The sequence below is a fragment of the Nocardia glycosmidis genome, from assembly GCF_052545115.1.
Genome location: NZ_JBQWRH010000007.1, coordinates 57,672 through 114,600, shown reverse-complemented (window position 1 = coordinate 114,600; position 56,929 = coordinate 57,672). Strand labels below are relative to the sequence as shown.

Sequence of the window (56,929 nt, the reverse complement as noted above, 5' to 3'; positions counted from 1 at the left end):
TAGCAAGCTCGCACCGCGTAACAGATGGCTGTGCACCACCGAGAGCCCATAGCAGTAGAACATCGGCAGCGTGGTCGCGGCACAGTCGTCCGGGCCGATCGCCAAGTACTGCGCGATGGCCTCGGCGTTGGCCCGCAGGTTCGTCGCCGAGAGCCGGACCAACTTCGGCGACCCGGTGGAGCCCGACGTGCTCAGCAGCAAGGCGAGATCCGGGTGCAGGCGATGCGCCGAGGTCTCGCGGACCACGTGAGCATGGCCTGACTCGATGACGACGTCCGGATCGTAGGTGGCCCGCAACTGCGCGGTGATCGCTTCGGTCAACAGCACCACGCATCCGGCGCTGAGGGCGCCGAGGTACGCCACGAGCGAGGCGAGGTCGTTGCGCGGCGCCAGTGCGACCAAGCGGCGGCCCGGCCCGAGCTCGGTCGCGTAGTCCTCGACGAGCGCGGCGAGCTGGGCATAGGTGACCGGCGCCGTGGGTGCGGGCGGCGCTTCGGTCGCGTGGTCGGGCCGCGCACCCTGGTCGGCGCAGTGGACGGCGATCCGGTCGTCGAAGCTGCGCAGATGCGCGACGATCGGGAGCATGGTCACCGGCGAGAGTGTAGGAGGCGGCCGTTTCCCGGCCTGAAGGTGCCCCCCTGGCGAACTTCCGGTGAATCGTTACGCGGCCGCGTGCTCCGTAGCCGCGCGCCGAGTTCAGAGTCCGAAGCTGCCCGGACCCCGCCTACGCAGGTACTTTTCGAACTCCGCCGCGATGGCGTCGCCATCGATCTTGGCCATCGCATCGGCCGCGGCGTCGCCGCGCTCTTCCAGCGACCGCACGTACTCGCTGATCTCGTCGTCGCCGACGGTCATCTCGTTCACCGCGATTTCCCAGTCCTCGGCCTGTTTGGGCAGCTCGCCCAGCGGGACCTCGATGTCGAGCACGTCCTCGACTCGGTGCAGCAGCGCGATGGTCGCCTTCGGGTTCGGCGGCTGGGAGACATAGTGCGGAACGGCGGCCCAGAACGACACCGCGGGCACGCCCGCCTTCACACACTGGTCCTGCAGCACACCGGTGATCCCGGTCGGACCTTCGTAGCGGCTCTGTTCCAGGTTGAACCGCTCGGCAGCCTCCTTGCTGTAGGCCGATCCGGTCACCGGCACCGGCCTGGTGTGCGGGGTATCGGCGAGCAGCGCACCCAGGATGACGACGGTCTGCACGCCGAGCTGTTCGATGAACTCCAGCAGATCGCCGCAGAAGCTACGCCAGCGCATATTCGGTTCGATGCCGCGCAGCAGCACCACGTCGCGGTCGCTGCCCGGCGGCGAGCAGACCGACAACGTCGTCGACGGCCATTGGATTTCCCTGGTCACGCCGTCCACCTGGCGTACCGTCGGCCGATTGACCTGATAGTCGTAGTAGTCCTCGGAGTCGAGTTCGGCCAACGGTTCGGCGTCCCAGATCAGTTCCAGATGCTCGACGGCGCCGCTGGCCGCATCCCCGGCGTCGTTCCAGCCCTCGAAGGCGGCGACCAGTACTGGATCCCGCAACGTCGGCAGTTCCGGATCGGGAGTTTCACTGGCGTCCACTCGGTCAGCCTACGGCGTGCGTCGACCTGGTGTGCCGTATGCCCGTCGGATCGGCTGTCGGGTTTCCCGCAGCTGCCGTCGACCGGGCGGCATAACGCGGCACGGGCAGGCGATGACGTGCCGCGCGGTGCATCGGGTTCGGTGCGGCGTGACCGGGGAAAAGTCCGCCCGTGGCCGGGACGGTGCAGCGCGGGATACAGAGCTTCGACGCGGTGGCTCGGATAATCGGCTCGCCCATTACCCTGGAGCGCATGCCTGCGCCCATGCCCGCTGAGTTCGATACCACGCTACTCGAGACGCTGCGTCGCCGAGTCGTCATCGGCGACGGCGCGATGGGCACGATGCTGCAGGCCGCCGATCTGCCCCTGGACGATTTCCGAGGGTTGGAAGGCTGCAACGAGATCCTCAACGAAACCAGGCCGGACGTGCTGCGCACGATCCATCGCGCGTATCTCGAAGCGGGCGCCGATGCGATCGAGACCAACACCTTCGGCTGCAATCTACCCAACCTCGCCGACTACGGCATCGCCGACCGGATCCGTGACCTGTCCGAGCGCGGTACCCGGCTGGCCCGCGAGGTCGCCGACGAGACGGGCCCCTCCTCCGACGGCACGCCGCGGTATGTGCTCGGTGCGATGGGTCCCGGCACCAAGTTGCCGACCCTGGGTCATGCCGCGTTCGCCGTGCTGCGCGACGCCTACACCGAGGCCGCGCTCGGCATGCTCGACGGCGGCGCCGACGCCATCCTCATCGAGACCTGCCAGGACCTGCTGCAGGCGAAGGCGGCGGTGACCGGCAGCAAGCGGGCGATGGCGAAGCTCGGCCGCCGGATCCCGATCATCACGCATGTCACGGTGGAGACCACCGGCACCATGCTGGTCGGCAGCGAGATCGGTGCCGCGCTCGCGGCGCTCGAGCCGCTCGGCATCGACCTGATCGGCCTGAACTGCGCCACCGGTCCGGCTGAGATGAGTGAGCACCTGCGGCATCTGTCCCGGTATGCGCAGGTGCCGGTCTCGGTGATGCCGAACGCCGGACTGCCGGTGCTCGGCGCCGACGGCGCGGTGTACCCGCTCACCCCCGAAGAGTTGGCGGTCGCGCTGCGGGGGTTCGTCACAGAGTTCGGGCTCGCCCTGGTCGGTGGCTGCTGCGGCACCACCCCGGAGCACATCCGCCAGGTCACCGAGGCGGTGCGCGAGGTCGAGCCGACGCTGCCGCCGATCGCCGAGCGCCGCGCTCCGGTGCTGGAGCCGAGCTTGTCCAGCATGTACACCGCGGTGCCATTCGAGCAGGACGCCTCGATCCTGATGATCGGCGAGCGGACGAATGCCAACGGCTCCAAGGCGTTCCGGGACGCCATGCTGGCCAGGGACTGGCAGAAGTGCCTGGACATCGCCAAGGACCAGACCCGCGACGGTGCGCACATGCTCGACCTCTGCGTCGACTATGTGGGCCGCGACGGCGCCCAGGACATGGCGGAGCTGGCCAGCCGGCTGGCCACCGCCTCGACACTGCCGATCATGCTCGACTCCACCGAAAGTCCGGTCCTGCGAACCGGGCTGGAACACCTCGGCGGGCGCTGCGCGGTGAATTCGGTGAACTACGAGGATGGTGACGGCCCCGATTCGCGCTTCCAGCAGACCATGCGGCTGGTCGCCGAGCACGGCGCCGCGGTGGTCGCGCTGACCATCGACGAGGAAGGCCAAGCGCGCACCGCGGCCAAGAAGGTGCAGGTCGCCGAGCGCCTGATCGCCGACATCACCGGCAATTGGGGTTTGTCGGAGAGCGACATCATCATCGACACGCTCACCTTCACCCTCGGCACCGGACAGGAGGAGTCGCGCCGCGACGGCCTGGAGACCATCGAGTCCATCCGCGAACTCAAGCGCCGCCACCCACGGGTACAGACCACACTGGGTCTGTCCAATATCTCCTTCGGGCTCAACCCGGCGGCCCGGCAGGTGCTCAACTCGGTGTTCATGCACGAGTGCGTCGAGGCCGGTTTGGATTCCGCGATCGTGCACGCCTCCAAGATCCTGCCGATGAGCCGGATCCCGGACGAACAACGTCAGACGGCGCTGGACCTGGTGTACGACCGCCGCGCCGAGGGCTACGACCCGCTGCAGAAGCTGATGGCGCTGTTCGAAGGCGTGTCCACCTCGTCATCGAAAGCGTCGCGGGCCGAGGAGTTGGCCGCGCTGCCCTTGTTCGAGCGGCTGGAGCGGCGCATCGTCGACGGCGAGCGGGCCGCGTTGGAGGCCGATCTGGACGCGGCCATGACCGAGGTGCCGCCCCTGCAGATCATCAACGAGACCCTGCTGGCGGGTATGAAGACGGTCGGCGAGCTGTTCGGGTCCGGTCAGATGCAGCTGCCGTTCGTGCTGCAGTCCGCCGAAGTGATGAAGGCCGCCGTCGCGTATCTGGAACCGCACATGGAGTCCACCGACGACAGCGGCAAGGGACGCATCGTGCTGGCCACCGTCAAGGGCGACGTGCACGATATCGGCAAGAACCTGGTCGACATCATCCTGTCCAACAACGGCTACGAGGTGGTCAACCTCGGCATCAAGCAGCCGATCGCCACCATTCTCGACGCGGCGGTGGACAAGAAGGCGGACGTCATCGGCATGTCCGGCCTGCTGGTGAAGTCGACCGTGGTGATGAAGGAAAACCTCCAGGAGCTCAACGCGAAGGGCATGGCCGGCCAATTTCCCGTGCTGCTCGGCGGTGCCGCGCTCACCCGCTCGTACGTGGAGAACGACCTCACCGAGGTGTATGAGGGCGACGTGCATTACGCCCGCGACGCGTTCGAGGGGCTGCGGTTGATGGACGACATCATGACACGCAAGCGCGGCGGCGGGCCCGGCCCGGACAGCCCGCAGGCCATCGCCGAGCGGGAGAACGCCGCCGAGCGCAAGGCGCGTCATGAGCGGTCCAAGCGGATCGCCGCGGAACGCAGGGCGGCCGAGGTGCCCGTTGTGGTGCCCGAACGCTCCGACGTCGCGGCGGGCCTGCCGGTGCCGGTGCCGCCGTTCTGGGGCACGCGCGTGGTGAAAGGCCTCGCGCTGCACGAGTACTCGGGCCTGATCGACGAGCGGGCGCTGTTCCTCGGACAGTGGGGTCTGCGCGGCCAGCGCGGCGGCGACGGACCGAGCTACGAGGAACTGGTGGAGAGTGAGGGCAGGCCGCGGCTGCGCGCCTGGCTGGACCGGCTGAGCACCGAGGGCGTGTTGCAACACGCCGCGGTGGTGTACGGCTATTTCCCCGCGGTGTCCGAGGGCGACGAGGTTGTCGTCCTCACCGAACCGGATCCTGATGCGCCGCAGCGTTATCGGTTCGCCTTCCCGCGTCAGCAGCGCGACCGATTCCTGTGCATCGCCGACTTCATCCGATCGCGGGCCGAGGCCGAGCAAACCGGCCAGGTGGACGTGCTGCCGTTCCAGCTGGTCACCATGGGACAACCGATCGCCGACTTCGCCAACGAGCTGTTCGCGAAAGACAGCTACCGCGATTATCTCGAGGTGCACGGCATCGGCGTCCAACTCACCGAGGCACTGGCCGAGTACTGGCACCGCCGCATCCGCGAGGAACTCGTCCTCGAAGGTCGTGCGATCGCCGAGTCCGATCCGGCCGACGTGCTGGAGTACTTCAAACTCGGCTACCGCGGCGCCCGCTACTCCTTCGGCTACGGCGCCTGCCCCGACCTGGAAGACCGCGCCAAACTGGTCGATTTGCTCGAGGCCGACCGCATAGGTGTCGTGCTGTCGGAAGAGTTGCAATTGCATCCGGAGCAATCCACCGATGCCTTTGTCCTGCTGCACCCGGAGGCGAAGTACTTCAACGCCTGAGCGGTTCGTCGAACCTCGCCTGCTGCATGCTTTCGAAAGATGAGCGGGATCGGCTACGCGGCGGGCGCTTGCGGGCGCCGACTGGTACGCGCGGAATGCCCGTGTGGAATCCGATCGCGCCAAGGGCCTTTGCTACCTGGTCTGCTGCCTGGTCGGATGTCGTTTCGCGCACGGATCGCGTACCGGACGGCGCGTCGCCGGGGGCGGGCGCGCGGTGTTGACCTGGGCGATCACCCATACCGGCGCCGCATAGCTGGATGTCTGTCGGGTGGATGTGCCATTGTCAAAGACGTTGTAACTGCATCCGGAGCAGTCGGCGGATGCGTTCGCGTCTCTGCTCGGCGGTGCAAAATACCTCGGCGCGTACATGTTTCGGAGAATTTCCGGGCTTGCGTGCGGAACGGCTCGGCGCGTAAGTAGGAGAGGCACACCACGATGACGGCGGATCGATTGATCGCGGGACGATACCGGCTCACGGATCCGATCGGCACAGGAGCCATGGGTGTGGTCTGGCGAGCCGCCGACGTGCGGTTGCAACGCACCGTCGCGGTCAAGCAGGTGCTGCTCGGTCCCGGGCTGTCCGGGTCGGCAGCGCTGGAGGCGAAGCTGCGCGCCATGCGGGAGGGCCGGATCGCGGCGCGTCTGCATCACCCGAACGCCATCACCGTCTTCGACGTCGCGGAGGAAGACGGGCAGCCCTGGCTGGTCATGGAGTACCTGAACGCTCCGAGCCTGGCGGCCAGACTGTCGGGTAATCGCACCCTGGCCCCGGTGGAAGTCGCCAAGATCGGCGCACAGGCCGCCAGCGCTCTGGCCGCCGCGCACGACGCGGGCATCATGCACCGCGACGTCAAACCGGCCAACCTCTTGGTCGCCGACGACGGCACGGTGAAGATCACCGACTTCGGTATCTCCCGGGCGGTCGGCGACGTGACGGTCACGGCCACCGGCTTTCTCGCCGGGACACCCGCCTACCTCGCGCCGGAGGTCGCCCGCGGCGAGAATCCGGAGCCGGCCTCCGACGTCTTCGCCCTCGGCTCGACGTTGTACGCGGCGGTGCAGGGCAGTCCGCCGTTCGGCGAGGGTGACAATCCGCTCGCGCTGCTGCACGCGGTGGCCCGGGCCGAGATCTCGCCGCCGGAGTCCGCGGGCCCGCTCGCTCCGGTGCTGATGCGATTGCTCGCTGCGAGCATCGACGCCCGGCCGACCATGCACGAGGCGAAAGAGGCGCTGGAAGCCGTTGCCGCGGGCCGGAATCCGGAGCTACCCGCCCCGGTGACGAAGATGATGCCCGCGCCGGGCACGGCCGCGACAACGGTGCTGCCGCGAGGGGCCGCGACCGCGTCGACCGAGCGATCGGCCGATTCCGGCGCGACTTCGGTCGTGCCCGCCGCGGTCATGGATCCGAACGTGCCGCAGGCGGCCGCTGTCCGACGTACGCCGATGACGTCGAGACGCCGTGTGGGCGCCCCCTTGCCGCGTGTCCTGGCGGGGTCGCGCCGCGCACGGATGCTCGCGATAGCCGCCGCGGCGATTGCCGGAGTGCTGATCCTGGCTGGAATCGTGGCGACGGTGACCGCCGGGAACCGCGACGGGGCCGGCGCCGCAGCGACATCGGCGGTCGTGGCTGCGGGCGATGCCGCCGAGCATTCGCCGTCGGCCGATACGGCCGGGCCGGCCTCGGCGCAGGCTCCGGTGCACGGGCCTTCCGCCGCGTCCGGTCCCGCGCCGGTGAGTACTTCCGCGGCCGCGGCACCCGCACCCGCGACCACACTTCCGGCGAACCCCACCCCAGGACCGAATTCCGTCGCACCCACGCCGACTCCGTCGGCCCGGACGACGACGCCGCCTGGCACGTCGACCACGACGGTCCCGACCGGAACGACCACTCGGTCCGGCCCGCCGACGCCCGACCGGATCGCCTCCTTCCTCCAGGGCTACTACGGCATGTTGCCCGGCAACGTGTCCGGCGCCTGGTCCCAGCTGTCGCCTGGCTATCAGGCGCAGACCGGCTACGACTCCTATGTGAACTTCTGGGGCACCATTCGTGCGGTGCGCGTGGGTTCGGTCACCCAGAGCGGTGCGAATCGGGCTGTGGTCGCGCTGACCTATACCCTGAAGAACGGCACGACGACTTCGGAGAACCGATGGATCGAGGTCGCCGGGGACAGTGCCAAACTGCAGATCGCCGCATCGGGTACCTGACAGAGGAGATAGACCGAACGTGACAGCGCGACTGGCCGGAGTGCTCTGGGACATGGACGGCACGCTGCTCGACTCGGAAAAGCTCTGGGACATCGCGGTACGCGAACTGGCGCGCGAACACGGCCACGAAATGACCGACGTCATCCGGCACGCGCTGATCGGCGCGTCCGGCCCGAATGCCCTGCGGATCATGTTCACCGGACTGGGCATCGAGCCGAGCCCGGCGTCGCTGCAGGCCGCGGGGGAGTTCCTGGACCGGCGGGTGACCGAGCTGATGACCGGGCCCATTCCGTGGCGGCCCGGTGCGAAGGACGCGCTGGCCATGGTCCGTGCGGCGGGTCTGCCCAGCGCTCTGGTCACCAATACCAAGCGGTCGCTGACCGAATTCGGACTCGAGACCCTCGGTCGCGATTTCTTCGATGTCTCGGTCTGCGGCGATGAGGTGGCGCACGGCAAGCCGGAGCCGGATGTCTATCTGCGCGCCGCCGAGTTGCTCGATCTGGATCCGAGACAGTGTGTAGCGGTGGAGGATTCGCCGACCGGTGCGCGTGCGGCCCAGGCAGCCGGCTGCGCGGTGCTGGTGGTGCCCTGCGAGATTTCGGTGCCGTCGGCGCGCGGGAGGGTATTCCGGGACTCGCTGGTCGGACTGACCCTCGGTGACCTCGAGAAGGCTCTGCGCGTGCTGCTTTGACCCGTTCCAGCGAGGGTCCCGTCCGGCGGTGCCCGGCCTTGATTTTCCGAGATTTACTGTGCCGCAACGGGTGTGCGCGCACCTCTGTGGTGTGAGCTTGATCACCGGCAATCTCGCCGAATCTCGGGCGTGTTGGCCGGCGCTGCACGAAAATTACGTCATGGCGGCGTTGAGCGTACTCGACGAAATCGTTGATACCGCACGGTACCCTCTCGCGGATCCCGACGGTCCGAATCTCGAGGCCGTAGTGCGCCGTGCCCGTGCGGAGCTGGCGGACGATGGCTGCACTGTACTGCGCGGCTTCATCCGGCCGGAGTTGACCGACACGCTCCGGGCGCAGGGCGAGCAGATGGCACCGCACGCGTACTACGAGGTCGAGCAGGTCAACGCATACAATATTCCGCTGGATGCCGAACTGCCGCACGATCATCCGGGCCGGATCGTGCTCGAACGCGGCAACGCCTTCGTGCCGCGCGACCACATCCCCGCTGACGCGCTGATCCACCGGCTCTACATCAACGAGCTGTTCCAGCGGTTCGTTGCCGAATGCTTCGGCCTCGCAGAACTGTACGAGTTCGCCGATCCCCTGGCCGGGCTGTGTCTGAATGTCGTGGCGCCGGGCATGTCGCATCCCTGGCATTTCGACACCAACGAATTCACCGTCTCGATGCTGACCCAGCCGGCGGACAGTGGCGGCGTCTTCGAATACTGCCCGAATATCCGTACCCCCGAGGCGGAGCACCTCGATGACGTGCGGGCAGTACTGACCGGCGCCGGTGCGCGTTCGGTGCAGCGGCTCGAACTGCGTCCGGGTGACTTGCAGCTGTTCCGCGGTCGCTTCTCGTTGCACCGCGTCTCGCCGGTCAGTGGTGCACGCCAGCGCCACTCGGCCATCTTCGCCTACACCGATCGCCCCGGAATGGTCGGCACGGTGGAACGCACTCGGCAGCTCTTCGGCCGAGTGCTGCCCGACCACCTAGCCGCCGCGGCCGACGCTGTCCGGGGCGATCGACTGCTCGACTGAGCCGAACGGCTCGACTGACCGAGCTCGACCGGAGAGGACCGACAGTGTTAGTGCCGTTACACACCACCGGGAAAGCGTCTTTCGACGACATCTACGACCGCCCCGATCCGCGCGCGTACTACGCGCGCATGTCCGAGCTGGACTATCGCATTCCGGAACTGGCGAAGCCGATCTTCCAACAGCAGATCCGAGAGTATCGGGCCTCCGCCCGGGTCTCCGCCCCAACGGTCTTGGACATCGGCTGCTCCTATGGTGTGAACGCTGCGCTGCTGCGTTTCGACACGACGTTCCGCGACCTGGCCGAACACTACGCCGATGCTGCCTGCGACCGCGCCGGCCTGATCCGGCGCGACCGAGCCCGGACGGCGGGGGCGGGACCGGCCGCGGTCCGCTTTCTCGGCATGGACGTCGCCCGCCCCGCCCTCGGATACGCGCGTGAGGCCGGACTCATGCACGACGTGGTCCACGCGGACCTGGAATCCGGCGAGCCGACCGACGAGCAACGTGCGCTGCTGTCCACCGCCGATCTGGTCGTTTCCACCGGTTGTATCGGGTACGTCACCGAGAAGACCCTGACGCGCGTAGCCACGGCGCACCCGCGCAGGCGGCCGTGGATGGCACACTTCGTATTGCGCATGTTCGACTTCGCTCCGATCGCGGCGGAACTCGCCGCGATCGGCTACCGGACCGAGCAGGTGCCAGGGTTGTACGAGCAGCGCAGGTTCGCCTCCGAGGCCGAGCAGGCGCGCGTGCTGAACACCCTGTCCGACAATGGGATCGACACCACCGGCCGGGAAGAACAAGGGTGGCTGTACGCCACGCTGTACGTGTCCAGGCCGCTGCCGAAACGTCACGCCGACACCGAGGATCCGCATTGACCGAACTCACGTTCGCTGCCGACGACCACCTGCCCAGGGTTCCTTTACCGACGCTGGAGGACAGCTGCCGCCGGTTCCTGCAGTGGTGTGCGCCGCTGCTGACCGCCGACGAACTCGCGGCCACTCGGACCGCGGTCGAGGACCTGCTGCGCGCCGATGGGCCGGGCCGCGTCCTGCACGCGGCGCTCGCGGAGTACGACGCGACACCCGGGGTGGGCAGCTGGCTGGATCTGTTCTGGCCGTCGCGGTATCTGGGCCGGCGGGACCGGATCGCGCTGAACGCGAACTTCTTCTTCCTGTTCCGGGACGACACGCCGCTGGCCACGTCCACGGCCGCGACTCAGGTGGATCGGGCCGCCGGCATCATCTGCGCTGCGGTCGACTACAAGCTGGCCCTGGATCAGGAGGCCATCGCGCCGGTGACCCAGCGCGGACAGCAGCTGTCGATGTGGCAGAACAAGTACCTGTTCTCCGAGACCCGGATTCCCGGCGTCGAGCAGGACACGGTGCGGGTCCCCTACAGCGACGAGTGGCCCGGTCACTCGGACGCCCGGCATATCGTGGTGTTCTTCCGCGGCAGCACCTTCCGGATGGACGTGATCGGTCCGGACGGGACGCCCTACTCGCCGGAGGATCTCGCGGACGGGCTGCGCGCGGTGCTGAAGGCGGGCTCGCGCCCGGCCCGCACCGACAGCGCGGTGGGGCACCTGACCACCAAGGCCCGCGCGGAATGGGCCGCGAGCAGGCAGGCGCTGCTGGCCGAGCCCGCGAATGTCGCGGCGCTGGACACCATCGAAACCGCGCTGTTCGCCATCTGTCTCGAGGATTTCGCGCCGCGCGACGAATTGCATGCCTGCGATCAGTTGTTGCACGGCGACAGCGCGAACCGGTGGTTCGACAAGTCGGTGTCGTTCATCGTCTTCGGCGACGGCCAGGCGGGTATCAACGTCGAGCACTGCGGGCTGGACGGCACCACCGTCCTGTCGTTCGTGGATGCCCTGCTGGAGACCGCGGTGCCGGAGCACGCCACCCGCTGCGGGGCGCGAGCGCAAGGGCTGCCCAGCGTCGAGCCGATCGAGTTCGTCCTCGATGCGGCGCAGCGCCGCGATATCGCCGCGTCCGGCGCCGCCTTCGCCCGCTATGCCGCCGAGAACGCCACGCAGACCGTGTCATTCCCGGATTTCGGCACCACTCGCGCCAAGCAACTGGGCATCTCGCCCGACGCGTTCGCGCAGCTGAGCTACCAGCTCGCCCACCGGCGCAGCAAGGGACTCACCGGCGCCACCTACGAGTCCATCGCGACCAGGCAGTACCGTAACGGCCGCACCGAGGCCATGCGGGTGGTCACCCCCGAGATGGTCGCGTTCGTGGACACGATGCAGGACCCGTCCGCCGATGCCGCCGCGAAGCTCGCCGCGGCGCGCGCGGCGGCGGCCGCGCACGTGGAGCGGGCCAAGCGGTGCCAGGCCGGGGACGCGCCCGAACAGCACCTGTGGGAGCTGGAATGGGTCCAGCGCCGCCGCGGCGCGGAACTGGGTGTCACCGATCCGATACCGCTCTACGCCAGCCCCGGCTGGACGATCATGCGCGACGACTATCTGAGCACCAGCTCGGCCCCGTCGGTGAATATCCGTTATTTCGGTTTCGGCTCCACCAGCTCCCGGTGCATCGGCGTTGCCTACGTCTTGCTCCCGGACCGCTGGAATATCTATCTCGCCACACCCGAACCGGTCGCCGACCAGATGCACAGCTTTGCCGACCACCTGCGCACGGCTGTCGCGGATCTGACCGCGCTGCTGGCCGGAGGCTAGGCGCGGCCCGCCCGGTCCCCGCGCACTCTCCGAGTGGGCGGGGCCGGGCGGTCGTCGGTGGCCACCGTGGACCAGTGCGATCGGCCAGAGCGATGGGCCAGAGCAACAGGCCCGCATCCGGGTCTGAAACAATGGCTCATCGTGAAGAACTTCGAATCCCTGTTCGCCGAACTGCAGGATCGTGCGGTCAACCGCCCGGCGGGGTCCGGAACCGTTGCGGCGCTGGCCGCGGGCGTGCACACCCAGGGTAAGAAGGTGCTCGAGGAGGCCGGTGAGGTGTGGCTGGCCGCCGAACACGAGAGCGACGAGTCGCTCGCCGAGGAGATCTCCCAGCTGCTGTACTGGGTGCAGGTGCTGATGGTGGGCCGCGGGCTGAAGCTCGAAGACGTGTATCGACATCTGTGACGGCTGTCCGATTGCCGGTTTCTCCTCCCGAAAGGACTCCCCATGCTGCGCGTCGCAGTCCCCAATAAAGGTGCCCTGTCCGAATCCGCCGTCTCGATCCTCGCCGAGGCGGGCTACCGCAAGCGCACCGACTCGCGCGACCTGACCGTGCTCGATCCCGCCAACCAGGTCGAGTTCTTCTTCCTGCGGCCCAAGGACATCGCGATCTACGTCGGCTCCGGTGAACTCGATCTGGGCATCACCGGGCGTGATCTCGCGCTGGATTCCGGCGCACCCGTGCAGGAGCGGCTCGCTCTCGGCTTCGGGCGCTCCACCTTCCGCTACGCGGCCCCGGCCGGACGGGAGTGGAAGGTCGAAGATCTCTACGACAAGCGCATCGCGACCTCCTACCCGAACCTGGTGCGCAGCGATCTGCGCCGTCGCGGTATCGAGGCCGAGGTGATCCGCCTGGACGGTGCGGTGGAGATCTCCATCCAGCTCGGCGTCGCCGACGCCATCGCCGACGTCGTCGGCTCCGGGCGTACGCTGCGCCAGCACAATTTGGTCGCCTTCGGCGAATCACTCTGCGACTCCGAAGGCGTGCTCGTCGAACGCGAGGACGCCGACCGGGACGACCGGGCGCGCAATCAGCTCGTCGCCCGCATCCAGGGCGTGGTCTTCGCCCAGCAGTACGTGATGCTGGACTACGACTGCCCCAAGGACCTGCTGGACGCGGCATTCGTCATCACCCCGGGGCTGGAATCGCCCACCGTGGCTCCGTTGGCCGACACCGGCTGGGTCGCGGTGCGTGCGCTCGTTCCCCGCAAGCAGAGCAACGAGCTGATGGACAAACTGGCCGACCTGGGCGCGAAAGCCATCCTGGCTACCGACATTCGCTCCTGCCGCGCATTTTGACCGCCGCAATCGCCCGGCTCGCGTGATTCGGTCACGCTGAGCGCAATCGGTGTGCGCTGTGCTGCGATGTTGCTACCGTTCGGCCTCTCGATGCGGAACGCCAGGAGTGCCCATGTCACAGCCATTACCCGAGGAACGCTCGGGCAGCACATTCCCGTGGTACGAGGACTGGTCGGCCGCGACGGTCGGCCTGGTCCTGATCGCGCTGGTCCTGCTCGGCGTGATCCCGGACCGGCTGGTGCCGTGATGGCGGACGCTTCCACCCGGTCAGGCGGCCCCTGCCTCGGCCGGCGTCTCTGCCTCGGTCGGCGTCCCGTCCGCTGATTGCATCGCCGCACCGGTCGGCCAGCCGGGATAGGGCGGTGGGGTGCCGCCGAACTCCGGGCACAGCGGCTTGTAGTCGCAGTAGGAACACAGCAAGCTGGTGTTCGGCTGGAAGTCCCCGGTGCGGCCAGCCGCCAGGATGGCCGCCCACAACGCCGACAGCGTGCGCTCGAAGCGCAACAACTCCTGCTCGTCGGGGGTGTAGGTGAGGATCTGTGCGTCGGCCAAGTAGATCAGCCGCAGCTGAGCAGGCACCACGCCACGGGTGCGCAGCACCACCAGCGCGTAGAACTTCAACTGGAGCAGCGCCTTCGTCTCCTGCATCGGCCCCGGCGCGCGACCGGTCTTGTAGTCGACGACGCGCAGTGCTCCGCTCGGGGCGACGTCGATCCGGTCGACGAAACCGCGCAGCAGCGCACCGTCGTCCAATTCGACCTCGACATGTGCCTCGCGCGATTCCGGATCGAACCGGGTCGGATCCTCCAGCAGGTAGTACCGCCGCACCAGCGCGCGCGCCTCGTTGAGAAACGCGTCGCGTTCCTCGTCGACGATCAACTCGGCGACTTCGGGGCGCTCGGCGCGCACACGAGCCCAAGCCGCGGTCACCAGTCCGTCGGCCCGTTCGGGTCGGCGCTCGGCCGCGGGCAGCCCGTAGAGGTCCTCCAGCGCCGCGTGCACCACCGTGCCGCGCACCATGTGCCGCGACGGCTGCTCGGGGATCCGATCGATCGCACGCAACCGGTACTTCAGCGGGCACTGTTTGAAATCCATTGCCCGGGAAGGCGACAACGCGGGCCTGGCGCGGCTCGCTGTCGCCTCGGGCCCGGACGCCTTCGCGTCGTCGGCAGGGGGCGTGGATACGGGCGAGCGCATACCTGGCAGGCTATCCGGCGGCACCGACACACCGGTGCCGCGACAGCACGGATTCGAATCAGCGGAACGGAGATTCATGACGGCCAGACGGACCGGGCCATTCATCGTCGGTGACCGGGTGCAGCTGACCGATGCCAAAGGGCGCCTGTACACGGTGGTCTTGGAGCCGGGCAAGGAGTTCCACACCCATCGCGGCGGCATCAAGCACGACAGCCTGATCGGCGCCGACGAGGGCAGTGTGGTGCACTCCACCAACGGCACGCCGTATCTGGCGCTGCGTCCGCTGCTGATCGACTACGTGCTGTCCATGCCGCGCGGAGCGGCGGTGATCTACCCGAAGGACGCCGCGCAGATCGTACACGAGGGCGACATGTTCCCCGGCGCGCGCGTGCTCGAGGCCGGTGCGGGTTCCGGCGCGCTCACCTGCTCGCTGTTGCGAGCGGTTGGGCCGCAGGGACAGGTGATCTCCTACGAGATTCGCGCCGACCACGCCGAACACGCCGTTCGTAACGTGGAGACGTTCTTCGGCGAACGTCCGGCAAACTGGTCGCTGACGGTCGGCGACGTCGCAGGCTATACCGGGGGGCCGGTCGACCGGGCGATACTGGACATGCTCGCGCCGTGGGACGCGTTGCCCGCGATATCCGCGGCGCTGGTGCCGGGCGGTGTGCTGATCGTCTACGTGGCCACGGTCACCCAGCTGTCGAAGGTGGTCGAGGCGCTACGCGAGCAGGAGTGCTGGACCGAGCCCCGCTCTTGGGAGTCACTGGTGCGGCCCTGGCATGTGGTCGGCCTCGCTGTGCGCCCGGAACATCGCATGCAAGGTCACACCGCCTTCCTGGTCAGCGCGCGCAGGCTGGCAGAGGGCACCGTGACCCCCAAGCCGCAGCGCAGGCCCTCGAAAGGGTGAGCGTGGCCGGGCGGGCGGCCGGTGCGCCCGCCCGGCGGAGCGTTCGGTTCAGGCCGGGACGCAGGGCGCCTGCGCGAAGCCGAGCAGCAGGCAGCCGCTCGTGTCCGAGAGCTTCCAGGTTCCATTGACGTTTTCCCAGTTCAGCGGAACAGCGGGGGCGGATCCGTGCGGGGAGTTGATGGTCACCTGCGCGTTCGCGGTGTTGCCCTGGGTGGTGACGTCGGCGACCGTGAAGGTGAGCGTGTAACCCTGCAGTCCGGCGTTCATCCGGTCGATGTTCGAGGCCCGCTGCTCACCGTTGACGATCAGCTTCGTCTTCTCCGTCGTGGGCACGGTGGGGTCGGCGAGTTGGGCCAGTACCGCCCGCAGCGTCTCGGCGGTCGGCGCGCCCGGTGCATGGTCGCCGTGGCCCTGGGTAATCGACGTCGCGGTGGCCGAGGTCACCGGCGAGGTCGTGGCGGCGGAATCATGGTCGGAGCCACACGCCGCCAGTCCGCAGGAGATGGCCAGCGCCGCCGCGGTGGCAACGGAAACGCGCAGAGTTCTGGCGGTGAGGAGCATAGTCAGCAACCTTTCGGTGTGATCGACGAGCGGGCTCGCCAAGGGCTGGTTAGGGCAGGCTAACATGGTGGTCCGTCGTTGATCGCGGCCCAGATGTGATCACGAAGAAACCATGTCGGAAGGCGCGAACGGGTCGCGCCCGGTAGCGTTGATAGACCGGGACTGGGAGGAGCAGCACATGAGCCCCATCGAGAATTCGGATTCGGCGGCCTGGAGAGAGCTCGAGGCAGTGCGCGCCGAGGCGGCTGCACTCCGAAGGCAACTCGCCGATTCGCCGGATCACGCACGGGAATTGGAAGCCCGCATCGATTCGCTGACCATTCGCAACACGAAGCTGATGGACACCCTCAAGGAAGCGCGCCAGCAGTTGGTCGCGCTGCGCGAGGAGGTCGATCGGCTGGGCCAGCCACCGAGCGGATACGGCATTCTGATCGGCGTGTTCGACGATCAGACGGTCGACGTGTTCACCTCGGGTCGCAAGATGCGGTTGACGTGTTCGCCGAACATCGAGACCTCGACGCTCGAGTACGGCCAGACCGTCCGCCTCAACGAGGCGCTCACCGTCGTCGAGGCCGGTCACTACGACGCGGTCGGCGAGATCGGAACCCTTCGGGAGATCCTCGACGACGGACGTCGCGCCCTCGTCGTCGGGCATGCCGACGAGGAGCGCGTGGTCTGGCTGGCCGGTCCGCTGGCCAACATCGCCGAGCTCGACGATCTGGAAGACCCCGATTCCCCGATCCGCAAGCTGCGGCCCGGTGACTCGCTCCTGGTCGACACCAAGGCCGGGTTCGCGTTCGAGCGCATCCCCAAGGCCGAGGTCGAGGACCTCGTGCTGGAGGAGGTCCCGGACGTCGACTACGGCGATATCGGTGGTCTGGGCCGGCAGATCGAGCAGATCCGGGACGCGGTGGAACTGCCGTTCCTGCACAAGGACCTGTTCCGTGAGTACGCGCTGCGCCCGCCGAAGGGCGTGCTGCTCTACGGTCCGCCCGGCTGCGGTAAGACGCTCATCGCCAAGGCGGTGGCGAACTCGCTGGCCAAGAAGATCGCCGAGGCGCGCGGTGAGGATGCCAAGGAAGCCAAGTCCTTCTTCCTGAACATCAAGGGCCCCGAGCTGCTGAACAAGTTCGTCGGCGAGACCGAGCGGCATATCCGGATCATCTTCCAGCGGGCCCGGGAGAAGGCGTCCGAGGGCACCCCGGTGATCGTGTTCTTCGATGAGATGGACTCGATCTTCCGTACCCGCGGATCCGGCGTTTCCTCGGACGTGGAGACCACGGTCGTGCCTCAGTTGCTGTCGGAGATCGACGGCGTCGAGGGCTTGGAGAACGTCATCGTGATCGGTGCCTCCAACCGCGAGGACATGATCGATCCGGCTATTCTGCGGCCGGGCCGGCTGGACGTGAAGATCAAGATCGAGCGTCCGGACGCGGAGTCGGCGCAGGACATCTTCTCGAAGTACCTCACCGAGCACCTGCCGCTGCACGAGGACGATCTGGCGGAGTTCGGCGGCGACAAGGTGCTGTGCATCGCCGCGATGATCGAGCGGGTCGTCGACCGGATGTACGCCGAGAGTGAGGACAACCGCTTCCTGGAGGTCACCTACGCCAACGGAGACAAGGAGGTCCTCTACTTCAAGGACTTCAACTCCGGCGCCATGATCCAGAACATCGTGGACCGCTCCAAGAAGTACGCCATCAAGGCCGTACTCGATACCGGCAATCCGGGTCTGCGCATCCAGCATCTCTACGATTCGATCGTGGACGAGTTCTCCGAGAACGAGGACCTGCCCAACACCACGAATCCCGATGACTGGGCACGCATCTCGGGCAAGAAGGGCGAGCGGATCGTCTACATCCGCACGCTGGTCACGGGTAAGAACGCCAGCGCAAGCCGCGCGATCGATACCGAGTCGAACACCGGTCAGTACCTGTAAGGTTCGCCGACCAGAGGGCCGCGTCTCCACCGGAGGCGCGGCCTTCTGGCGTAGTGGCGCTGCCGGAGCCGGACCGGGCAACGGCCGTGGTGGTCGCCGCCGGGGCTTCGGCTACTTCGGCACGCCACCGGACGACGCGGGCACGGTGGTGTGGGTGGGCCGCCTCACCACCAGCCGAGGATCGGCGATAATTGCCGGTCGAGTTCCGGCGCGAGCGATCGTGAGTAGCTGGCTGTGAGGTGATGCTCGTCGTGATAGATCAAGATGTTGCCTTCGACGACCGCGCACACTTCACGTTCGCAGACCGCGTCGGACAGGTCCAGCGGGAAGATATTGGGGAACGCGGCGGCGAACTCCAGGGCCGGATTGACCTCGTCGAGCGCGGCCCTGCGCGGCATGCCGCAGCTGATCGGATCGCCCTGCTGGGCCAGGCAATCGATCGCCCGGTACCGCACGCCGTCCCGGCGCAGCCATGGTGTGTCGCGAATGGCGAGCACGTTGAGCCCGCGCTCGGCCAATTGCGACCACACGTCCAGATAGTCGGTGGGAGTCTCGTCGCCGGCGCCGTCCCGCGGGCGGGTCGCGGTGGTGAAGACCCACTCCGGCCGCTGCACGCCCAAACGGTCGATGACCGCGGCCGACCAATCGCGGCAGTCCGGGTTGGCCTCGCCCTTGTACAACGGTTGCGCCGCCACGGTCAGCGGGCAGCCCATCTTCAGATAGACCTCGATGCGGAAGCCGTGTTTGCGAGCCAGCAGGTCCAGAGCGGGAACCCAATGTTCGGCGTGCGAGCTTCCTACCACCGCCATGGTGTGTTGCGCGTGCGCGTCTCCGTAGCTGCAGGTGATGACGTCGCGGGTGTCCCAGTCCGCGATGCAGCCGTCGCGCGCCGGATAGGCGAGGTCCGCCGACGCTTCGTACATGGTCGGGCGCATCGCTACTCGGAGCACGCTCGCCCCGTTGACCAGCGCTTCCGCTCCGGGGTAGCGCACCGGGTCCAGACCGGCCACCGCCTCCGGCGGGTTCACCCACGTCGCCACCCGTTCGGTCACCGACGCCGTGACCACCACGAGGCCGAGCGCTACGACCAGGCGGCCGACCCGGCGGGCGGGCGCGGGCGTCCGGGCGGGCGATCGCCCCTGTAGCGGCTTTTCGACGAACCTGTTCGTCAGGTAGGCGAGCACCAGCGAAACCCCGATGACGCCGAGTCCGCCGCCGAATCCCGCGGTCGCGCTTGTGGCCCGCGCGAGAACGAAGATGAGGATCGGCCAGTGCCACAGGTACAGCGCGTAGGCCAGCTCGCCGAGCCGCACCATCACGGACGCGCCGAGCAGCCGGTTGGGCAGCGGCTGCGCAGCACCGGACAGATTGCTGCCCGCCAGGATCAGCGCCAGCGCGGCGCCCACCGGAACCAGCGCCGCCGGGCCGGGAAACCGGTCGGCGCCGTCGATCAGCCAGCCACAGGTCAGCACCGCGATCGTGCCGAGGGCGGCGGCGACCACGCGGACCGGACGCGGTGGGGACAGCCAGGGCGCGGCGATCGCGAGGAGCGCTCCGGCCAGCAACTCCCAGGCCCGCGCGAAGCTGTCGTAGTAATTCCAGGCCTGCTGCACCGCGGTGCCGTGCGCGGCGTAAACGAAGGAGGCGGTCCCGCACAGGGCAAGGACGATCGTCAAGGTGGGTCGCAGCGCCCGGAGGCCCCCGAAATGCCTGCACAGCCGCGCCACGAGCGCCACAAGGAGCAAGGCGGTCAGGGAGAACTGCGTCTGCACCGCGATCGACCACAGATGTTGCAGCGGGCTCACGGACGGATCTGCCGCCAGGTAGTCCGACCACGACAGCGCCAGATACCAGTTCTGGCAGTACAGCAGCGACGCCAGGGTTTGCGCGGCCATCTCGCCCCACTGGGTGAACGGACGCAGGAGAACGGTGGCCGCGACCACCGCGGCCAGTACCGTCACCAACGTTGGCAGTAGCCTGCGTGCCAGCCTGCGCGCGGTCTGCCGGACCGGTACCGCGCCGGTGGATTCCGCGCCGCGCAGCAGCGATCCGGTGCCGAAGAAGCCCGATAGGACCAGGAATACGTCCACCCCGCCGGAGACCCGGCCGAACCAGACGTGGAACGCCACGACCAGCGCGATCGCGACCCCACGCAGTCCGTCCAGATCGTGCCGGTAACCGCCGTCCCGCTCGCCCGGCGGTGCTGCCGGCGCGACGACGAGCGCACCCGGTCGTCGCCACCGGCTGACCGCTCGGGCAACCGTCACCGGACGCGCGTACCGCGGCCGAATCGCCGACCGGAAGTGACGGCTCGGCAACGAACGAATGTACGGGGCATGTCCTCTCTTACCACGCGCGTGGTCGACCACCGTCCAACTCTGGGGCGGCGTGTCGGTCGGAAATGGCTGATACGGACAATTCGGTCACCTTGCGGTAATGGGGTGGTCCGCGGTCGATAGGGTGGTGTCGTGAACGTTGAGGTGACACCCCTGCCGGGTATCGGTGTGCGCAAGGAGTTTCCGCTGGCCAACACGCGGCGCCGGATAGGGGTGATCGATCATCGTGACGGCACAATGGACCTGATCGTGAGCAAGGTCGACAACCCCGATGAGACCGAACAGATACCGCTGTCCGCCAACGAGGCCGCGGTGCTGGCCAACCTGCTCGGCGCGCCGCAGCTGGTCGAGCAGTTGCGCGAAGAGCACCGCCAGTTCACCGGCCTGACCACGCGCCAGATGTCCATTGCGGACCGGTCCCGCTACGACGGACGCAGGCTGGGCGAGACCCAGATGCGCACACGGACAAAAGCATCCATCGTCGCGGTGGTGCGTGGCGGGCAGCCGATTCCGTCACCGGGGCCGGACTTCGCCTTCACCGCCGGTGACGTGCTCGTCGTCGTCGGCACCGTGGAGGGTCTCGACACCGCCGCCAAGATCCTGTCCGACGGCTGAGCGGCGATGGTGGCACATGAGACTGCACTCGCGCTGATCCAGCTGGGCGCGGTGTTCTTCGGCCTCGGGCTGCTCGGCCGGATCGCCGCACGCATCGGTATGTCGCCGATCCCGCTCTACCTGATCGGCGGGCTGGTATTCGGCACCGGCGGCTTGGTCGAACTGCGGCAGGTCGACGAGTTCATCCACCTGGCCAGCGAAATCGGCGTCGTCCTGCTGCTTCTGCTGCTCGGACTGGAATACAGTGCGGCGGAGCTGGTCACCGGTATGCGCCGGTCGTGGGCCGCGGGCGTCCTGGATATCGTGCTCAACGCGACTCCGGGCGTGCTGGTCGCGCTCGCGCTCGATTGGGGTTTCACCGGTGCGATCGCGATGGCGGGCGTCACGTACATCTCGTCCTCGGGCATTGTCGCGAAGGTGCTCAACGATCTGGGCAGGCTCGGCAACCGCGAGACACCGGTGGTGCTGTCCATCCTGGTGTTCGAAGACCTGGTGATGGCCGGGTATCTGCCGGTGCTCACCGCGGTGCTGGCCGGGGCCGGTTTCCTCGCCGGGCTGAAGACGTTGAGCATTGCCCTGGTCGCGGTCACCGTGGTGCTGATCGTCGCGCTGCGCTACGGCCGCTACGTCTCCGCCATCGTCGACAGCGAGGTTCGCGAGATCTTCCTGTTGAAGCTACTCGGTTCCGCGCTGCTGGTGGCCGGAGCGGCTTCCGCGGTGCAGGTGTCCGCGGCGGTCGGCGCGTTCCTGCTCGGTATCGCGATCTCGGACTCGACCGCGCACAACGCCACCAAGGTTCTGGAGCCGCTGCGAGATCTGTTCGCGGCCCTGTTCTTCGTGCTGTTCGGACTGAGCACCGACCCGGCGACCATCCCGCCGGTACTGGGTTGGGCGTGCCTGCTGGCGTTGGTCACCACGGTGAGCAAGGTCGCTACCGGATGGTGGGCCGCCAAGCGGGCCGGTGCGGGTTACTACGGCCGGGCCCGCGCGGGCACCGCACTGGTCGCCCATGGTGAATTCTCGATCGTCATCGCGGGTCTCGCCGTCGCTTCGGGCGCCGTTTCCGGCGAGTTCGCCGCTCTGGCGACCACTTACGTGCTGCTGATGGCGGTTCTCGGCCCGATCGCCAGCCGAATCGTCGAACCGGTCCTCGCGCTGGTCCTGCGTCGCCGCGCCCGGATGCACTGACGGTTGCCGCCGGTCCCATTCCTGTGATGCACACCGTCCCGAAAAGCGGGGTGGCGGTGCCGGATCGGCACCGCCACCCGTGGCGATACTCAGTTGCGTACCGCGGTAACCGAATCGAGAACGACATCGAGGGCGGGCGCACCGTCGCCCAAGCCGCCCTTGCTGCCGGCGGCGGCGATGGAGGTGAGCACGTCCATTCCCGCGGTGACCCGCCCGAACGGCGTGTAGTCCGGCGGCAGCTGGCTATCGCGGTAGACCAGGAAGAACTGGCTGCCGTTGGTGCCGGGGCCCGAATTCGCCATCGCGACAGTGCCCGCCGGGTACGAGGCGCCCGCGAGGTTCTCGTCGGGGAAGCGATAGCCGGGGCCGCCGGTACCCATCGCGGTCGGGTCGCCGCATTGCAGGACGTAGAGGCCTTCGGTGGTGATCCGGTGACACTTCGTGTGGTCGAAGTACTGCTCACCGGCTAGGAAGACGAACGAGTTCACCGTGCGCGGGGCGCGCGCCGCGTCCAGCGCGATGCTCACGGTGCCGCACGTGGTGGCCAGCGTCGCTGTGTACCGGGCGCTGGGATCAATGGACAGGCCGGGCTCGGCGGCCCACTGCTTGCCGTTCGGCTGACCCGCGACCGGAGCGCCGCAGGTGGTGGGCGCTTGCTGCCGTGCCGGTCCCGGGTTCGCCGAGACGCCGCCGGCGGTGAACATCGCCACCGTCACGCCGAGGGCCAGGACTGCGATAACCCGCAGCGAGCGCCGCGGAAGGCGACGGCGCCCCGCGCGCGGACCGTGGACGAGTTGTCGCGCCTGCACTTTGCTCACCGCTGGAAATCTCCTTCACTCGGGTTGCACACCGGACGATGCAGCGCGAATCATTTCATTTCGCCCTGACCGGCGTGGCTGTACGGGCTCGATTACCCACCAGCGGGTGGCGGCACACCGGTGGTGGGCGAGACCATCGGCTCGTGGGCGACTGCCCGTACGCATTCGGCGTCGACCCGCACGCGAAATGTGACCGGCTCAGAGAACCAGGCTATCGAAACTATTTCCGAGATCTCGGAATACAGGTGAACTGATTATCGGTGAAGTATAAAAAAGTATGGGAATCTTTCGAGCAGCGCTGCTCCAGATGAACTGGACAGGCGACAAGGAGTCCATGCTCGAGGCGCACGAGGACTACGCCCGGCAGGCCGCCGCGCAGGGCGCCGAGGTGATCTGCTTCCAGGAGCTGTTCTACGCACCGTACTTCTGCCAACGGCAGGACTCGACGTTCTACGACTACGCCGAATCGGTGCCCGGTCCCACCACGGAGCGATTCGCCGCGCTGGCAAGGGAATTGGGGCTGGTGATGATCCTGCCGGTCTACGAGCAGGAACAACCGGGCCTGCGCTACAACACGGCGGCGGTGCTCGACGCCGACGGCAGTTATCTCGGCAAGTACCGCAAACATCACATTCCGCACGTGCACGGTTTCTGGGAGAAATTCTACTTTCGGCCGGGGAACCTGGGCTGGCCGGTGTTCGACACCGCGGTCGGCAAAGTCGGCGTCTATATCTGCTACGACCGCCACTTCCCCGAGGGCTGGCGGGCGCTGGGACTGGCGGGCGCCGAGATCGTGTTCAACCCTTCGGCCACCTCGCGCGGCCTGTCCGGCTACCTGTGGAAGCTGGAGCAGCCTGCCGCCGCGGTGGCCAACGAGTACTTCATCGGGGCTATCAACCGGGTCGGGATCGAGGAGTACGGCGACGACGATTTCTATGGCACCAGCTACTTCGTCGACCCGGAGGGCAAGTTCGTCGGCGATGTCGCCTCCGATACCGGGCCTGAGCTGGTGATCCGCGATGTGGACCTGGACCTGATCAAGGTGGTGCGCGACCGCTGGGCTTTCTACCGCGATCGCCGCCCCGACGCGTATGGGCCGCTGGTGGCCCCCTGAGGCCGGGAGTTCGAAATGAAGCGCACATTCATCCACGGCGGCACGGTGGTCTCGGCCACCGGGTCGCAACCCCTCGATGTGTTCATCGACGGTGAGACCATTGTCGCGGTCCTGTTTCCGGGCTCCTGCGCGCTCGGCGCGGACCTCGCCGAATCCGCCGACGTGGTACTCGACGCGACCGGCAAGTACGTGATCCCGGGCGGCGTGGACGGGCACACCCACATGCAGATGCCCTTCGGCGGCACCGAGGCCTCCGACACGTTCGAGACCGGCACCCGCGCCGCCGCCTGGGGCGGCACCACCACCATCGTCGACTTCGCAGTCCAGAAACCGGGGGAGCGTCTGCAAGAAACGCTCGGCGCCTGGCATCAGAAGGCGGCCGGACAGTGCGCGGTCGATTACGGCTTCCATCAGATCATCGGCGAGGTCGATGACGAATCCCTGAAAGGAATGAGCGAATTGGTGGCGGAGGGCGTCACCAGCTTCAAGCTCTTCATGGCCTACCCCGGCGTCTTCTACTCCACCGACGGTCAGATCCTGCGGGCCATGCAGTCCGCGGGAGAACTGGGCGCGCTGCTGATGATGCACGCGGAGAACGGCATCGCCATCGACGTGCTGGTCGAACAGGCGATCGCGCGCGGCGATACCGCGCCCTACTTCCATGGCACGAGCAGGCCGTGGCAAATGGAGGAGGAGGCCACTCATCGCGCGATCATGCTGGCCCACCTGACCGGTGCGCCCCTGTATGTCGTGCACGTCTCGGCCCAGCAGGCGCTGGCTCAGATCGCCGCCGCGCGCGACAGCGGGCAGAACGTCTTCGGCGAGACCTGTCCGCAGTACCTCTATCTTTCGCTCGAGGAGCAGTTGGGCGCACCTGGTTTCGAGGGTGCCAAGTGGGTGTGCTCGACACCGCTGCGGTCCAGGGCCGAAGGACACCAGGACGAGCTGTGGCGCTACCTACGCACCGGCGATGTCGCCACCGTCAGCACCGACCACTGCCCGTTTTGCATGAAAGGCCAGAAGGACCTGGGCGTCGACGATTTCAGCAAGATTCCCAACGGCATCGGCGGTGTCGAGCATCGCATGGACCTGATGTTCCAGGGCGTCCGGAGCGGGAAGATCTCGCTGGAACGCTGGGTCGAGGTCTGCTGCACCACGCCCGCCCGGATGTTCGGCATGTATCCGCGCAAAGGTGTGATCAGCCCGGGCGCGGACGCCGATATCGTGATCTACGACCCCAAGGGCCACACCAGTGTCGGGTTGGCCAAGACCCACCATATGAACATGGACTACTCGGCCTACGAGGGCTTCGAGATCGACGGCCATGTCGACACAGTGCTGTCTCGTGGCTGGGTAATCGTCGACGGCAATGCCTATCTCGGTAGCACGGGGCACGGCCGGTTCGTCAAACGCGAACTTTCACAGAACCTGATCTGACGCCACATTCCGATCCTCGAATGGAGAGTGCCGTATGGACATCGGTGTGGTGCTGCAGTGCACACCCCCAGCCTCGCGAGTGGTCGAACTGGCCAGACTGGCTGAGACACACGGGTTCTCGCATGTGTGGACCTTCGACTCCCATCTCCTCTGGCAGGAGCCCTACGTCATCCACAGCCAGATCCTGGCCGCGACCCGCAAGGTGGTGGTCGGTCCGATGGTGACCAATCCGGCGACCCGGGACTGGACGGTGACCGCGTCGACCTTCGCCACGCTCAACGACATGTTCGGCAACCGCACGCTGTGCGGCATCGGTCGCGGCGACTCGGCCGTGCGAACTCAGGGCGGCAAACCGGTGACCCTGGCGACGTTGCGGAAATCGGTCGAGGTGATCCGGGAACTCGCCAATGGCCGCAGTGCGCGGGTGGGCGATGCCGTCGTCCGGTTGCCATGGGCGGCCGGCTCTCGGCTCGAAGTGTGGGTGGCGGGCTATGGGCCCCGGGCCCTGGATCTCACGGGCGAGGTGGCCGACGGATTCATCCTGCAGCTGGCCGACCCGGACATCACCGCATGGACCATTGCCCGGGTACGGGCGGCGGCCGAACGTGTCGGCCGGGACCCGGCCGCGATCCGGATCTGTGTCGCCGCACCGGCCTATGTCACGGACGGATCGGACGCGGCACTGGCACATGCGCGGGCACAATGCCGGTGGTTCGGCGGGATGGTCGGCAACCATGTCGCGGACCTCGTCGCGCGATACGGCACCAGCAGCGATATCCCGGCCGCTCTCACCGATTACATCGAAGGCAGGCAGGGATATGACTATAACCAGCACGGTCGCGCGGGCAACGTTCACGCCGCGTTCGTGCCCGACGCCATCGTGGACCGCTTCTGCCTGCTCGGTACGGCCGATGATCAGCTGGCCCGGCTGCGCGAGCTGGCGGCGCTCGGCGTCGACCAGTTCGCGGTCTACCTCCAGCACGATGCGAAGTTCGCGACGCTGGAGGCATACGGTGAATCGGTGCTGCCGCGCCTGGCCGCCCTCGTGACCGCTACCGAGGCGGTCGAATGAGCGGCCGGCCGGAAAACTCTCGGCCCCCTGCGGCGCGGATCGAGCAGGGGCAGCGGAGAGCGGCCTCGACGGCAACGTGGATCGGATACGTCGCCCGCGTGCTCGTGCGCGTACGTCAGTGCAGTGCTGCCCGATGCTGTGGGCGCGTGGAATCGATATCACCAGAACGGGTTTCGTCCTGCCGCAGGTGGCATGGATCGAAGGAGGCAGGTAGCGTGACCGAGCACGTCTTCTATCCCTGGAGCGCCCAGGCCGAGCTGAACCCGGTGGCGATCACCGCGGCGTCGGGTTCGTACTTCTGGGACGACACCGGCAAGCGCTACCTCGATTTCTCCTCCCAGTTGGTCAACGTCAATATCGGCCACCAGCACCCGGACGTGGTCGCGGCGATCGTGGCGCAGGCGCAGCGTCTGACAACCATCTCGCCGACGGTCGGCAACGAGACGCGCAGCGAGCTGGCCCGGCTGATCGTCGAGCGGGCGCCTGGAGACTTGAACCGGATCCTGTTCACCACCGGTGGTGCGGAGGCCGTCGAGCATGCGGTGCGCCTCGCGCGCAGTTACACCGGGCGCACGAAAATGCTTGCGGCGTATCGCTCTTACCATGGCGGTACGGGGGTCGCGATCGGGCTGACCGGTGAACCGCGCCGCTGGGGCGCGGAGCCGACCAATGTCGATGTGGTGCGATTCTTCGGGCCGTACCCGTACCGGTCGCCCTGGAACACGGCAAGCCCCGAGGAGGAGACCGCCGCCGCGCTGGCGCACCTGCGGCAGGTGATCGAACTCGAGGGGCCGCAGCACATCGCCGGACTGATCCTGGAAACCGTGGTCGGCACCAATGGCGTGCTCGTTCCGCCACCCGGGTATCTCGCCGGCGTGCGCGCGCTGTGCGATGAGTTCGGGATCGTGTACATCGCCGACGAGGTGATGGTCGGGTTCGGGCGGGTGGGCGAGTGGTTCGCGGTGCAAGCGTTCGGCGTCGAACCCGACCTGATCACCTTCGCCAAGGGGGTGAACTCCGGTTACGTTCCGCTCGGCGGTGTGCTCATGGCGGAACGGATCGCGCAGCGTTACGACCACGTGGTGTATCCCGGTGGATTGACCTACGCCGGTCACCCACTGGCGTGCGCCGCCGGTGTCGCCTCGATTGCCGTGTTCGAGCGGGACGGGATCCTGGACCATGTGCGCTCGGTGGGCGCGGACGTGCTCGGAAAAGGACTGCGGGAGTTGGCCGGTCGGCATCCGAGCGTCGGGGAAGTGCGTGGGCTCGGCTTTTTCTGGGCGTTGGAGCTGGTGCGCGACCCGTACACCAGGCAGCCGTTGGTCGCGTTCGCGGCAGCCGGTGCGGCCGCCGAACCGATGGCCGCGGTGACCGCGGCGGCGAAGGAACGCGGGCTGTGGCCGTTCAACGCGGGCAATCGTTTCCAAATCGCCCCGCCGCTGACCACGACGGCCGACGAACTGCGCGAAGGCCTGGAGATCGTCGACGAAGTGCTCGACATCGCGGACGGCTACGTCCAGGTGCGCTGATCTACGCGGCTCGGTGCGGCGTCAGCTCGACCACGACGCCGCCCTGCTGCCAGGTTTGGTAGATGTCGGCTTTCGAGGGCGAGCCGTCGGCGGTGAAGCCGATGCCGTTGAACTTCGCGTTCTGTGGGTTGTCCCGGGCGATGATGTCGAACAGCCGCAGCACCTCGGCCTCGGTGGTGTGGACCACTGGATCGAACGTGCGCGGCGTGCCCCCGAACGAGGCCCGCACGGGGTCGCCCCCGCGCAGATTTTTGACCCAGGGCCGCAAGGCCGTACCGATCAGCAAGGTCTCGTTGTGTTTTGTGTAGGCCAGCGGCACATCGTAGACCGCGCCCGACTTGCGTCCGACGACATGCAGGATCATCAGCCGCTTACCGACGACGCCGGAGATGCCGGGAACGCGCAGCAGCGTCCGGACGACCCGATTCACGACCTTCTGATACGCCGGGACAGGTCCGGGGCCGGACGTGGTCGGTGTCCCGTAGGGGTTCTCGGACGGCAGCTGCCCACTCATGCGTCCAGTATGGAAGCGAGCACCAGGATCTGCAGTCGTACGGCTGATACCCGCCAGAGCCGCGGCTCTCCTGTCGCGGTCGGCGCTGTCTGTACCCTGCGAGTATGACTTCTGGGCAGACCGAGATCTGGCACAACCCACGGTGCACCAAGAGCCGCAATGCCACGGCGTTCCTGGATGAGGCCGGTATCGACTACACCGTGCGGAAGTACCTGGACCAGCCACCGACCGCAGCCGAACTCCGTGACGTGTTACGGCGGATGGGCGCCGAACCATGGGATATCACCCGCACCGGCGAACAGGTTGCCAAGGACCTGGACATGGCGAGCTGGGCGCGCACCACCGCGGATCGGGAGCGGTGGATCGAGGCGCTGGTCGAACATCCGAACCTGATCCAGCGCCCGATCGTGCTGACCACGGACGGCGCCGCAGTGGTCGCGCGCGACGACGCCACGCTGCGCGACCTGCTCTGACGGGCATCGGCCGCGAGCGTCGGGTCCGCTGCGCGATCCCGCGAGATGGGGTCCCGGTGTTGGGCTGGGCGGAGAGGATCCGGCCCGTCCGCTGATCCGGAATCCGGGGGTATGGTCGGCGGGCATGAAGGTACAACTGCGCCACAGCCCGGCGTCGACCGTCGCGCGATGCTTTCTCGCCGGAGGTGAACCGATGCGGGTCGAGAGCGGCGCGATGGTCGCCCATTCGGCGGGAGTCATGTTGCAAGCCAAGGCCGAGGGCGGCATCTTAGCCGGCTTGAAACGGTCGGTACTGGCCGGCGAATCGTTCTTTGTCTCCACGTTCACCGCGCCGTCGCAGGGCGGTTGGGTGGACGTCGCGCCCGCGTTGCCCGGCGACATGCTGAACCTGCAGATCACCCCGGACCGGCCGTTCTTCATCAGCCGCGGGGGCTGGATCGCCAATTCCCATGGCGTGCAGGTGGAAGGCAAATGGGGTGGGTTCGCCAACCTGTTCGGCGGCGAGGGTGGTTTCGGTCTGCGCGCGCTCGGTACGGGGGAGGTGGTCGTCGGCGTGTTCGGCGCGATCGATGTCATCGATCTCCAGCCGGGCGAGGCGATCACCATCGATACCGGTCACGTCGTCGCCTACGACTTGGCGATGAATTTCACCATCCGGCGGGCGGTTTCGGGTCGATCGATCCAGTCGCTGAAGTCCGGCGAGGGGTTCGTGTTCGATTTCACCGGTCCTGGCCGGGTGCTGCTGCAGACCCGTAATCCCGGCGCGTTCGCCGCGTGGGCGGGATCGGTCGCCTCGTCCGGCTGATCATGGTGTGGACCCCGCCGCCTCCTTCGATCGGCGGGTGCCCAGCAGATCGGCGATCAGCTGACGGGTGTCTGGGACGAACGGCCGGTCCGAGTCGGCCGGATGCGCGCGGCTACGAGCGGATCCTCGCCAACCCGTCGCGGTAGACCGTCGCGCGCTCGGCGGCGCCGACCGGGTTGCCGGTGGGATCGTAGACCGCGACCGTTTCGGTGCGCGGGTCCCGGCATACGGCGGGTCATGATGCGGTGGCCCGGGCATCGATCGAGAGTAACGTGAACACCGGACGCCACCCTGAGAGAGGATCGCCGCCCATGGTGCTTCCGCACGCACTGGCGAATTTCAACCGGCATGTCACCAACCCCACCGCGGGCCTGGTCGCGGGCCGGGCGCCCGGCTTCGGCATCGTGTTACACAAGGGCCGCAGGTCCGGGCGCTCCTACCGGACGCCGGTCATGGTCTTCGAGCAGGACGGAACCTACCGCATCGCGCTGACGTACGGGCGAAACGTCGATTGGGTCAAGAACATTCGCGCCGCAGGCGGATTCGCGCTGGAGACCCGCGGACACGTCGTCGAGTTGACCGACCTCGCCGTGCGGCACGACCGGCTGGCGAGCTGGGCGCCGTCGGCGGTGCGTCCAGTCCTGAAGACGATCTCGGCCGAGTACTACGTCGAGGCGCGACCGGCGGACTGAACCGCACGTTTGTCACGCGGAAAGCCCCGTCACGGCCACCGATCGGCGACCGACCCACGGCGGGGCAGGCCGCGCCGAGTCTCGGAACGCACGTCCACGTCGGCATGCGCCAGGCGTTTGCTGCAGCTCAGTTGTCGGTCACCTCCACGCCGCGCCAGAAGGCGACGTGATCCTTGATCTGCGCGGCTTCGGGCTTCGGATCGGGGTAGAACCACGCGGCGTCGGTGTTGGTCGCACCGTCGACCACCACGGTGTAGTAGCCGGCGGTGCCTTTCCACGGGCAGATCGTGGTGGTGTCGGAGGGCCGGAAGTACGCCGAACGGACCGAGTCCGGCGGGAAGTAGTGATTGCCCTCGACGATGATGGTGTTGTCGCTGGTCGCGAGGACGCGGCCGTGCCAGGTTGCCGTTGCCATACCTCGATTCTGCCCCGTTTCCGAACGGTGTGCGGGCCCGGCAGGCGGGGTGGCCCCGCCCGGTTCGCTGGATCCGAGGCCGGTCGCGCCCATTCGAGCAGCCCCTTGCGGGTTATCCGGGGTTCCGAGGCGAAATCGGCCGAGAGCGATGAAGTTCGACGGCCAATGCGATGAGTTCGCTCATGTGGTCGCCGTCGGTCCGGGCGCGGCGTATGGCCTCGACGGCGGAGAACGTACGGACCTCGAGGATCTGTTCGGCATCCGCGGGGTTGGTCGGGGCGGAGTCGAGTATCACGTCCGCCGTGCACCACAGCCACGCCTTGCGCGGATGCGGCTGCCACTCACGGTAGGGTGCCGGCTGGTTGCTGGTCGCGTGATGGGCGCCGAACCATCGAATCGAGCCGACCGGGCACGCACCCGCCTCCTCGCGCAACTCCCGGCGAGCGCACGCGTCGACGGACTCGCCGCGCTCCCTGGTGCCGCCGGGGACCAGCCAGACGTCGCGCTCGTCGCGGCACAGCACGATCTCATCGCCGACGAAGCAGACGATGTGGATATTGGTGACCAGCTCGTCGGGGGGAAGCGTGGTGGAGAAACGCACGTCCAGGTCACCCCACGCCCAGTGCGTCGGTGCGTGCAGCAAGGGATAGCGGTCGGCGAGCGTCACAACGCGACAGTAGCGGTCGCCCACCCGGAGTCCCCGTTGCTTTCGGCTGGAGCGGCCCGCGAGAGTAAAAGTGGCGCAATATATTCCGGCCGCAAATGCGCGTCGGTTCTTGGCCCGTTCCGCGCCTTCGACCACACGGTCCGCGCGCAGATCAGCGATCGAATCGGTCATGTCCGGACCATGGCGGCGACCTGCGTTTCGGCGGGTCCTCCGCAATTACCACCTGCGGTATGACATTCCACTCCGCCGGTCGCGACCGGCGGAGTGGGTGTGTCGCCTAGGCTCGACACCATGCAGCGCATCATCGGAATCGAGGTCGAATACGGCATCTCGACCCCAACCGAGCCGTCGGCCAACCCGATCCTCACCTCCACCCAAGCGGTGCTGGCCTACGCCGCGGCCGAGGGCGTGCCGCGCGCGAAGCGCACCCGCTGGGACTACGAGGTGGAGTCGCCGTTGCGTGACGCGCGGGGATTCGACCTGAGCCGGATGAACGGACCCGCTCCGGTGATCGACGCCGACGAGGTCGGTGCCGCCAATATGATCCTCACCAACGGTGCGCGGCTCTACGTCGACCACGCGCACCCCGAATACTCCGCGCCGGAGGTCACCGACCCGCTGGACGCGGTGATCTGGGACAAGGCCGGCGAGCGGGTGATGGAGGCCGCCGCACGGCACGCCTCGAGCGTGCCCGGGGCGCCACGGCTGCAGCTGTACAAGAACAATGTCGATGGCAAGGGTGCCTCCTACGGCACGCATGAGAACTACCTCATGAGCCGGGAGACGCCGTTCAACCAGATCATCGTCGGGCTCACGCCGTTCTTCGTATCCCGCCAGGTGATCTGCGGCTCCGGCCGGGTCGGCATCGGCCAGTCCGGTGACCACGCGGGGTTCCAGCTATCGCAGCGCTCGGACTACATCGAGGTCGAGGTCGGCCTGGAGACCACGCTCAAACGCGGCATCATCAACACCCGCGACGAGCCGCACGCCGACGCCGACAAGTACCGCAGGCTGCATGTCATCATCGGCGACGCCAACCTGGCCGAGATGTCGACCTACCTGAAGGTCGGCACCACCGCCCTGGTGCTCGACCTGATCGAAGCGGGTGAGGACCTGTCGGATCTGCAGCTGGCCCGCCCGGTCACCGCGGTGCACACGATCAGCCACGACCCGACGCTGCGCGCGGTCGTCGCGCTCGCCGACGGGCGCGAGCTCACCGGCCTCGCGTTGCAGCGCGTGTACCTGGACCGGGTGGTCGAGTTCGTCGACCGCACCGGCAACGACGACAAGCGCGTCCACGACATCATCGAGAACTGGGCGATGGTGCTGGACCTGCTCGAGCGCGACCCGATGGAATGCGCGAGCCTGCTCGACTGGCCCGCCAAGCTGCGCCTGCTCGAGGGCATGCGCAACCGGGAGGGCCTCGGCTGGGCGGCCCCCAAACTGCACCTGATGGACCTGCAATACTCCGACGTGCGCTTGGACAAGGGCCTGTACAACCGCCTGGTCGCCCGCGGCTCGATGAAGCGGCTGGTCTCCGAACAACAGGTGCTCGACGCCATGACCAAACCGCCCACCGACACCCGCGCCTACTTCCGCGGCGAATGCCTGCGCCGCTTCGGCGCCGACATCGCGGCCGCGAGCTGGGATTCGGTGATCTTCGACCTGGGCGGTGACTCCCTGGTGCGCATTCCCACCCTGGAACCGCGGCGCGGCACCAAGGCGCATGTCGGCAAACTTCTCGACGGTGTGGATACCGCCGCCGACCTGGTCGAGCAACTGACCAGCTGACACCGCGGGACGACAAAATCGGCACATGGTCGGTGCTGGTAGGTAGTGTTGAGGGACGAGCACGGACAATGCTCATGATCGCCGATCGTGCTCACGATGGGTTCCGGTCATGATGAGGACAGAGGAGGTCGGCTGCGATGGCACAAGAGCAGACCAAACGCGCCGGGGGCGGCGACGAGGACGAGGGCCCGGACGGCGTAGACGCCGCCGGTCAGGAGCGCCGCGAAAAACTGGCGGAGGAAACCGACGACCTGCTCGACGAGATCGATGACGTGCTCGAAGAGAACGCTGAGGACTTCGTCCGCGCGTACGTGCAGAAAGGCGGCCAGTGACAGTCGGTGACCCCTCGCGTCTCCACCTGGGGTACGCCCTCTCCTCTTTCTCCGACTACCTGCGCATGCATGCTCCGGACCTCTTGCCTGCCATGAGGTTCGGACAGGGTGCCGCCGGAATCTCCGGCGGCACTTCCGCGAAGGACATCGCTCCGCATGGGACCACCATCGTCGCGGTCAGCTACCGCGGCGGTGTGCTGATCGCCGGCGACCGGCGCGCCACCCAGGGAAATCTGTTGGCCAGCCGGGATATGGAGAAGGTCTTCATCACCGACAGCTATTCGGCGGCCGGGATCGCCGGTACCGCGGGCATGGCCGTGGAGCTGGTGCGGATCTTCGCGGTGGAGCTGGAGCACTACGAGAAGCTCGAGGGCGTGCCGCTGACCTTCGACGGCAAGGCGAACAAGCTGTCGAAGATGGTGCGCGAGAATTTGCCCGTGGCCCTGCAGGGTCTGGCGGTCGTGCCGATGCTGGTCGGCTACGACCTCGACGCCACCGACCCGGAGAAGGCCGGTCGCATTGTGTCGTTCGATGTGGTGGGTGGACGCAGTGAGGAACGTTTCGGGTACGCCGCGGTCGGTTCCGGCTCGGTGTTCGCGAAGTCCGCGCTGAAGAAGTTGTACGCCAAGGGAATCGATCAAGACCGCGCGCTGCGCATCGCCGTCGAGTCGCTCTTCGACGCGGCCGACGACGACACCGCGACGGGTGGTCCGGATCTGGTGCGCGGCATCTTTCCGACGGCGATCACCATCGATGAGGAGGGCGCGGTCGAGGTGTCCGAGTCGCGGCTCGGGGAGATCGCCCGCGGGATCGTCGCCGACCGCGAGGCCGCCGAAGAAGGGAGCGCATGACCATGACGTTGCCGTACTATGCGTCGGCCGAGCAGATCATGCGCGACAAGACCGAGTTGGCGCGCAAAGGCATCGCTCGGGGGCGCAGCGTCGTGGTGCTGACGTATGACAAGGGTGTGCTGTTCGTCGCGGAGAACCCTTCCGCGACGCTGCACAAGGTGAGTGAGCTCTACGACCGGGTCGGGTTCGCCGCGGTCGGCAAATACAACGAGTTCGAGAATCTGCGCAGAGGCGGCATCCTGCAGGCCGATATCCGCGGCTATCAGTACGATCGCCGCGACGTTACCGGCCGTGCGCTGGCCAACGCCTATGCGCAGACCCTCGGCACCATCTTCACCGACCAGCTCAAGCCGTACGAGGTGGAGATCTGCGTGGCCGAGGTGGGTTATCCGGAGCAGGCCGCGCAGTCGGTGCTGTACCGGATCACCTTCGATGGGTCGATCGTCGACGAGCGGGAGTTCGTGGTGATGGGCGGCACGACGGAGCCGATCGTCACCGCGCTCAAGGCGTCCTACCAGCCGGGTCTGAACCTGGCCGCGGCGGTCGGCGTCGCGGTGCGCGCGTTGCAGGCAGGTCTTCCGGAGGGTACGGAGAAGGAGAAGCGTGTTCTCGGCGTGAACTCGCTCGAGGTCGCCACCCTGGAGCAGGCGCGTCCACGCCGGGCGTTCCGGCGGGTCGCCAACACCACGCTGGAGCGTTTGCTGAGACCGGCGGACACCTCCGCGCCGAAGAACGGCAAGCCCGAGTCGGAGGGCGAGGAGTCGGAGGGGGAGAACACTCCGTCCGCGGAGTGACTCACCCGGCCCAGGAGGCTCGACGGCCCGCGAACGACGATCGTTCGCGGGCCGTATCGTCATGTCCGGCGCGCTGCCCAGGTGTGCATCCTCCGGCGGAAGCGCCGTACACCCCGTGAAAATTCCGACAAAGCGGGCCAAATCGTTGTGAAGACGTATGCATACGGGTTGTTCGGACCACCACGAAAGACCCCCGCATAGCTGTAATGTCGATAGTGTGCAGCGACGAATTATGGGGATCGAGACCGAGTTCGGTGTGACATGCACCTTCCACGGTCACCGTCGACTGTCCCCCGACGAGGTGGCCCGGTACCTGTTCCGCCGGGTGGTGTCCTGGGGCCGTAGCTCGAACGTGTTCCTCCGCAACGGTGCTCGGCTCTACCTCGATGTCGGGTCGCACCCGGAGTACGCGACCGCGGAGTGCGACAACCTGGCGCAACTGGTGACCCACGACCGTGCAGGCGAGCGGGTCCTCGAAGAGTTGCTGATCGACGCCGAGCAGCGTCTGGCCGAGGAAGGCATCGGCGGCGACATCTATCTGTTCAAGAACAACACCGACTCCGCAGGGAACTCCTACGGCTGCCATGAGAACTTCCTCGTGGTCCGCGCGGGCGAGTTCTCCCGGATCTCGGATGTCCTGTTGCCGTTCCTGGTGACCCGCCAGCTGATCTGCGGAGCGGGCAAAGTGCTGCAGACACCGAAGGCGGCCACCTTCTGCCTGTCGCAGCGCGCGGAGCACATCTGGGAGGGCGTCTCCTCGGCGACCACTCGCTCGCGACCGATCATCAATACGCGCGACGAGCCGCACGCCGACGCGGAGAAGTATCGCCGCCTGCACGTGATCGTGGGCGATTCGAACATGTCCGAGACCACCACCATGCTCAAGGTCGGTACCGCCGCCCTGGTGCTGGAGATGATCGAGGCGGGCGTCGCGTTCCGCGACTTCGCCCTGGACAACCCGATCCGCGCGATTCGCGAGGTCAGCCACGACCTGACCGGCCGTCGCCCGGTGCGATTGGCAGGCGGCAGGCAGGCCAGCGCACTGGACATCCAGCGCGAGTACTACGCGCGTGCTGTGGAGCACTTGCGCAACCGGGACCGCGATCCACAGATCGACCAGGTCGTCGATCTGTGGGGACGGACTCTGGACGCGGTCGAGGCGCAGGATTTCGCGAAGATCGACACCGAGATCGACTGGGTGATGAAGCGTAAACTGTTCCAGCGCTATCAGGACCGGTACGGCATGGAACTGTCCGATCCGAAGATCGCCCAGCTGGATCTGGCGTATCACGACATCAAGCGCGGACGCGGTGTGTTCGACCTGTTACAACGTAAAGGTCTGGCCAAGCGCGTCACCGAGGACGAGGCCGTGGATGCCGCCGTCGACACTCCGCCGCAGACCACGCGGGCCAAGTTGCGTGGCGATTTCATCACCGCAGCGCAGGAGGCGGGACGCGACTTCACCGTCGACTGGGTGCACCTCAAGCTGAATGACCAGGCGCAGCGCACCGTGCTGTGCAAGGACCCGTTCCGGTCGGTCGACGAGCGCGTGGATCGCCTGATCGCCTCGATGTGACGGAGCCCTGATGCGGCGTTGATCCCAGCGCTGTTATAGCGCTGTGGCGACGATCCGGATCCGGGATATTCCGGAAGAGGATGCTGGGGTGCTTCGCTGCCGAGCCGAGGCAGCGGGCATGGCGCTGCGGCATGCCCGCTGCAACCGTATAAGCGCAGGGAGGTCTGCCCTGTCAGGTTGAGCTGATCTCCTGAACGGGGGTGTTCGCGTCGGCAAGGTTGGTGGCGGCGTGGTTCAGGGTTGCTCTTCGGCAAGATACCGCTCGACCGTCTCGACCTTGGTCGTCATCGCGTCGGTAACCCCGGGGCGGATGTCGGCCTTCAGGACCAGGCTGCACCGCGGCGCGACAGCGAGGATGGCGTCGGTCGCCTGCTTCACCACGCCCATCACCTCGTCCCATTCGCCTTCGACGGTGGTGAACATGGCGTCCGTGCGGTTGGGCAGTCCGCTCGCGCGCACCACGCGGACCGCTTCGGCGACGGCCCGCCCGACGTCGACGCCGGTACCGAGCGGGGTGACGGAAAAGGCGATGATCATGGTTCGATAATGCCCCTCGCGGGGGCCGTGATCGATCCCGATCGCGCGCCGACGCGCGATGTCGCCATCGTGCCGATTACCCTCTAACGCGTGGCGATATCCAAGGTCGAGCGGCTGATGAATCTGGTCATCGCGCTGCTGTCGACCCGGCAGTTCCTGACCGCGGAGCGGATCCGGGACAGTGTCGCCGGATACGAGGACTCCGCCAGCGACGAAGCGTTCAGCCGGATGTTCGAGCGAGACAAGAACGAGCTGCGTGATCTGGGCATTCCGCTGGAAGTCGGACCGGTGAGCCGGTACTCGACGATCGAGGGCTACCGGATCAACCGAGACGCCTACGAACTGCCCGATATCGATCTGACCGACCAGGAGGCCGCCGCGGTGGCGGTGGCCGTGCAGATGTGGGAGTCGCCCGAACTCGCCGCGGCCGCCGAGGGCGCGCTGCTCAAACTGCGTGCGGCGGGCATCCACGTGGAAACCGATGCGGCTGTGGCGTCGGTGCCCGCCGTCCCGGCGCGTACCCGCGGGTCGGAACCGGTGCTCGGCAAGCTGCTCGCCGCGATCGACGCGGGGCAGGCGGTGCGATTCGAGCACCGCGGCGCGATCAACGCCCCCTACCTGATGCGCGACGTCGAGCCGTGGGGCGTGGTCACCCACCACGGCCGGTGGTACCTGGTCGGGCACGACCGGACCCGCAGTGCGGTGCGCAGCTTCCGACTGTCCCGGATCGGCGATGATGTGACGCCGTACGGACCGCGCAACGTGGTCCGCAAGCCCGAGGGCGTCGACCTGCGCGCCATCGTCGATCAGGTAACCAGTACGGCGCCGGTCAGCGGCACGGCCTCGGTGTGGGTGGCCGAGGGGCGGGGCCGAGAGATCCGCAGGCTCGGCGAGGTGACCGGCGAGCGCACCTTCGCCGGCCGCACGGGCTCCGTGGTGCAGTTGCCGGTGCGTTCGCGCGACTGGCTGGCCCGGCTGATCACCGGTCTCGGGCCGGACGCGGTAGTGCTCGCCCCCGACGCCCTCAGGGCTGATGTCGTCGCCCGGCTGCGTTCGGTGTTCGATCACGCGGAGGTGCGGATGCCATGAGTTCCCGGCTCTCGGTCCGGTTGTCGCGGTTGCTCAATATGATTCCGTACTTCATCGCCCACCCCGGCATCAGCGCCGCCGAGGCCGCCACCGACCTGGGTGTGACCACCAAGCAGTTGATGAGCGACCTCAATCAGCTGTGGATGTGCGGGCTGCCCGGGTATGGTCCCGGCGACCTGATCGACCTGTCGTTCTCCGAGGAGAGCATCGAGGTCACCTTCTCCGCAGGCATCGACCGACCGCTGCGGCTGACCTCGACCGAAGCGACCGCGCTGCTGGTCGCGCTGCGCTCGATCGTCGACATGCCCGGCATGGTCGACCCGACGGCGGCGCACGCGGCCATCGCCAAGATCGAGTCCGCGATCGCAGGCGAGTCGGCGGCCGGCGAGAACGAGCCGGCACCCCTCCTGCCGCGGGAGGCGCCGGCGGTGGCCGCAGTGCGGTCCGCGCTGGCGGTCGGCCGCGCGGTGCGCCTGGTGTACTACTCCGCCAGCCGTGATGTGGTGTCCGAACGCATCGTGGATCCGATTCGCATCGTCCTGGTGGATGACAACAGCTATCTGCAAGCCTGGTGCAGGCAGGCTGAAGGTGTGCGGCTGTTCCGGTTCGACCGGATCGAGGCCGCGATCGCGTTGGACGAACTTGCCCGGCCGCCGAAATACGCCACCGACGCGACGGCGGGCCTCGACCTGTTCCAGGACGATCCGGCGGTTCCGCTGGCGCGGTTGCGCATCCACGCCGACTACGCTTGGGTGCTCGATCAATACCCGATGCACCGGCTGGCGGTGCACCCGGACGGCAGCCTGGAAGCGACCATGCGATTCGCCACGCTGGACTGGATGGCCCGGCTGCTGCTGGGTTTCGGCGCCGGCGTCACCGTGCTCGGTCCGCCGGAACTGGTCGCCGCTGTGCGGGAGCGGTCGAAGGCCGCCCTGGCGGCCTACGAGGAAGCCGGATACCTGGAGGCGCGATGAGGGGTGACCGAACAGCGCGCCGTCCAGCCGCGACGCACCGGAGGCTTGATGTCTGGTAGTTCGACCGGCGCTTTACGCGGCGCTCGCGTGCCGGTCTTGCGCTGGGCAGCAGAGGCGGGAGCGGTGTGAGCAATCGCGTGCTGGTGATCGGTGCGGGAAACGTCGGCACCTTCGTCGGCGGCAAGCTGGGCGTGGCCGGTGCGGACGTCACCCTGGTCGGTCGCCGGCGGATGCTCGACGAGATCACCGTATCCGGGCTGCGGCTCACCGACCTCGACGGCGCCGACGACGCGCTCGCGCCGGACCGATTCCAGGTCGCCACCGAACCGGATGATGCCGGGTCGGCCGATTTGGTGCTCGTCACGGTGAAATCGGCGGCGACTGCGGACGCGGTGCGCGAACTCAGCGGGAACATCCGGCCGGGCACCGTGGTGCTCAGCCTGCAGAACGGCGTCGGCAACGACTCGGTGATCCGGGCGGTGCTGCCACACTGCGTGGTGTTGGCCGGTACGGTGATGTTCAACGTCGTGCACCACCCCGGCGGACGCTTCCACCGGGGTACCGAAGGCGGCCTCGCGGTGCAGGACGATCCGGCTCTCGCGCCGTTTCTGGACGTGTTCGAGCGCGCGGGACTCGGGTTGCGCCGGTATCCGGATCTGCGCCCGGTGCAGTGGGCGAAGCTGGTGCTCAATCTGAACAACGCGATCAACGCGCTGTCCGGTCGTCCGCTGCGCGAGGAACTCGCCGACCGCGACTATCGCCGCTGTCTCGCGCTGACCCAGCGCGAAGCGCTCGCGGTGATGAACAGGGCGCGAATTCGACCGGCACGGTTGACCCCGCTGCCACCCCGGTTCATGGCCGCGCTGCTGAGCATCCCCGACGCCCTGTTCCAGCGGGTGGCCGGGCGGACCATCGCCATCGATCCGATGGCGCGTTCGTCCATGGCGGACGATCTGGCGTTGGGCCGCAAGACCGAAATCTCATGGCTGTGCGGTGAAATCGTCGGGCTGGGCGCGATGGTCGGGATGCCGACGCCGGTGAATCAACGGCTGATCGAGCTGATCGTCGCCGCCGAACAGGGCGACCGGCGCGCCTGGAGCGGTCCGGAACTGCTCGGCCAGCTGCAGGCCGCGGTGGCCGAACCCTGGGCAAACGGGCGGTGACGGGGCGTTCGCGCACGTCACGGTCCGGTAGCATCGAAACATCACAGTCTTGGGAGGTAGATCATGGGCAGTCTGAGCATCTGGCACTGGCTGATCATTGCGGTCGTTTTCGTGATGTTCTTCGGCGCGAAACGGATGCCCGACGCGGCCCGCAGCCTGGGCCGGTCGCTGCGCATCTTCAAGAGCGAAGTCAGCCAAATGCACAACGAGGGCACTGCGCCGAACACTGGCGCCTCCGCTCAGCAACCGGCTGCTCAGCAACCCGCCGCGCAGCTGCCCGCCGGACAGCAGACGACGTCGGCGGCGACCGAGCCTCGCATCGAGCCGAAATCGGCCTGAGCGGGTCCGCTCGTGCCGGGGTGAGGAAGAACTCACTCCGGTCCTAGTGCTGTTGCCGAGCCGAGCGAGGCACATCAACCCAGGGGCGATCACCAACCATGCGAATCCCGTTCGATCCGCGGCGCAGCAAGCGCAGGACCAATCCCGACGGCACCATGTCGTTGGTCGAGCATCTGCAGGAGTTGCGGTATCGGCTGCTGGTCTCGATCGCCGCGGTGATCGTGACCACCGTGCTGGGTTTTCTGTGGTATGGGCATCCGTTCCTCGGCATCGAGAGCCTGGGCGAGATCCTGCGCGGGCCGTATTGTTCGCTGCCGCCCTCGGCGCGCGCGGCGTTGAGCCCGGACGGTGCGTGCCGTCTGCTGGCCACCGCGCCGTTCGAGCAATTCACCTTACGGTTGAAGGTCGGCATGACCGCCGGCGTTGTGCTCGCGGCGCCGATCTGGCTGTACCAGCTGTGGGCGTTCATCACGCCGGGACTGTATGCGAAGGAACGCAAGTACGCGGTCGGGTTCGTGTCCGCCGGCACGGTGCTGTTCGCCACCGGGGCGGTGCTGGCCTATGTCGTCATCGCGCACGCGTTGAGTTTCTTGCTCACCATCGGTGACAACGTGCAGATCACGGCGTTGAGCGGCTCGCAGTATTTCGGGTTCATCATCAATTTGCTGATCATCTTCGGGGTCAGCTTCGAAACCCCGTTGCTGATCATCGGATTGAACCTGATCGGGGTGCTGACCTATCAGAAGCTCAAGGCATGGCGGCGCGGAATCACGTTCGGGCTGTTCGTCTTCGCCGCCATCGTGACCCCGCAGGATCCGTTCTCCATGCTGGCGCTGGCACTGGCGCTGACGGTGCTGTTCGAGATCGCGATCCAGTTCTCCCGGATCAACGACCTGCGTCGGGCCCGGCAGGAGCAGGAGGGCTGGGGTGCGCTGGCGGATGAGGAGGCTTCCGAGCTGGGCGCGCCCGGGCCGATCGACCCGGCGGAGTCGATCACGGCAGCGCAACAGAAATCCGCGCGACCGGTGTCGGACTACTCCGATACCCTCTGACGAGTGACAGATCACCGGTCGCAGACGGCCGAGCTGGCCGCATTTTCCGCAGAGCTGAAGTTCCGGCTGGATCCGTTTCAGCGCAACGCCTGTGCGGCGCTAGAGGCAGGCCACGGCGTTCTCGTATGCGCCCCGACCGGCGCGGGCAAGACCGTCGTCGGTGAATTCGCCGTGCATCTGGCGCTGGCCGCGGGCGGAAAATGTTTCTACACCACCCCGATCAAAGCGCTGTCGAACCAGAAGTTCGCCGATCTCACCGAGCGCCACGGCCGCGACAAGGTGGGGCTGCTCACCGGGGACCAGTCGATCAACCCGGACGCACCGGTGGTCGTGATGACCACCGAGGTGCTGCGCAATATGCTGTACGCCTCCTCGGACGCGCTGCGCGGTCTGTCGTATGTGGTGATGGACGAGGTGCACTACCTTGCCGACCGGTTCCGTGGCGCGGTGTGGGAGGAGGTCATCCTGCATCTGCCGCCGGACGTCCGGTTGGTCAGCCTGTCGGCCACGGTCAGCAATGCCGAGGAGTTCGGCGCGTGGATGGAGACCGTGCGCGGCGACACCGCGGTCGTGGTCGACGAGACCAGGCCGGTGCCGCTGTGGCAGCACGTCATGGTCGGCCGGCGGATGTTCGACCTGTTCGACACGAAGTCCACCGAGCAGAAGGTCCTCGTCGACGAGGACCTGGTGCGGTTCATCCGTCATCGCGAAGCCGCCGACCGGATGAACGGCGGGGGCGGCCCACGCAACGGCCGCGGTGGTCCACGGCGTGATTTCCGTCCACTGCCGCGGCCCGAGGTGCTGGCCAAGCTGGACGAGGAGGGCCTGCTGCCCGCCATTACGTTCATCTTCAGCCGGGTGGGCTGCGACGGCGCGCTCGCGCAATGCCTGCGGTCGCGGCTGGACCTGAGCCGCGCGGATGAGCGCGAGGAGATCGACGCGATCATCGAGAAGCACACCGGTGACCTGCCCAAGACCGATCTCGAGATACTCGGTTACTGGGAGTGGCGTGAAGCGCTGCACCGGGGCCTGGCCGCGCACCACGCCGGGATGCTGCCCGCTTTCCGGCACACCGTCGAGGAACTGTTCGTCAACGGCCTGGTGCGCGCCGTTTTCGCCACGGAGACATTGGCGCTGGGCATCAATATGCCCGCGCGCACCGTGGTGCTGGAGCGGCTGGTGAAGTTCAACGGTGAGTCGCACGCCGAACTCACGCCGGGGGAGTACACCCAGCTGACCGGGCGGGCGGGGCGGCGTGGCATCGACGTGGAGGGCCACGCGGTGGTGTTGTGGCAGCCGGAGGTGGATACCAGCGCGGTCGCGGGCCTTGCCTCCACTCGCACCTATCCGTTGCGCAGTTCGTTCCGGCCGGGCTACAACATGTCGATCAACCTCATCGACCGGATGGGCGCCGACGAGTCGCGCGCATTGCTGGAGCGGTCGTTCGCACAGTTCCAAGCGGACCGCTCGGTGGTCGGATTGGTGCGTGGCGTCGAACGCAACGAGGCCGCGTTGCGGAAGCTGCGTGCGCAGCTCGGCGGCGCCGAGGGCGGGTTCCTGGATTACCTGGCGCTGCGCGAGCGAATCAAGCAGCGGGAGCGGCAGTTGGCCCAGCAGAACCGCGCGGACCGGCGGGGCGCGGCGGTGGACGCGCTCGGCGCCTTGCGCCGGGGCGACGTCGTGGCCATTCCCTCCGGGCGCCGGGCCGGGCTCGCGGTGATCCTGGAGCCGGACGCGACGCCGGGAGATCCGCGTCCGCTGGTGCTGACCGAGGACAAGTGGGCGGGTCGGGTGTCGGTGGCCGACTTCCCGGTGCCCGCCGAGGCGCTCGGGCATATGCGGCTACCGCGCCGGGTGGATCACCGCACCGCGCGTACCCGCCGCGATTTGGCCTCGGCGCTGCGCAGCACCGGGATCTCGGTGCCGGGCAGGCCGCGGCGAGGCGACCGTTCCGCGGCGGCCGACGACCGGGAATTGGCCACGCTGCGGCGCAGCCTTCGCGCGCATCCGGCGCACACCCGGCCGGATCGCGAGCAGCTGGCCCGGGTCGGCGAGCGCTACAACCGGTTGCTGCGGGAGACCGAGTCCATGCGCCAGAAGGTCGCCGCGACCACGAACTCGTTGGCGCGCACCTTCGATCGGATTCTCGGTCTGCTGGAGGAACGCGGATTCGTGCACGACAGCGAGGTGACCGCGGACGGGCGCAGGCTGGCGCGGATCTACGCCGAGAGCGACCTGCTGGTCGCCGAATGCCTCCGGCAGGGATTGTGGCGCGGTCTCGGTCCGGCCGAACTGGCCGCTGTCGTATCCATTCTCGTGTACGAATCCCGTCAGGAGGGGGGATACCTCGGCGCCAGCGGACCGACGGCGCCGATCCGGCGGGCCGTGGGCGCGACGATCGGGGTGTGGTCCGCACTGCGAACCGACGAGGCGCGGCACAAGCTGCCGCCGACCAGGGAACCGGATCTGGGCTTCGTCACCGGTGTCTACAAGTGGGCGCGCGGGGATGGGTTGGCCGAGGCGTTGCTTGCCAGCGGTGATCAGGGTGCGCCGCTGTCGGCGGGCGACTTCGTGCGCTGGTGCAGGCAGGTGATCGATCTGCTCGACCAGATCCACGGCACCGCTGATGATCCGGAGGTCGCCGCCACAGCGGCCAAGGCGGTGCGAGCGATCCGGCGAGGTGTCGTCGCGGTGGACGCCGCCTGAATGCGGGAGCGACCGGCTCGCGTCTCGCCGGATAAGGGATGACACCGCGAATGCCGCCAATATCAACACAGCGGATTCGATTGTGATTTGATTTCTTTCGCGTACCGACCGTGGCGGAGGAGTCGTGCCAGGCGACGAGGCCCGTGCGGGGGGCTACCGTGTGTACAACGATGCGAGTGGAGGCAAGCAGATGAGCGGCCCTTACGGACCGAACGAACCCGGGGAGGGACGCAACGATCCCACCCAGCAGTGGGGTGGACAGCAGGCGCCGGGCGCAGGTCCCACCCAGCAGTGGGGCGGTCAGCCGCAGACCCCGGCCTCGGCGCAGCCGACCCAGCAGTGGGGTGAGCAGCAGTCGCAGCAGCAGTGGGGACAGCCGCAGCAGTGGGGACAGCAACCCCAGCAACCGCAGTGGGGACAGCAGCCGGCCCAAGGCCAGCCGCAATGGGGTCAGCCGCAGCAGCCGGACTGGGGCCAGCAGCCTCAGCAGCAGTGGGGTCAGCCGCAGCCACAGTGGGGCGCCCCTGCACAGCAACCGCCGCGGCAGGGCGGCAAGAGCAAGGGTTTGGTCATCGGCCTGTCCGTGCTGGGCGTCGCGGTGCTCGGCGCCATCGTCGCCCTCGTACTCGTGCTGACCGCCAAGAATCAACTGGATCAGGCGGCGGTGCAGGATGGCGTGAAGAAGGTGCTGTCGGACTCGTACGGCATCCAGGACATCAGCGATGTCTCCTGCCCGTCCGGCCAGGAGGTCAAGGTCGACGCCACGTTCGAGTGCAGCGTGAAGGTCAGTGGTGAGGCCAAGAAGGTCGCCATCAAGATCACCAAGGACGACGGCACCTACGAGGTCGGTCGCCCGAGCTAGCTGCGTTGTTCGGCAGCGCCTGCAGCGGCCCCTGCGTGCTCGTGTCCGAGCGACCGCCCCCGGCGACTTCGTCGCGAACGCGGCGGCCGCTCAGGCCCGAGCCGGGCTGCGAACAGGCAATGGTCGGTCTCGCTCCGCTCGAAACCGGGGTTCGCCCGGTCTGGCCTGCGCAGAGTGGCAGCACGAAGTGGGCGCAGCATGTCCACAGTCCGATCGCGCGGTTCGCGGTGGGCTTCTTCGCGTCAGGATGAGGCGGTGCGTCCGCCGAGCGCGGTGATCAATCGGGTTACGGGACTTTCGGCGTTATAGGCGGTGGCAAGGGCCCGCAGCCGGTCCGGCGCGGCGGGTTCGGTCGGCAGTACATCGGAGCGGGAGAGTGTGATGTCGGCATCGCAGACCACGCGGACGACCGGCGCGGCCGCCTTCAGGTACTCCTCGGCGGCGCGGAGCCGGGTGCGCACGCCGTTGGCCAGTTCGGCGTCGGGGTCCTCGACGGCCGCGCGCAGTGCGTCGAGCGAGCCGAAACGGGAGATCAGTGCGGCCGCGGATTTATCACCGATACCGGCCACTCCGGGCAAGCCGTCGGAGGCGTCGCCGCGCAGGGTGGCCATGTCGGCGTAGGCCGGGCCCGCGTTCCGCACCGGCACACCGTATTTCGCCGCGACTTCGGCCGGGCCGAACAGTTCTGCCTTGGCCAGTCCGCGTCCGGCGTAGAGCACGCGCACCGCGGGCGCCGGCTCGTCCCGCACGAGTTGCAGCAGATCGCGGTCGCCGCTGACCACGACCACCGGGTCGGTGCGTTCCCTTGTGGCCAGGGTGCCGAGCACGTCATCGGCCTCCAGACCTGCCGCGCCGCCGGTCGCGATGCCCGCCGCGTCGAGCACCTCCAGGATCATCTCGACCTGCGGGGTGAGGGTTCCGGGAACCATTTCCGCCCCGGGCGCGGCAGTCGGGGATGTGTCGAGCCGGTGGGCCTTGTACGACGGCACCAGCCCCACCCGGTACGCGGGCCGCCAGTCCAGATCGAGGCAGACCACCAGCCGCGCGGGCGCGTACTTGGTGATCAGCGAAGCCAGCATGTCGGTGAAACCCCGCAATGCGTTCACCGACCGGCCATCGGGCGCGGTGATCTTCTCCGGGATCGCATGAAAGGCGCGGAACCAGAGACTGGCACCGTCCAACAGCAAAAGGGGCCCACCAGCAACAGAGGTCACGCGCTGAGGCTACTCGCCCGTGCCGACACCGTCCGGTGACGTTCGGCGTTCCTCCGGCGCGCGTGGCGGGTAACGTCGGACGAATGAGCTCGCATACGGATTCGAGGTTCGCGGCGGACATCTACGGTGCTCGGCTGGAGCGGGCGGTGGAGCTGATCCGGGCCGCCCATCTGGACGCCATGCTCGTCACTCCCGGACCGGACCTGCGCTACCTCATCGGGTCCGCGGCCGAGTCGTTCGAGCGGCTCACCTGCCTGGTGATCCCCGCGGACGGGGCGACACCATCCGTGGTGATCCCGAAATTGGAGCTGGCTTCACTGGACGCCTCGGCGGCCGGCGAACTGGGTTTGGAAGTGCTGGACTGGGTCGACGGCACCAACCCGTACGCCGTGGTGAAGTCCGCGCTGCACGTGGGCTCCCGGGTGGCCGTCGCCGACGCGATGCCCGCGCTGCACCTGCTGCCGCTGGCCGAATCCTTCACCGGGCTGCCGGTATCGGCCACGCCGGTGCTGCGCGAATTGCGCATGGTCAAGGACCAGGCCGAGGTGGACGCGCTGCGCCGGGCAGGTGCCGCAATCGACCGGGTACACGCGCGGATGGCGGAGTTCCTGCAGGTGGGCCGCACGGAGGCGGAGGTCGGACGTCATATCGCGGAAGCGATTGTGGCGGAAGGGCATACCGAGGCGGCGTTCGTCATCGTCGGCAGTGGGCCGCACGGCGCCGACCCGCATCATGGGGTCTCGCAGCGGCGCGTCAAGTCCGGCGACGTGGTGGTCATCGACATCGGCGGCCCGGTAGAACCCGGCTACTACTCGGACTCGACCCGCACCTACGTGCTGGGGCAACCCGATCCCGAGGTGGCCGCCCGGTACGCCGAGTTGGAGCGCGCCCAAGCAGCGGCGGTAGCGGCCGTCCAACCGGGTGTCACGGCCGCCTCGGTAGACGCCGCAGCACGAAACCCGTTGACCGAGGCGGGTTTCGGCTCCGCCTTCGTCCACCGCACCGGACACGGCATCGGCCTTTCGGTGCACGAGGAGCCGTACATCGTGGCCGGCAACGACCTGGTCCTGCAACCCGGCATGACCTTCAGCGTCGAGCCCGGCATCTATTTCCGCGGCGAGTGGGGCGCGCGCATCGAAGACATCGTGGTCGTCACGGAGGACGGCAGCGAATCGCTGAACAACCAACCGCACGGACTCACGCAGCTGTGACGCGCCGGTGAGGTTGCCCGGCTGCCCGCTCGGTGCCCGCTAAGCGGTGGCTCCGTTGCGTTCGGCGCTGCCGTCGGTAGTCGCTGCGACGAGGGTGCTGCTGGACAGGACCCGGCGGACCTGGATGGCGATCACCACTCGGGTCGGGTTCTCCCTGGGGACGCGGTAGCGGCCCGCGTACTGCGCTACCGCGTCCGCGACGCTGTCCGGGTCGTCCAGCACGGTCGCCGTGCCCTCCAGCGTGATCCACCGGATCCCATCGACCTGGCTGACCGCCGCGTACCCCGAACGGCGCACGTTGCGCACCTTCACCGAACCGTCGTTCGTGATCACCCGCGCGATTCCGGCATCTCGATCCCAGGTGAACCCGACTGCGACCACGTGCGGCGTACCATCCGCCCGCAACGTCGTCAGCGTGGCGAGGTGCCGCTCGGCGACGAACTCGAGGGCGGCGGGCGACAGTTCAGTAGTATTCGTCGGCATCCTCCGACCGTAGCCGCCGTCGTCTATCCGTACTCAGCGCCCTCGATCACGCGCACATCGATACAACCTGGAGAACTGGGGTGCAGTGGTGCGCAACGGCGCGATGCGCAATGACAGACTGGGGCGCATGGGAACGCGTGGGTTGGCCGACGGTGCCGTACTGCTACTCGGCGGGCGTAGCGAGATCGGGCTCGAGGTGGCGCGGCGCTTGGCACCGGGGCGGGTGGTGATTCTCGCGGCGCGGCGCAGCGACGAGTTGGCCGCGCAGCGCACGGAGATCGTGGATGCCGGTGCGAGCGCGGTGCACACGATCGAGTTCGATGCGGACGACACCGCGAGCCATCCGGCGCTGCTGGAGAAGATCGCCGGCGAGCACGGACGGATCGGCATCGCGGTGCTGGCATTCGGTGTGCTCGGCGATCAGCGGCGCGCCGAGCGAGATCCCGCCCACGCGATGGCGATCCTGCACACCGATTTCGTCGCGCAGGTCAGTGTTCTCACCAGCCTGGCGAATCTGCTGCGCGCGCAAGGCGAAGGGCAGGTGGTGGTGTTCAGCTCGGTCGCGGGTGTGCGGGTTCGGCGCGCCAACTATGTCTACGGTGCGGCCAAGTCCGGACTCGACGGATTCGCCAGCGGGCTCGCGGATGCCTTGCACGGCAGCGGTGTTCAGCTGCTGCTGGTCCGCCCCGGCTTCGTGATCGGGCGGATGACCGAGGGCATGTCCCCGGCTCCGTTCTCCAGCACTCCCGGCGAGGTCGCCGAGGCCGTGGTCAAGGGCCTGCGCGGGGGCGCCTGCCGGGTCTGGGTGCCGCGGATCCTGCAGCCGGTGTTCTTCGCGATGCGCCTGCTGCCCCAGCCGGTCTGGCGCCGGATGCCGCGGTGAGTACCGCGGTGCCCCTGCGCTGGACCGGACCGCCCATCGCAGTGGTCGGAATCGGCGCGGATGGCTGGGACGGTCTCGGTCGCGCGGCGCGCGAAACCGTCGGCGACGCCGAGATCCTGTTCGGCTCCGCGCGGCAACTCGGGCTTGTGCCCGATGCGGTGCGCGCGACGCGGGTGACGTGGCCTTCGCCCTTGCTGCCGGCGCTACCCGAGCTGCTCGGGCGCCACACCGGCGCGCGGCTGTGCGTCCTGGCCAGTGGCGACCCGATGTTCTACGGAATCGGCGTGACCTTGGCCCGGCTGTTCGGAGCGCGGGCACTGCGGGTCTTGCCGCAGCCGTCGTCGGCATCGCTGGCCTGCGCCCGCCTTGGCTGGTCGCTGGCGGAAACACCGGTGGTGAGCGTGGTAGGGCGGCCGTTGACGGCGGTGCTGCCCGAACTGGCCGACCGCAGGCGGCTGCTGGTACTCAGCGCCGACGCGCACACGCCGCGAGAGCTTGCGCGCTTGCTGGGGCGCCACGGTTTCGGCGCCTCCGAACTGACTGTCCTCGAGCAATTGGGCGGCCCCGCCGAACAGATGGACACTCGTCGCGCTACGGAGTGGGACGCCCCGCCCGGCGACCCGCTGAACATCGTCGCGATCACCTGCGCCGCCGATCCGGACCGGCCGCGGGCCACCCGGTTGCCCGGGTTGCCGGACGAGCTGTTCGGTGGCGATGGCCAGCTCACCAAGCAGGAGGTCCGCGCACTGACGCTCGCGGCGCTGGCGCCGGCTCCGGGCGAGCTGCTGTGGGATGTCGGCGGCGGGTCGGGCAGCATCGCGATCGAATGGTGCCGCGCGCATCCAGCCAACCGTGCTGTCACGTTCGAGCGGCTCGAGCGGCGCCGGCGGCAGATCGCCGACAATGCTGCGAATCTGGGGGTCCCGCACATCCTGATCCACGGCGAGTTGCGCGCCGAGTTCGCCGAGCGCCCCGAAATGGTCTCGCCCGACGCGATTTTCGTCGGCGGCGGGCTGACCCAGGACGGCGTGCTCGAGACGTGTTGGGCACAGTTGCGACCGGGCGGCAGGCTCGTCGCGAACGCGGTGACCGCCGAATCGGAATCGCTGTTGCTCAGCTGGGCCGCCGCACAGGGGGGCGTGTTGCGGAAGTTCCAGATCTACCGCGGCGAACCGCTGGGATCCTTCACCGCATGGCGGCCCCAGCTCCCCGTGGCGCAGTGGTCTGTGGTGAAAACACGCGATATCGAATCCGAGAATCCCCGCCGATAGATGAACGTCTGACCGGCCACGGGGTAGGGTCGGGGCCGAGTTCCGATCATGATCGGAAATCCTGTTCCTGTTGGGGAGATAGATGAAGTACAAGAAATTCGCCGCTACTGCATTGTTGGCTATCGCCGCCACCGGGGTCACCGCTGCTACCGCCTATGCCGCACCCGCGCCGCCGGTGCAGGAGCAGCCGGCCGCCGCGCCTGCAGTCACCGGCAGCGATCAGGGCGTGGGCTACGCCCTGCGGCTGGCCGACGCGGGTAAGTCGGTGGTCACCGCTGTGACCGGCGGCGCGTTCAGCGTCGACGCCGACAAGCAGTCGGTCACGCTGAAGACTGCCGCGGGCGAGACCGTCACCACGATTCCGCTCACCGCGACGGCCAAAGGGCAAGAAGTCCGGATCGCGGCGAACGTCGCCGACGAGGGCAGGCAACTCACCCTGACCCCGCAGCTCGCTCCGACCGCGAACGCGCCGGTTTCCGCCGAATTCATCGGCGCACAGGAGTGGTTCTTCGCCGAGTTGCAGCGCGCTTCGCTCGGTGCCCTGGTCGGCGGTCTGATCGGTGCCGCCGTTGGCATCGTCTTCTTCGGCATCGGCATCCTGCCGGGCGCCGCGCTCGGCGCGCTGATCGGTCTGGCCGTCGCGGGCGGCCCGTCGCTGCTGAACGCGGGTATCGCCTACTTCAGCGGCCAGCCCTGAGAATTCTGCTTCTGGGCGGGACCCGGGAAGCCCGGGACCTGGCCCGCATCATGTCCGGCGAGCAAGGATTCGAGATCGTGTCCTCGCTCGCCGGTCGGGTGCGTGCGCCCCTACTGCCCGAGGGCGCGGTACGGGTCGGTGGTTTCGGCGGCGCCGAGGGACTGCGTGCCTGGATCGCGGACAACGAGGTGCGCGCGGTGGTGGACGCCACGCATCCGTTCGCGACGGCTATCAGCGCCAATGCAGTCGCGGCCGCGCGTGCTTCGGACGTGCCGTTGGTGTGCCTGCGGCGGCCGAGCTGGCCGCAGCAGCCTGGAGATCGGTGGGTGCGGGCGACTGATCTCGCCGCCGCTGCGCAGGTGACCGCGACACTGGGTGAGCGCGTGTTCCTGACCATCGGCCGGCAAGGCGTGGACGCGTTCGCGAAGCAGGATCGACAGTGGTTCCTGATCCGAGCGATCGACCCGCCAGCAGGCCCCGTGCCGCCTCGACACGAAATACTTCTCGCCCGAGGGCCTTTCGCGCTCGCGGCCGAATCGCGGCTGATCGCCGACTATGGGATCGACGTGCTGGTCACGAAAGACAGCGGCGGCGATCAGACCGAAGCCAAGCTGGTCGCTGCCCGCGCAGCCGGAATTCCGGTCGTCGTGATCGACCGGCCGCCAGTCCCCGAGGGTGTGCTGGTCGTGGAAACCGTTGCGCAGGTAATGGATTGGCTACATCAGGTGCGAACCGACCGTGGGTGCGGCTGACCTTTGGCGTTGCCCGCGTCCGGAGCGGCGGTCGCACGTGTGCCGATCAACGACCGAGAAGCTCGGGTAAATGGTCGAACCAGCCCAGCACCGCCCGCTCATAACGGATCCCGAAATCCAATGTGGCGCGGGCGAAAGTCGACATCGTCTCCGAACCTTCCGCGAGATACCGCGTGAGCCGCGCCTGATGGATTTCCCGATTGGCCGCGACGATGCCGTCGAGCTGCTGTCGATCCAGATGCTCGCCGAACGAAAGCGTGAGCAGCAGCGGCACCCGGATGGTCTCGCCGCCGGGATCGCGGGCCACCCATTCCAGGAACGCCACCCGTCCGGCGTCGGTGAGGTGATACGGCGTCCGTTCGCGCGCGCCGGTCTCGCCTTTCTCGACCAGTCCCGCCGCGTCCATGGCGGCCAGTTCCCGATAGACCTGACTCTGCGTGATCGTCCAGAAGTCGCCGATCCGGTCTTGCGCCTCGGACACCAGATCCCACCCCGACATGGGACCTTCGTGCAGAAACCCGAGCAATGACGCCGCCGTGGAGTTCAGCGGCTTGCGTGTGGTCGCGGTATCGGTCAACGACTGCTCCCTCCTGCTGAACATCCATAGTGGAATGTTACTGGAACGGTGCAGCTACCTGCTGCCGGCGAACCGGTCGAGCCGGGCAAGCACCTCCGTCATACCCTGTTCCAGCCGCGTCTGTCCCTGTTCCAAGCGGGCCTGCCCTTGTTCGAGGGCAGTGACACGGCGGCTCAGCTCGCCGACGTGCTCCCTTACTTCGCCGACGTTCTGCCGGAATCCGTTGACGTCTTGGTGTAGCGCGCCGATGTTCTGCCGGATATCGCCGACGTTCTCCCCGAGTCCGCCCAGCGTCTCCCGGATTTCGCGGACGTCTCGATGAAGTCCGCCGACGTCCTGACGAAGCTGGATGACGGCCTTGCCGATAGTCTCCGTGCGCTGATCGAGCCGGTCGATGCCGTCGAGCGCTTTGCGGGTGAGCGCGGCGACCTCCCCCAGCACATCACCCTGCTCATCGAGTGTCTGCTCGCTTGCGGTGGCCCGGGCCTCCAGTGCTCGCGCGCGCAACGCCAACTCCCCAAGTGTCGCGGCCACATTCCCTCCCATCGTCGATGCGTCAGGAGATCCTACGCGTTGCCGGCCACCGCGTCGCGTGCCCTGCCGTAGCGTCGGGACGTGTAGACCTGCGTGCCCCGGGCGGTTTCGAGTGTTGTCGTAGTGGACGCGCCGATGATCAGCAGCGTGCGCATATCCACCTGCGCGGGGTCGAGATCGCCGAGCGTCACCACGGAGACCGATTCGGTCGGCCCACCCACGTCCCGCCCGACGACGACGGGTGTATCGGGCTTGCGGTGCTCCAGCAGCAGATCCCGCATCGCGGCGACCTGCCAGGTGCGCTGCGAGGACGCCGGGTTGTAGACCGCGATGGCCATGTCGGCCGCCGCTACGGCGGAAAGGCGTTGTGCCACGGTCTCCCAGGGCTTGAGCCGATCGGACAGCGAGATCATGGCGTAGTCGTGCCCGAGTGGCGCGCCGACCCGGCTCGCCACCGCGTTGGCCGCGGTGAGCCCGGGAAGCACCCGCACCGGCACCTCGCGCCACTGCGGGTCGGCGGATTCCTCCAGCACGGCCGCCGCCATCGCGAAGACGCCAGGGTCACCCGAGGACACGACCACCACTCGCGCGCCCCGCTTGGCCAGATCCAAGGCCATGGTGGCGCGCTCGGACTCCACCCGGTTGTCGCTGGCGTGGCGACGCTGGCCGGGTCGCTGCGGCACCCGGTTCAAGTAAGTGGTGTAGCCGACCAGATCGGTGGCGTCCGCCAGCGCCGCCCGCACCTCGTCGGTGGTCCACTCCGGTGCGCCGGGACCCAGTCCCACCACAACGACCTGGCCGCCCCGTTCGGTCGTTGCCGCATTGTCCATCCGCGGGCGGGCAGCCGGATTCGTCTCGACGTGCGGCAGCGGTGTCGACGGTTGCGGACCCGGAACGAGGATGATGGAGAAATAGGGGACCTCGGCCGCATCGACTGCGTCGGCGTTCCGGACGCGCTGCTCGGCCGTGCTCGCGCGCTCGACGTAGTACGCGCCGGAAAGCCGGCCGGAATCGTAGAGCGCTTGGCGCACACCGGGATAGGTGCGGCCGAGTTTCATGATCGCGGCGGCGTCGGTCGCCTCGAGCCGCCGGGTGAGTTCGTCCACCGGCATGGTTCCCGGCAGCACGGTGAGCACCTGCTCGCCCTCGACCAGTGGGGCGCCCAACGCGGCCGACGCCGCGCTGACCGACGTGACACCCGGGATGATCTCGGTCTCGAATCGGTCGGCCAGTCGCCGGTGCATGTGCATGTAGGAGCTATAGAACAGCGGGTCGCCCGCGGCGAGCAGCGCGACCGATCGGCCCGCGGCCAGGTGCGCGGCCAGCCGCTCGGCGGCCTGTTCGTAGAACTCATCGATAGCGCCTTGGTAGCCGCCGGGATGGTCGGTGGTCTCGGTGGTCACCGGGTACACGAGGTGCTCCTCGAGTTGGCCGGGGCGCAGGTACGGCGCCGCGATGCGGCGAGAGATACTGCGACCGTGGCGTGCGCTGTGGAAAGCGATGACGTCGGCCATCCCGATCACCTTGGCGGCCTTGACCGTCACCAGCTCGGGATCGCCGGGGCCGAGTCCCACGCCCCACAATTTGCCCGGAACGCTCATTCCTGTTCGCTCGCAATCGCGTTCAACGCCGACGCGGTGATCGCGCTGCCGCCGCGCCGGCCGCGAACCGTGAGGTACTCGATGCCGCCCGCCGCGATCAGCGCGTCCTTGGATTCGGCGGCGCCGACGAATCCGACGGGGATGCCGAGGACGGCGGCGGGCCGGGGCGCGCCCGCTTTCAGCAGATCCAGCAGATGAAACAACGCCGTTGGCGCGTTGCCGATCGCGACGACCGCCCCCTCCAGTCGGTCGCGCCACAGTTCGAGCGCCGCGGCGGAGCGGGTAGTGCCCAGCGTCGCGGCCAATTCCGGGACGCGCGGATCGGCGAGAGTACACACCACCGCGTTGCCGGCGGGCAGTCGTTTCCTGGTCACACCGGAGGCGACCATGGTCGCGTCACACAGAATCGGTGCGCCCGCACGCAGCGCCGCTCGCGCCGCGGCGACGACGCCGGACGAGAAGGCGATGTCCGCGGCGAGATCCACCTGACCGCAACCGTGGATCATCCGCACCACCACCTGCGCCACGTCCGGCGGGAACCTCCTCAGATCGGCCTCGGCGCGGATCGTCGCGAACGAGCGGCGGTAGATCTCGGCTCCGTCGGTCAGGTAGCCGGCACGTACATCGGACATGCGATCCACCCTATGGGTGCGAGTCCGGACCGGGCGCTGCGGGTTGCGGGGGACACAGCGCGCGGGCTCGGCCTGCTCGGCAGGATGACGCCGCCCGCTCAGGTTCGCGGACGCTCCAGGATCCGGGACATGACGATCGAACTCCGAGTGCGCCCGACGCGCGCGTTCTCCCGGATCCGCTCCACAGTCACCTCGATCTCGGCCATGTCGGTGGCCATCACGTGGACCAGCGCGTCGGCCTCGCCCGCGATGGTCCAGACGCCGACCACCTGCGGGATCGGTTCCAGACTGCGTTTCAATTCGGCAGGGGAGATGTTGTCGCGGTAGTAGACCTCGACGTACGCCTCGGTCCGCCAGCCCAGCGCGGCCGGATTGACCAGCGCGGTGAACCCGGTGATCTGCTTGTTCGCGACCAACCGGTCGACCCGCCGTTTCACCGCGGGCGCGGACAGCCCGACCGCGTTGCCGATCTCCTGGAACGAGGCCCGCGCGTATTTCAGCAGTTGTTCGAGAATCCGCCGATCGAGGTCGTCCACGGCGCACTCCTGGCTCTCGTGCAATATCGATCATGCAATGAACGATCGATTTCCGGTTGAAATACGCAATGAATCGTTGTTTCCGACGCAATAGTAGTCGACTTACTGTCGTATCAGCTGAAGTCCGTGCTGACCTCCGGGAGTTTCGTTGACCTCTGTAGCCACCCGCCAGGTCGAGACCGCCGCCCGCCGTTCGTCGCCGCGCCGGTTCGTCATGTGCCGACCCGATTTCTTCGAGGTCACCTATTCGATCAACCCCTGGATGAATCCTGCCGAGTCCGTCGACCGCGACCTCGCGATCGAACAGTGGGAGACGCTGCGCGCTACCTATCAGGAATACGGGCACACGGTCGAGGTGGTGCCGGGCATCCCGGGCCTGCCCGACATGGTGTTCGCCGCCAACAGCGGTTTGATCGTCGGTGACCGGGCGATGTCGGCCCGCTTCACGCATCCGGAACGCGCCGCCGAAGGCCCGGCCTACCACCGATGGTTCGCCCGGGCCGGGCTGCCGAATCTGGTCGCCGCCGCGGAACTGAACGAAGGTGAAGGTGATTTCCTGCTGGTCGGTGATCGGCTCTTGGCGGGTATGGGTTTCCGCAGTTCGCGCGCGGCGCATGCGGAGGTATCGCGCCACTTCGGTCTGCCTGTGGTGTCGTTGGAATTGGTCGATCCGCGCTTCTATCACCTGGATACGGTGTTGCTTCCGCTGGACGGCGGCACCATCGCCTACTACCCGCCCGCCTTCAGCCCGGCCGCTCGCGCGATTCTCACCGAGCTCTACCCCGGGGCCGTCGTAGCCACCGACGCGGACGCGGCGGTACTCGGATTGAACGGCGTCTGCGACGGGATCAACGTTTTCCTC

55 protein-coding genes (2 of these 55 only partly in view) are annotated in these 56,929 nt (G+C 67.9%); 38 read left to right on the top strand and 17 right to left on the bottom strand.

Features of this window, described 5'->3' with window-relative positions; translation table 11 throughout:
• On the bottom strand, positions 1–585 hold the beginning of the coding sequence (locus ACT86A_RS11190; RefSeq protein WP_445092138.1) for an AMP-binding protein. It extends 2,013 nt beyond the left edge of the window; only the first 585 of its 2,598 coding nucleotides appear in the window; its start codon is at positions 583–585; its stop codon lies beyond the left edge, outside the window.
• Positions 586–696: 111 nt separating this feature from the next.
• Complete coding sequence (locus ACT86A_RS11185) at positions 697–1,572, bottom strand: PAC2 family protein (RefSeq protein WP_445091989.1); 876 nt, start codon at positions 1,570–1,572, stop codon at positions 697–699.
• A gap of 251 nt (positions 1,573–1,823) precedes the next feature.
• Between ACT86A_RS11185 and metH the strand changes: the two genes are divergently transcribed.
• From metH to ACT86A_RS11140, 9 genes are all read left to right on the top strand, one after another.
• Positions 1,824–5,420: a methionine synthase gene (metH, locus tag ACT86A_RS11180; RefSeq protein ID WP_445092137.1), complete on the top strand. Its 3,597-nt coding sequence runs from the start codon at positions 1,824–1,826 to the stop codon at positions 5,418–5,420.
• Positions 5,421–5,855: 435 nt separating this feature from the next.
• Positions 5,856–7,625: a serine/threonine-protein kinase gene (locus ACT86A_RS11175; protein WP_445091988.1), complete on the top strand. Its 1,770-nt coding sequence runs from the start codon at positions 5,856–5,858 to the stop codon at positions 7,623–7,625.
• A 19-nt stretch (positions 7,626–7,644) separates the two neighbouring features.
• A complete protein-coding gene (locus tag ACT86A_RS11170; protein WP_445091987.1) occupies positions 7,645–8,316 on the top strand; it encodes an HAD family hydrolase in 672 nt (223 codons plus the stop codon).
• Positions 8,317–8,476: 160 nt separating this feature from the next.
• Entirely contained in the window at positions 8,477–9,340 is an 864-nt protein-coding gene (locus tag ACT86A_RS11165) for a HalD/BesD family halogenase (RefSeq protein WP_445091986.1), read from the top strand.
• Positions 9,341–9,384: 44 nt separating this feature from the next.
• Entirely contained in the window at positions 9,385–10,218 is an 834-nt protein-coding gene (locus tag ACT86A_RS11160; protein ID WP_445091985.1) for a class I SAM-dependent methyltransferase, read from the top strand.
• On the top strand, positions 10,215–12,029 hold the full coding sequence (locus ACT86A_RS11155) for a choline/carnitine O-acyltransferase (RefSeq protein ID WP_445091984.1): 1,815 nt from the start codon (positions 10,215–10,217) through the stop codon (positions 12,027–12,029). The genes ACT86A_RS11160 and ACT86A_RS11155 overlap by 4 nt, the downstream gene beginning before the upstream one ends.
• Before the next feature lie 123 nt (positions 12,030–12,152).
• Positions 12,153–12,434, top strand: coding sequence for a phosphoribosyl-ATP diphosphatase (locus tag ACT86A_RS11150; RefSeq protein ID WP_445092136.1), 282 nt, complete (start codon positions 12,153–12,155; stop codon positions 12,432–12,434).
• A 42-nt stretch (positions 12,435–12,476) separates the two neighbouring features.
• Entirely contained in the window at positions 12,477–13,328 is an 852-nt protein-coding gene (hisG, locus tag ACT86A_RS11145; protein ID WP_445091983.1) for an ATP phosphoribosyltransferase, read from the top strand.
• 112 nt (positions 13,329–13,440) lie between these two features.
• Positions 13,441–13,575 carry a hypothetical protein gene (locus tag ACT86A_RS11140; protein ID WP_445091982.1) on the top strand — a complete coding sequence of 45 codons (135 nt, stop codon included), beginning with the start codon at positions 13,441–13,443 and terminating at the stop codon, positions 13,573–13,575.
• Positions 13,576–13,595: 20 nt separating this feature from the next.
• On the opposite strand, the gene ACT86A_RS11135 is transcribed toward ACT86A_RS11140, so the two are convergent.
• On the bottom strand, positions 13,596–14,525 hold the full coding sequence (locus tag ACT86A_RS11135) for a RecB family exonuclease (RefSeq protein WP_445091981.1): 930 nt from the start codon (positions 14,523–14,525) through the stop codon (positions 13,596–13,598).
• A gap of 76 nt (positions 14,526–14,601) precedes the next feature.
• Here ACT86A_RS11135 and ACT86A_RS11130 point away from each other — a divergent pair, with 76 nt between their 5' ends.
• Positions 14,602–15,435 (top strand): tRNA (adenine-N1)-methyltransferase, encoded by an 834-nt coding sequence (locus ACT86A_RS11130; RefSeq protein WP_445091980.1) that lies wholly within the window; start codon positions 14,602–14,604, stop codon positions 15,433–15,435.
• Between the two features lie 48 nt (positions 15,436–15,483).
• Here ACT86A_RS11130 and ACT86A_RS11125 read toward each other — a convergent pair whose 3' ends face one another.
• A complete protein-coding gene (locus ACT86A_RS11125) occupies positions 15,484–15,996 on the bottom strand; it encodes a WKL family lipoprotein (protein ID WP_445091979.1) in 513 nt (170 codons plus the stop codon).
• Between the two features lie 178 nt (positions 15,997–16,174).
• Here ACT86A_RS11125 and arc point away from each other — a divergent pair, with 178 nt between their 5' ends.
• On the top strand, positions 16,175–17,935 hold the full coding sequence (arc, locus tag ACT86A_RS11120; RefSeq protein ID WP_445091978.1) for a proteasome ATPase: 1,761 nt from the start codon (positions 16,175–16,177) through the stop codon (positions 17,933–17,935).
• 164 nt (positions 17,936–18,099) lie between these two features.
• Here the strand turns inward: arc and ACT86A_RS11115 are convergent, their stop codons facing one another.
• Positions 18,100–20,202, bottom strand: coding sequence for an acyltransferase family protein (locus tag ACT86A_RS11115; protein ID WP_445091977.1), 2,103 nt, complete (start codon positions 20,200–20,202; stop codon positions 18,100–18,102).
• A gap of 201 nt (positions 20,203–20,403) precedes the next feature.
• Between ACT86A_RS11115 and ACT86A_RS11110 the strand changes: the two genes are divergently transcribed.
• Positions 20,404–20,886: a cation:proton antiporter regulatory subunit gene (locus ACT86A_RS11110; protein ID WP_445091976.1), complete on the top strand. Its 483-nt coding sequence runs from the start codon at positions 20,404–20,406 to the stop codon at positions 20,884–20,886.
• Between the two features lie 6 nt (positions 20,887–20,892).
• On the top strand, positions 20,893–22,074 hold the full coding sequence (locus tag ACT86A_RS11105) for a cation:proton antiporter (protein ID WP_445091975.1): 1,182 nt from the start codon (positions 20,893–20,895) through the stop codon (positions 22,072–22,074).
• An 89-nt stretch (positions 22,075–22,163) separates the two neighbouring features.
• Here ACT86A_RS11105 and ACT86A_RS11100 read toward each other — a convergent pair whose 3' ends face one another.
• Positions 22,164–22,892, bottom strand: a complete 729-nt coding sequence (locus tag ACT86A_RS11100) for a peptidylprolyl isomerase (protein ID WP_445091974.1) — start codon at positions 22,890–22,892, stop codon at positions 22,164–22,166.
• A 277-nt stretch (positions 22,893–23,169) separates the two neighbouring features.
• Here ACT86A_RS11100 and ACT86A_RS11095 point away from each other — a divergent pair, with 277 nt between their 5' ends.
• The 4 genes from ACT86A_RS11095 to ACT86A_RS11080 all read left to right on the top strand — a co-directional run bounded on the left by ACT86A_RS11095 (position 23,170) and on the right by ACT86A_RS11080 (position 28,044).
• Positions 23,170–24,006, top strand: coding sequence for a nitrilase-related carbon-nitrogen hydrolase (locus ACT86A_RS11095; RefSeq protein ID WP_445091973.1), 837 nt, complete (start codon positions 23,170–23,172; stop codon positions 24,004–24,006).
• A 15-nt stretch (positions 24,007–24,021) separates the two neighbouring features.
• A complete protein-coding gene (gene hydA / locus ACT86A_RS11090) occupies positions 24,022–25,443 on the top strand; it encodes a dihydropyrimidinase (protein WP_445091972.1) in 1,422 nt (473 codons plus the stop codon).
• 34 nt (positions 25,444–25,477) lie between these two features.
• Positions 25,478–26,515, top strand: coding sequence for a TIGR03842 family LLM class F420-dependent oxidoreductase (locus ACT86A_RS11085; protein WP_445091971.1), 1,038 nt, complete (start codon positions 25,478–25,480; stop codon positions 26,513–26,515).
• Positions 26,516–26,730: 215 nt separating this feature from the next.
• Positions 26,731–28,044 (top strand): aspartate aminotransferase family protein, encoded by a 1,314-nt coding sequence (locus ACT86A_RS11080; protein WP_445091970.1) that lies wholly within the window; start codon positions 26,731–26,733, stop codon positions 28,042–28,044.
• 1 nt (position 28,045) lies between these two features.
• Here the strand turns inward: ACT86A_RS11080 and ACT86A_RS11075 are convergent, their stop codons facing one another.
• Positions 28,046–28,558, bottom strand: a complete 513-nt coding sequence (locus tag ACT86A_RS11075) for a PNPOx family protein (protein ID WP_445091969.1) — start codon at positions 28,556–28,558, stop codon at positions 28,046–28,048.
• Positions 28,559–28,662: 104 nt separating this feature from the next.
• On the opposite strand from ACT86A_RS11075, the gene ACT86A_RS11070 reads away from it, so the two are divergent.
• The 3 genes from ACT86A_RS11070 (at position 28,663) to ACT86A_RS11060 (ending at position 30,528) form a co-directional block, all read left to right on the top strand.
• A complete protein-coding gene (locus ACT86A_RS11070; RefSeq protein WP_445091968.1) occupies positions 28,663–29,031 on the top strand; it encodes an arsenate reductase family protein in 369 nt (122 codons plus the stop codon).
• A 124-nt stretch (positions 29,032–29,155) separates the two neighbouring features.
• The gene (locus ACT86A_RS11065) at positions 29,156–29,836 is read left to right on the top strand and encodes a TIGR00266 family protein (RefSeq protein WP_445091967.1); all 681 of its coding nucleotides are present in this window, start codon (positions 29,156–29,158) and stop codon (positions 29,834–29,836) included.
• Between the two features lie 311 nt (positions 29,837–30,147).
• A complete protein-coding gene (locus tag ACT86A_RS11060) occupies positions 30,148–30,528 on the top strand; it encodes a nitroreductase family deazaflavin-dependent oxidoreductase (RefSeq protein ID WP_445091966.1) in 381 nt (126 codons plus the stop codon).
• 127 nt (positions 30,529–30,655) lie between these two features.
• Here the strand turns inward: ACT86A_RS11060 and ACT86A_RS11055 are convergent, their stop codons facing one another.
• Both ACT86A_RS11055 and ACT86A_RS11050 read right to left on the bottom strand, forming a co-directional pair.
• On the bottom strand, positions 30,656–30,943 hold the full coding sequence (locus ACT86A_RS11055) for a DUF427 domain-containing protein (protein ID WP_445091965.1): 288 nt from the start codon (positions 30,941–30,943) through the stop codon (positions 30,656–30,658).
• A gap of 112 nt (positions 30,944–31,055) precedes the next feature.
• A complete protein-coding gene (locus ACT86A_RS11050; RefSeq protein WP_445091964.1) occupies positions 31,056–31,781 on the bottom strand; it encodes an NUDIX hydrolase in 726 nt (241 codons plus the stop codon).
• A 120-nt stretch (positions 31,782–31,901) separates the two neighbouring features.
• Here ACT86A_RS11050 and dop point away from each other — a divergent pair, with 120 nt between their 5' ends.
• From dop to pafA, 5 genes are all read left to right on the top strand, one after another.
• Positions 31,902–33,401, top strand: a complete 1,500-nt coding sequence (gene dop / locus ACT86A_RS11045) for a depupylase/deamidase Dop (RefSeq protein WP_445091963.1) — start codon at positions 31,902–31,904, stop codon at positions 33,399–33,401.
• 137 nt (positions 33,402–33,538) lie between these two features.
• Positions 33,539–33,733, top strand: a complete 195-nt coding sequence (locus ACT86A_RS11040) for a ubiquitin-like protein Pup (RefSeq protein ID WP_014986166.1) — start codon at positions 33,539–33,541, stop codon at positions 33,731–33,733.
• Between the two features lie 65 nt (positions 33,734–33,798).
• The gene (prcB, locus tag ACT86A_RS11035) at positions 33,799–34,584 is read left to right on the top strand and encodes a proteasome subunit beta (protein WP_445092135.1); all 786 of its coding nucleotides are present in this window, start codon (positions 33,799–33,801) and stop codon (positions 34,582–34,584) included.
• Positions 34,585–34,586: 2 nt separating this feature from the next.
• On the top strand, positions 34,587–35,378 hold the full coding sequence (gene prcA, locus ACT86A_RS11030; protein WP_445092134.1) for a proteasome subunit alpha: 792 nt from the start codon (positions 34,587–34,589) through the stop codon (positions 35,376–35,378).
• A gap of 217 nt (positions 35,379–35,595) precedes the next feature.
• On the top strand, positions 35,596–36,954 hold the full coding sequence (pafA, locus tag ACT86A_RS11025; protein ID WP_445091962.1) for a Pup--protein ligase: 1,359 nt from the start codon (positions 35,596–35,598) through the stop codon (positions 36,952–36,954).
• A 234-nt stretch (positions 36,955–37,188) separates the two neighbouring features.
• Here the strand turns inward: pafA and ACT86A_RS11020 are convergent, their stop codons facing one another.
• Entirely contained in the window at positions 37,189–37,491 is a 303-nt protein-coding gene (locus ACT86A_RS11020; RefSeq protein WP_445091961.1) for a thiamine-binding protein, read from the bottom strand.
• 90 nt (positions 37,492–37,581) lie between these two features.
• On the opposite strand from ACT86A_RS11020, the gene ACT86A_RS11015 reads away from it, so the two are divergent.
• The 7 genes from ACT86A_RS11015 to ACT86A_RS10985 all read left to right on the top strand — a co-directional run bounded on the left by ACT86A_RS11015 (position 37,582) and on the right by ACT86A_RS10985 (position 45,676).
• The gene (locus ACT86A_RS11015; protein WP_445091960.1) at positions 37,582–38,580 is read left to right on the top strand and encodes a helix-turn-helix transcriptional regulator; all 999 of its coding nucleotides are present in this window, start codon (positions 37,582–37,584) and stop codon (positions 38,578–38,580) included.
• Entirely contained in the window at positions 38,577–39,554 is a 978-nt protein-coding gene (locus ACT86A_RS11010) for a helix-turn-helix transcriptional regulator (RefSeq protein ID WP_445091959.1), read from the top strand. Before ACT86A_RS11015 ends, ACT86A_RS11010 begins: the two co-directional genes overlap by 4 nt.
• Before the next feature lie 125 nt (positions 39,555–39,679).
• Complete coding sequence (locus tag ACT86A_RS11005) at positions 39,680–40,717, top strand: 2-dehydropantoate 2-reductase (protein WP_445091958.1); 1,038 nt, start codon at positions 39,680–39,682, stop codon at positions 40,715–40,717.
• A 63-nt stretch (positions 40,718–40,780) separates the two neighbouring features.
• Positions 40,781–41,056 (top strand): Sec-independent protein translocase subunit TatA, encoded by a 276-nt coding sequence (tatA, locus tag ACT86A_RS11000; RefSeq protein ID WP_445091957.1) that lies wholly within the window; start codon positions 40,781–40,783, stop codon positions 41,054–41,056.
• A 98-nt stretch (positions 41,057–41,154) separates the two neighbouring features.
• On the top strand, positions 41,155–42,108 hold the full coding sequence (gene tatC / locus ACT86A_RS10995) for a twin-arginine translocase subunit TatC (protein WP_445091956.1): 954 nt from the start codon (positions 41,155–41,157) through the stop codon (positions 42,106–42,108).
• Positions 42,109–42,111: 3 nt separating this feature from the next.
• Positions 42,112–44,814, top strand: coding sequence for a DEAD/DEAH box helicase (locus ACT86A_RS10990; RefSeq protein ID WP_445091955.1), 2,703 nt, complete (start codon positions 42,112–42,114; stop codon positions 44,812–44,814).
• A 190-nt stretch (positions 44,815–45,004) separates the two neighbouring features.
• A complete protein-coding gene (locus tag ACT86A_RS10985) occupies positions 45,005–45,676 on the top strand; it encodes a DUF4333 domain-containing protein (RefSeq protein ID WP_445091954.1) in 672 nt (223 codons plus the stop codon).
• A 242-nt stretch (positions 45,677–45,918) separates the two neighbouring features.
• Here the strand turns inward: ACT86A_RS10985 and ACT86A_RS10980 are convergent, their stop codons facing one another.
• Positions 45,919–46,890, bottom strand: a complete 972-nt coding sequence (locus ACT86A_RS10980) for a 5'-3' exonuclease (protein WP_445091953.1) — start codon at positions 46,888–46,890, stop codon at positions 45,919–45,921.
• Between the two features lie 83 nt (positions 46,891–46,973).
• Here ACT86A_RS10980 and ACT86A_RS10975 point away from each other — a divergent pair, with 83 nt between their 5' ends.
• The gene (locus ACT86A_RS10975; protein ID WP_445091952.1) at positions 46,974–48,101 is read left to right on the top strand and encodes a M24 family metallopeptidase; all 1,128 of its coding nucleotides are present in this window, start codon (positions 46,974–46,976) and stop codon (positions 48,099–48,101) included.
• Positions 48,102–48,140: 39 nt separating this feature from the next.
• Here the strand turns inward: ACT86A_RS10975 and ACT86A_RS10970 are convergent, their stop codons facing one another.
• Positions 48,141–48,584: a PPOX class F420-dependent oxidoreductase gene (locus ACT86A_RS10970; RefSeq protein ID WP_445091951.1), complete on the bottom strand. Its 444-nt coding sequence runs from the start codon at positions 48,582–48,584 to the stop codon at positions 48,141–48,143.
• A gap of 127 nt (positions 48,585–48,711) precedes the next feature.
• On the opposite strand from ACT86A_RS10970, the gene dprE2 reads away from it, so the two are divergent.
• From dprE2 to ACT86A_RS10950, 4 genes are all read left to right on the top strand, one after another.
• Positions 48,712–49,467, top strand: coding sequence for a decaprenylphospho-beta-D-erythro-pentofuranosid-2-ulose 2-reductase (dprE2, locus tag ACT86A_RS10965; RefSeq protein WP_445091950.1), 756 nt, complete (start codon positions 48,712–48,714; stop codon positions 49,465–49,467).
• Positions 49,464–50,738, top strand: a complete 1,275-nt coding sequence (cbiE, locus tag ACT86A_RS10960) for a precorrin-6y C5,15-methyltransferase (decarboxylating) subunit CbiE (RefSeq protein WP_445091949.1) — start codon at positions 49,464–49,466, stop codon at positions 50,736–50,738. Before dprE2 ends, cbiE begins: the two co-directional genes overlap by 4 nt.
• An 82-nt stretch (positions 50,739–50,820) precedes the next feature.
• Entirely contained in the window at positions 50,821–51,435 is a 615-nt protein-coding gene (locus tag ACT86A_RS10955) for a DUF8020 domain-containing protein (RefSeq protein ID WP_445091948.1), read from the top strand.
• 2 nt (positions 51,436–51,437) lie between these two features.
• Positions 51,438–52,187 carry a cobalt-precorrin-6A reductase gene (locus ACT86A_RS10950; RefSeq protein ID WP_445092133.1) on the top strand — a complete coding sequence of 250 codons (750 nt, stop codon included), beginning with the start codon at positions 51,438–51,440 and terminating at the stop codon, positions 52,185–52,187.
• Positions 52,188–52,233: 46 nt separating this feature from the next.
• Here ACT86A_RS10950 and ACT86A_RS10945 read toward each other — a convergent pair whose 3' ends face one another.
• The 5 genes from ACT86A_RS10945 to ACT86A_RS10925 all read right to left on the bottom strand — a co-directional run bounded on the left by ACT86A_RS10945 (position 52,234) and on the right by ACT86A_RS10925 (position 56,067).
• The gene (locus ACT86A_RS10945) at positions 52,234–52,788 is read right to left on the bottom strand and encodes a PadR family transcriptional regulator (RefSeq protein ID WP_445091947.1); all 555 of its coding nucleotides are present in this window, start codon (positions 52,786–52,788) and stop codon (positions 52,234–52,236) included.
• A 30-nt stretch (positions 52,789–52,818) separates the two neighbouring features.
• Positions 52,819–53,298, bottom strand: coding sequence for a hypothetical protein (locus tag ACT86A_RS10940; protein WP_445091946.1), 480 nt, complete (start codon positions 53,296–53,298; stop codon positions 52,819–52,821).
• Between the two features lie 32 nt (positions 53,299–53,330).
• Positions 53,331–54,899 (bottom strand): precorrin-3B C(17)-methyltransferase, encoded by a 1,569-nt coding sequence (gene cobJ / locus ACT86A_RS10935; protein WP_445091945.1) that lies wholly within the window; start codon positions 54,897–54,899, stop codon positions 53,331–53,333.
• Positions 54,896–55,531, bottom strand: coding sequence for a precorrin-8X methylmutase (locus ACT86A_RS10930; protein WP_445091944.1), 636 nt, complete (start codon positions 55,529–55,531; stop codon positions 54,896–54,898). Before ACT86A_RS10930 ends, cobJ begins: the two co-directional genes overlap by 4 nt.
• 98 nt (positions 55,532–55,629) lie before the next feature.
• Positions 55,630–56,067, bottom strand: coding sequence for an Lrp/AsnC family transcriptional regulator (locus tag ACT86A_RS10925; RefSeq protein ID WP_445091943.1), 438 nt, complete (start codon positions 56,065–56,067; stop codon positions 55,630–55,632).
• Between the two features lie 148 nt (positions 56,068–56,215).
• On the opposite strand from ACT86A_RS10925, the gene ddaH reads away from it, so the two are divergent.
• A protein-coding gene (gene ddaH, locus ACT86A_RS10920) for a dimethylargininase (protein ID WP_445091942.1) crosses the window boundary here: on the top strand, positions 56,216–56,929 show its 5' portion. 132 nt of this gene lie beyond the right edge of the window; only the first 714 of its 846 coding nucleotides appear in the window; it begins with the start codon at positions 56,216–56,218; the stop codon falls past the right edge of the window.

What these genes read in the sequence shown, in the direction of transcription:
- metH (WP_445092137.1), top strand. Translation starts at nt 1,824, where the DNA reads ATGCCTGCGCCCATGCCCGCTGAGTTCGATACCACGCTACTCGAGACG.
- ACT86A_RS11175 (WP_445091988.1), top strand. Translation starts at nt 5,856, where the DNA reads ATGACGGCGGATCGATTGATCGCGGGACGATACCGGCTCACGGATCCG.
- ACT86A_RS11165 (WP_445091986.1), top strand. Translation starts at nt 8,477, where the DNA reads ATGGCGGCGTTGAGCGTACTCGACGAAATCGTTGATACCGCACGGTAC.
- hisG (WP_445091983.1), top strand. Translation starts at nt 12,477, where the DNA reads ATGCTGCGCGTCGCAGTCCCCAATAAAGGTGCCCTGTCCGAATCCGCC.
- ACT86A_RS11140 (WP_445091982.1), top strand. Translation starts at nt 13,441, where the DNA reads ATGTCACAGCCATTACCCGAGGAACGCTCGGGCAGCACATTCCCGTGG.
- ACT86A_RS11135 (WP_445091981.1), bottom strand. Translation starts at nt 14,525, where the DNA reads ATGCGCTCGCCCGTATCCACGCCCCCTGCCGACGACGCGAAGGCGTCC.
- ACT86A_RS11130 (WP_445091980.1), top strand. Translation starts at nt 14,602, where the DNA reads ATGACGGCCAGACGGACCGGGCCATTCATCGTCGGTGACCGGGTGCAG.
- ACT86A_RS11125 (WP_445091979.1), bottom strand. Translation starts at nt 15,996, where the DNA reads ATGCTCCTCACCGCCAGAACTCTGCGCGTTTCCGTTGCCACCGCGGCG.
- arc (WP_445091978.1), top strand. Translation starts at nt 16,175, where the DNA reads ATGAGCCCCATCGAGAATTCGGATTCGGCGGCCTGGAGAGAGCTCGAG.
- ACT86A_RS11105 (WP_445091975.1), top strand. Translation starts at nt 20,893, where the DNA reads ATGGTGGCACATGAGACTGCACTCGCGCTGATCCAGCTGGGCGCGGTG.
- ACT86A_RS11095 (WP_445091973.1), top strand. Translation starts at nt 23,170, where the DNA reads ATGGGAATCTTTCGAGCAGCGCTGCTCCAGATGAACTGGACAGGCGAC.
- hydA (WP_445091972.1), top strand. Translation starts at nt 24,022, where the DNA reads ATGAAGCGCACATTCATCCACGGCGGCACGGTGGTCTCGGCCACCGGG.
- ACT86A_RS11085 (WP_445091971.1), top strand. Translation starts at nt 25,478, where the DNA reads ATGGACATCGGTGTGGTGCTGCAGTGCACACCCCCAGCCTCGCGAGTG.
- ACT86A_RS11075 (WP_445091969.1), bottom strand. Translation starts at nt 28,558, where the DNA reads ATGAGTGGGCAGCTGCCGTCCGAGAACCCCTACGGGACACCGACCACG.
- ACT86A_RS11070 (WP_445091968.1), top strand. Translation starts at nt 28,663, where the DNA reads ATGACTTCTGGGCAGACCGAGATCTGGCACAACCCACGGTGCACCAAG.
- ACT86A_RS11065 (WP_445091967.1), top strand. Translation starts at nt 29,156, where the DNA reads ATGAAGGTACAACTGCGCCACAGCCCGGCGTCGACCGTCGCGCGATGC.
- ACT86A_RS11060 (WP_445091966.1), top strand. Translation starts at nt 30,148, where the DNA reads ATGGTGCTTCCGCACGCACTGGCGAATTTCAACCGGCATGTCACCAAC.
- ACT86A_RS11055 (WP_445091965.1), bottom strand. Translation starts at nt 30,943, where the DNA reads ATGGCAACGGCAACCTGGCACGGCCGCGTCCTCGCGACCAGCGACAAC.
- ACT86A_RS11050 (WP_445091964.1), bottom strand. Translation starts at nt 31,781, where the DNA reads ATGACCGATTCGATCGCTGATCTGCGCGCGGACCGTGTGGTCGAAGGC.
- dop (WP_445091963.1), top strand. Translation starts at nt 31,902, where the DNA reads ATGCAGCGCATCATCGGAATCGAGGTCGAATACGGCATCTCGACCCCA.
- ACT86A_RS11040 (WP_014986166.1), top strand. Translation starts at nt 33,539, where the DNA reads ATGGCACAAGAGCAGACCAAACGCGCCGGGGGCGGCGACGAGGACGAG.
- prcB (WP_445092135.1), top strand. Translation starts at nt 33,799, where the DNA reads ATGCATGCTCCGGACCTCTTGCCTGCCATGAGGTTCGGACAGGGTGCC.
- prcA (WP_445092134.1), top strand. Translation starts at nt 34,587, where the DNA reads ATGACGTTGCCGTACTATGCGTCGGCCGAGCAGATCATGCGCGACAAG.
- ACT86A_RS11020 (WP_445091961.1), bottom strand. Translation starts at nt 37,491, where the DNA reads ATGATCATCGCCTTTTCCGTCACCCCGCTCGGTACCGGCGTCGACGTC.
- ACT86A_RS11010 (WP_445091959.1), top strand. Translation starts at nt 38,577, where the DNA reads ATGAGTTCCCGGCTCTCGGTCCGGTTGTCGCGGTTGCTCAATATGATT.
- tatA (WP_445091957.1), top strand. Translation starts at nt 40,781, where the DNA reads ATGGGCAGTCTGAGCATCTGGCACTGGCTGATCATTGCGGTCGTTTTC.
- tatC (WP_445091956.1), top strand. Translation starts at nt 41,155, where the DNA reads ATGCGAATCCCGTTCGATCCGCGGCGCAGCAAGCGCAGGACCAATCCC.
- ACT86A_RS10985 (WP_445091954.1), top strand. Translation starts at nt 45,005, where the DNA reads ATGAGCGGCCCTTACGGACCGAACGAACCCGGGGAGGGACGCAACGAT.
- ACT86A_RS10975 (WP_445091952.1), top strand. Translation starts at nt 46,974, where the DNA reads ATGAGCTCGCATACGGATTCGAGGTTCGCGGCGGACATCTACGGTGCT.
- ACT86A_RS10970 (WP_445091951.1), bottom strand. Translation starts at nt 48,584, where the DNA reads ATGCCGACGAATACTACTGAACTGTCGCCCGCCGCCCTCGAGTTCGTC.
- dprE2 (WP_445091950.1), top strand. Translation starts at nt 48,712, where the DNA reads ATGGGAACGCGTGGGTTGGCCGACGGTGCCGTACTGCTACTCGGCGGG.
- ACT86A_RS10955 (WP_445091948.1), top strand. Translation starts at nt 50,821, where the DNA reads ATGAAGTACAAGAAATTCGCCGCTACTGCATTGTTGGCTATCGCCGCC.
- ACT86A_RS10945 (WP_445091947.1), bottom strand. Translation starts at nt 52,788, where the DNA reads ATGTTCAGCAGGAGGGAGCAGTCGTTGACCGATACCGCGACCACACGC.
- cobJ (WP_445091945.1), bottom strand. Translation starts at nt 54,899, where the DNA reads ATGAGCGTTCCGGGCAAATTGTGGGGCGTGGGACTCGGCCCCGGCGAT.
- ACT86A_RS10930 (WP_445091944.1), bottom strand. Translation starts at nt 55,531, where the DNA reads ATGTCCGATGTACGTGCCGGCTACCTGACCGACGGAGCCGAGATCTAC.